This is a genomic window from Pseudomonas syringae group sp. 247E2, from assembly GCF_032587795.1.
GTDB lineage: Bacteria > Pseudomonadota > Gammaproteobacteria > Pseudomonadales > Pseudomonadaceae > Aquipseudomonas > Aquipseudomonas amygdali.
Window position 1 is genome coordinate 1 of record NZ_JAWHPK010000001.1, and the last position, 55531, is coordinate 55531.

General features: G+C 55.6%; 60 protein-coding genes and 4 tRNA genes (1 of these 64 cut by a window edge). 54 read left to right on the forward strand and 10 right to left on the reverse strand.

What is annotated here, in order from left to right; translation table 11 throughout:
* The first annotated feature begins 190 nt into the window (after window positions 1–190).
* From birA to bfr, 49 genes are all read left to right on the forward strand, one after another.
* Complete coding sequence (birA, locus tag RYC18_RS00005; RefSeq protein ID WP_005781957.1) at window positions 191–1150, forward strand: bifunctional biotin--[acetyl-CoA-carboxylase] ligase/biotin operon repressor BirA; 960 nt, start codon at window positions 191–193, stop codon at window positions 1148–1150.
* Entirely contained in the window at window positions 1140–1889 is a 750-nt protein-coding gene (locus tag RYC18_RS00010) for a pantothenate kinase (RefSeq protein WP_005781959.1), read from the forward strand. The genes birA and RYC18_RS00010 overlap by 11 nt, the downstream gene beginning before the upstream one ends.
* Before the next feature lie 7 nt (window positions 1890–1896).
* Window positions 1897–2325 carry a hypothetical protein gene (locus RYC18_RS00015; protein WP_005745989.1) on the forward strand — a complete coding sequence of 143 codons (429 nt, stop codon included), beginning with the start codon at window positions 1897–1899 and terminating at the stop codon, window positions 2323–2325.
* A 142-nt stretch (window positions 2326–2467) separates the two neighbouring features.
* Window positions 2468–2552 (forward strand) — tRNA-Tyr (locus RYC18_RS00020).
* A 24-nt stretch (window positions 2553–2576) separates the two neighbouring features.
* Window positions 2577–2650: transfer RNA gene (locus RYC18_RS00025), tRNA-Gly, on the forward strand.
* A gap of 26 nt (window positions 2651–2676) precedes the next feature.
* A tRNA-Thr gene (locus tag RYC18_RS00030) sits at window positions 2677–2752 on the forward strand.
* Between the two features lie 165 nt (window positions 2753–2917).
* A tRNA-Trp gene (locus RYC18_RS00035) sits at window positions 2918–2993 on the forward strand.
* A gap of 46 nt (window positions 2994–3039) precedes the next feature.
* Window positions 3040–3408, forward strand: a complete 369-nt coding sequence (gene secE / locus RYC18_RS00040) for a preprotein translocase subunit SecE (protein ID WP_002555502.1) — start codon at window positions 3040–3042, stop codon at window positions 3406–3408.
* A gap of 9 nt (window positions 3409–3417) precedes the next feature.
* Window positions 3418–3951 carry a transcription termination/antitermination protein NusG gene (gene nusG, locus RYC18_RS00045; protein ID WP_002555501.1) on the forward strand — a complete coding sequence of 178 codons (534 nt, stop codon included), beginning with the start codon at window positions 3418–3420 and terminating at the stop codon, window positions 3949–3951.
* 118 nt (window positions 3952–4069) lie between these two features.
* Window positions 4070–4501 carry a 50S ribosomal protein L11 gene (rplK, locus tag RYC18_RS00050; protein ID WP_002555500.1) on the forward strand — a complete coding sequence of 144 codons (432 nt, stop codon included), beginning with the start codon at window positions 4070–4072 and terminating at the stop codon, window positions 4499–4501.
* On the forward strand, window positions 4501–5196 hold the full coding sequence (rplA, locus tag RYC18_RS00055; protein ID WP_002555499.1) for a 50S ribosomal protein L1: 696 nt from the start codon (window positions 4501–4503) through the stop codon (window positions 5194–5196). The genes rplK and rplA overlap by 1 nt, the downstream gene beginning before the upstream one ends.
* A gap of 201 nt (window positions 5197–5397) precedes the next feature.
* On the forward strand, window positions 5398–5898 hold the full coding sequence (gene rplJ, locus RYC18_RS00060) for a 50S ribosomal protein L10 (protein ID WP_003431816.1): 501 nt from the start codon (window positions 5398–5400) through the stop codon (window positions 5896–5898).
* Window positions 5899–5977: 79 nt separating this feature from the next.
* Window positions 5978–6343 (forward strand): 50S ribosomal protein L7/L12, encoded by a 366-nt coding sequence (rplL, locus tag RYC18_RS00065; protein WP_002555497.1) that lies wholly within the window; start codon window positions 5978–5980, stop codon window positions 6341–6343.
* A 221-nt stretch (window positions 6344–6564) separates the two neighbouring features.
* Window positions 6565–10638: a DNA-directed RNA polymerase subunit beta gene (gene rpoB / locus RYC18_RS00070; protein ID WP_003317110.1), complete on the forward strand. Its 4074-nt coding sequence runs from the start codon at window positions 6565–6567 to the stop codon at window positions 10636–10638.
* Between the two features lie 64 nt (window positions 10639–10702).
* On the forward strand, window positions 10703–14902 hold the full coding sequence (gene rpoC / locus RYC18_RS00075; RefSeq protein ID WP_316882019.1) for a DNA-directed RNA polymerase subunit beta': 4200 nt from the start codon (window positions 10703–10705) through the stop codon (window positions 14900–14902).
* Window positions 14903–15100: 198 nt separating this feature from the next.
* Complete coding sequence (gene rpsL / locus RYC18_RS00080; RefSeq protein WP_002555494.1) at window positions 15101–15472, forward strand: 30S ribosomal protein S12; 372 nt, start codon at window positions 15101–15103, stop codon at window positions 15470–15472.
* 122 nt (window positions 15473–15594) lie between these two features.
* Entirely contained in the window at window positions 15595–16065 is a 471-nt protein-coding gene (gene rpsG / locus RYC18_RS00085) for a 30S ribosomal protein S7 (protein ID WP_002555493.1), read from the forward strand.
* A 30-nt stretch (window positions 16066–16095) separates the two neighbouring features.
* A complete protein-coding gene (gene fusA / locus RYC18_RS00090; RefSeq protein ID WP_004666356.1) occupies window positions 16096–18201 on the forward strand; it encodes an elongation factor G in 2106 nt (701 codons plus the stop codon).
* Window positions 18202–18232: 31 nt separating this feature from the next.
* Complete coding sequence (tuf, locus tag RYC18_RS00095) at window positions 18233–19426, forward strand: elongation factor Tu (protein ID WP_003369027.1); 1194 nt, start codon at window positions 18233–18235, stop codon at window positions 19424–19426.
* A 141-nt stretch (window positions 19427–19567) separates the two neighbouring features.
* On the forward strand, window positions 19568–19879 hold the full coding sequence (gene rpsJ, locus RYC18_RS00100) for a 30S ribosomal protein S10 (RefSeq protein WP_002555491.1): 312 nt from the start codon (window positions 19568–19570) through the stop codon (window positions 19877–19879).
* An 81-nt stretch (window positions 19880–19960) separates the two neighbouring features.
* Window positions 19961–20596: a 50S ribosomal protein L3 gene (gene rplC / locus RYC18_RS00105; RefSeq protein WP_002555490.1), complete on the forward strand. Its 636-nt coding sequence runs from the start codon at window positions 19961–19963 to the stop codon at window positions 20594–20596.
* 12 nt (window positions 20597–20608) lie between these two features.
* Entirely contained in the window at window positions 20609–21211 is a 603-nt protein-coding gene (gene rplD, locus RYC18_RS00110) for a 50S ribosomal protein L4 (protein WP_002555489.1), read from the forward strand.
* Window positions 21208–21507 (forward strand): 50S ribosomal protein L23, encoded by a 300-nt coding sequence (gene rplW / locus RYC18_RS00115; protein ID WP_002555488.1) that lies wholly within the window; start codon window positions 21208–21210, stop codon window positions 21505–21507. The genes rplD and rplW overlap by 4 nt, the downstream gene beginning before the upstream one ends.
* Window positions 21508–21521: 14 nt before the next feature.
* Window positions 21522–22346, forward strand: coding sequence for a 50S ribosomal protein L2 (gene rplB, locus RYC18_RS00120; RefSeq protein WP_003317104.1), 825 nt, complete (start codon window positions 21522–21524; stop codon window positions 22344–22346).
* A 16-nt stretch (window positions 22347–22362) separates the two neighbouring features.
* Window positions 22363–22638 carry a 30S ribosomal protein S19 gene (gene rpsS, locus RYC18_RS00125; protein ID WP_002555486.1) on the forward strand — a complete coding sequence of 92 codons (276 nt, stop codon included), beginning with the start codon at window positions 22363–22365 and terminating at the stop codon, window positions 22636–22638.
* Window positions 22639–22651: 13 nt separating this feature from the next.
* Window positions 22652–22984, forward strand: a complete 333-nt coding sequence (gene rplV, locus RYC18_RS00130) for a 50S ribosomal protein L22 (RefSeq protein WP_002555485.1) — start codon at window positions 22652–22654, stop codon at window positions 22982–22984.
* 13 nt (window positions 22985–22997) lie between these two features.
* Window positions 22998–23684, forward strand: a complete 687-nt coding sequence (rpsC, locus tag RYC18_RS00135; protein ID WP_003176422.1) for a 30S ribosomal protein S3 — start codon at window positions 22998–23000, stop codon at window positions 23682–23684.
* Between the two features lie 12 nt (window positions 23685–23696).
* Window positions 23697–24110, forward strand: a complete 414-nt coding sequence (gene rplP / locus RYC18_RS00140; RefSeq protein ID WP_002555482.1) for a 50S ribosomal protein L16 — start codon at window positions 23697–23699, stop codon at window positions 24108–24110.
* Entirely contained in the window at window positions 24110–24301 is a 192-nt protein-coding gene (gene rpmC, locus RYC18_RS00145; protein ID WP_002555481.1) for a 50S ribosomal protein L29, read from the forward strand. The genes rplP and rpmC overlap by 1 nt, the downstream gene beginning before the upstream one ends.
* A 2-nt stretch (window positions 24302–24303) precedes the next feature.
* Window positions 24304–24570 carry a 30S ribosomal protein S17 gene (gene rpsQ / locus RYC18_RS00150; protein WP_002555480.1) on the forward strand — a complete coding sequence of 89 codons (267 nt, stop codon included), beginning with the start codon at window positions 24304–24306 and terminating at the stop codon, window positions 24568–24570.
* A 23-nt stretch (window positions 24571–24593) separates the two neighbouring features.
* Entirely contained in the window at window positions 24594–24962 is a 369-nt protein-coding gene (gene rplN, locus RYC18_RS00155) for a 50S ribosomal protein L14 (protein ID WP_002555479.1), read from the forward strand.
* 11 nt (window positions 24963–24973) lie between these two features.
* Window positions 24974–25288, forward strand: coding sequence for a 50S ribosomal protein L24 (gene rplX / locus RYC18_RS00160; protein WP_002555478.1), 315 nt, complete (start codon window positions 24974–24976; stop codon window positions 25286–25288).
* A 20-nt stretch (window positions 25289–25308) separates the two neighbouring features.
* Complete coding sequence (gene rplE / locus RYC18_RS00165; protein WP_002555477.1) at window positions 25309–25848, forward strand: 50S ribosomal protein L5; 540 nt, start codon at window positions 25309–25311, stop codon at window positions 25846–25848.
* A gap of 13 nt (window positions 25849–25861) precedes the next feature.
* Window positions 25862–26167, forward strand: coding sequence for a 30S ribosomal protein S14 (gene rpsN / locus RYC18_RS00170; protein WP_002555476.1), 306 nt, complete (start codon window positions 25862–25864; stop codon window positions 26165–26167).
* Between the two features lie 214 nt (window positions 26168–26381).
* A complete protein-coding gene (gene rpsH, locus RYC18_RS00175) occupies window positions 26382–26774 on the forward strand; it encodes a 30S ribosomal protein S8 (RefSeq protein ID WP_002555475.1) in 393 nt (130 codons plus the stop codon).
* Window positions 26775–26786: 12 nt separating this feature from the next.
* Complete coding sequence (gene rplF, locus RYC18_RS00180) at window positions 26787–27320, forward strand: 50S ribosomal protein L6 (RefSeq protein WP_002555474.1); 534 nt, start codon at window positions 26787–26789, stop codon at window positions 27318–27320.
* Between the two features lie 10 nt (window positions 27321–27330).
* A complete protein-coding gene (rplR, locus tag RYC18_RS00185; RefSeq protein ID WP_002555473.1) occupies window positions 27331–27681 on the forward strand; it encodes a 50S ribosomal protein L18 in 351 nt (116 codons plus the stop codon).
* Between the two features lie 3 nt (window positions 27682–27684).
* Complete coding sequence (gene rpsE / locus RYC18_RS00190) at window positions 27685–28185, forward strand: 30S ribosomal protein S5 (protein ID WP_003317099.1); 501 nt, start codon at window positions 27685–27687, stop codon at window positions 28183–28185.
* Between the two features lie 2 nt (window positions 28186–28187).
* Window positions 28188–28364 (forward strand): 50S ribosomal protein L30, encoded by a 177-nt coding sequence (gene rpmD / locus RYC18_RS00195; protein ID WP_002555471.1) that lies wholly within the window; start codon window positions 28188–28190, stop codon window positions 28362–28364.
* 3 nt (window positions 28365–28367) lie between these two features.
* Window positions 28368–28802 carry a 50S ribosomal protein L15 gene (gene rplO, locus RYC18_RS00200; protein ID WP_002555470.1) on the forward strand — a complete coding sequence of 145 codons (435 nt, stop codon included), beginning with the start codon at window positions 28368–28370 and terminating at the stop codon, window positions 28800–28802.
* Window positions 28803–30137, forward strand: a complete 1335-nt coding sequence (gene secY, locus RYC18_RS00205) for a preprotein translocase subunit SecY (protein ID WP_002555469.1) — start codon at window positions 28803–28805, stop codon at window positions 30135–30137.
* A gap of 28 nt (window positions 30138–30165) precedes the next feature.
* The gene (gene rpmJ / locus RYC18_RS00210; protein WP_002555468.1) at window positions 30166–30282 is read left to right on the forward strand and encodes a 50S ribosomal protein L36; all 117 of its coding nucleotides are present in this window, start codon (window positions 30166–30168) and stop codon (window positions 30280–30282) included.
* 130 nt (window positions 30283–30412) lie between these two features.
* Window positions 30413–30769 (forward strand): 30S ribosomal protein S13, encoded by a 357-nt coding sequence (gene rpsM, locus RYC18_RS00215; protein WP_002555467.1) that lies wholly within the window; start codon window positions 30413–30415, stop codon window positions 30767–30769.
* A gap of 30 nt (window positions 30770–30799) precedes the next feature.
* Window positions 30800–31189: a 30S ribosomal protein S11 gene (rpsK, locus tag RYC18_RS00220; protein WP_002555466.1), complete on the forward strand. Its 390-nt coding sequence runs from the start codon at window positions 30800–30802 to the stop codon at window positions 31187–31189.
* 18 nt (window positions 31190–31207) lie between these two features.
* The gene (gene rpsD, locus RYC18_RS00225; RefSeq protein ID WP_002555465.1) at window positions 31208–31828 is read left to right on the forward strand and encodes a 30S ribosomal protein S4; all 621 of its coding nucleotides are present in this window, start codon (window positions 31208–31210) and stop codon (window positions 31826–31828) included.
* Between the two features lie 22 nt (window positions 31829–31850).
* Window positions 31851–32852, forward strand: a complete 1002-nt coding sequence (locus RYC18_RS00230) for a DNA-directed RNA polymerase subunit alpha (protein WP_002555464.1) — start codon at window positions 31851–31853, stop codon at window positions 32850–32852.
* A gap of 41 nt (window positions 32853–32893) precedes the next feature.
* On the forward strand, window positions 32894–33280 hold the full coding sequence (gene rplQ / locus RYC18_RS00235) for a 50S ribosomal protein L17 (RefSeq protein WP_002555463.1): 387 nt from the start codon (window positions 32894–32896) through the stop codon (window positions 33278–33280).
* 166 nt (window positions 33281–33446) lie between these two features.
* A complete protein-coding gene (locus RYC18_RS00240; RefSeq protein ID WP_316882020.1) occupies window positions 33447–34892 on the forward strand; it encodes a catalase in 1446 nt (481 codons plus the stop codon).
* 154 nt (window positions 34893–35046) lie between these two features.
* Window positions 35047–35511 (forward strand): bacterioferritin, encoded by a 465-nt coding sequence (bfr, locus tag RYC18_RS00245; RefSeq protein ID WP_002555461.1) that lies wholly within the window; start codon window positions 35047–35049, stop codon window positions 35509–35511.
* A gap of 94 nt (window positions 35512–35605) precedes the next feature.
* Here the strand turns inward: bfr and uvrA are convergent, their stop codons facing one another.
* A complete protein-coding gene (gene uvrA / locus RYC18_RS00250) occupies window positions 35606–38440 on the reverse strand; it encodes an excinuclease ABC subunit UvrA (protein ID WP_002555460.1) in 2835 nt (944 codons plus the stop codon).
* Window positions 38441–38569: 129 nt separating this feature from the next.
* On the opposite strand from uvrA, the gene RYC18_RS00255 reads away from it, so the two are divergent.
* Together RYC18_RS00255 and RYC18_RS00260 are read left to right on the forward strand one after the other, a co-directional pair.
* A complete protein-coding gene (locus tag RYC18_RS00255) occupies window positions 38570–39964 on the forward strand; it encodes an MFS transporter (RefSeq protein ID WP_002555459.1) in 1395 nt (464 codons plus the stop codon).
* Between the two features lie 9 nt (window positions 39965–39973).
* Window positions 39974–40537, forward strand: coding sequence for a single-stranded DNA-binding protein (locus RYC18_RS00260; RefSeq protein WP_002555458.1), 564 nt, complete (start codon window positions 39974–39976; stop codon window positions 40535–40537).
* 129 nt (window positions 40538–40666) lie between these two features.
* Here the strand turns inward: RYC18_RS00260 and RYC18_RS00265 are convergent, their stop codons facing one another.
* Genes RYC18_RS00265 through RYC18_RS00295 form a run of 7 tightly spaced genes read right to left on the reverse strand, consistent with a single transcriptional unit; the run spans window position 40667 to window position 47486 of the window.
* The gene (locus RYC18_RS00265; protein WP_316882021.1) at window positions 40667–41779 is read right to left on the reverse strand and encodes an endo-1,4-beta-xylanase; all 1113 of its coding nucleotides are present in this window, start codon (window positions 41777–41779) and stop codon (window positions 40667–40669) included.
* Window positions 41779–42522: an inositol monophosphatase family protein gene (locus tag RYC18_RS00270; protein WP_003431801.1), complete on the reverse strand. Its 744-nt coding sequence runs from the start codon at window positions 42520–42522 to the stop codon at window positions 41779–41781. Before RYC18_RS00270 ends, RYC18_RS00265 begins: the two co-directional genes overlap by 1 nt.
* The gene (locus RYC18_RS00275; RefSeq protein ID WP_002555451.1) at window positions 42519–43280 is read right to left on the reverse strand and encodes a glycerophosphoryl diester phosphodiesterase; all 762 of its coding nucleotides are present in this window, start codon (window positions 43278–43280) and stop codon (window positions 42519–42521) included. The genes RYC18_RS00270 and RYC18_RS00275 overlap by 4 nt, the downstream gene beginning before the upstream one ends.
* Before the next feature lie 6 nt (window positions 43281–43286).
* Entirely contained in the window at window positions 43287–44393 is a 1107-nt protein-coding gene (locus tag RYC18_RS00280) for a sn-glycerol-3-phosphate ABC transporter ATP-binding protein UgpC (RefSeq protein WP_316882022.1), read from the reverse strand.
* A complete protein-coding gene (locus tag RYC18_RS00285; protein WP_316882023.1) occupies window positions 44390–45283 on the reverse strand; it encodes an ABC transporter permease subunit in 894 nt (297 codons plus the stop codon). Before RYC18_RS00285 ends, RYC18_RS00280 begins: the two co-directional genes overlap by 4 nt.
* A complete protein-coding gene (locus tag RYC18_RS00290) occupies window positions 45280–46173 on the reverse strand; it encodes a carbohydrate ABC transporter permease (RefSeq protein WP_005745974.1) in 894 nt (297 codons plus the stop codon). Before RYC18_RS00290 ends, RYC18_RS00285 begins: the two co-directional genes overlap by 4 nt.
* Window positions 46170–47486, reverse strand: coding sequence for an extracellular solute-binding protein (locus tag RYC18_RS00295; RefSeq protein ID WP_004667316.1), 1317 nt, complete (start codon window positions 47484–47486; stop codon window positions 46170–46172). The genes RYC18_RS00290 and RYC18_RS00295 overlap by 4 nt, the downstream gene beginning before the upstream one ends.
* 165 nt (window positions 47487–47651) lie before the next feature.
* On the opposite strand from RYC18_RS00295, the gene RYC18_RS00300 reads away from it, so the two are divergent.
* The 3 genes from RYC18_RS00300 (at window position 47652) to RYC18_RS00310 (ending at window position 52837) form a co-directional block, all read left to right on the forward strand.
* Window positions 47652–48782, forward strand: a complete 1131-nt coding sequence (locus tag RYC18_RS00300) for an ROK family transcriptional regulator (protein WP_005745972.1) — start codon at window positions 47652–47654, stop codon at window positions 48780–48782.
* 292 nt (window positions 48783–49074) lie between these two features.
* Window positions 49075–49896, forward strand: a complete 822-nt coding sequence (locus tag RYC18_RS00305) for a phosphate/phosphite/phosphonate ABC transporter substrate-binding protein (RefSeq protein ID WP_010195080.1) — start codon at window positions 49075–49077, stop codon at window positions 49894–49896.
* A 31-nt stretch (window positions 49897–49927) separates the two neighbouring features.
* The gene (locus tag RYC18_RS00310; RefSeq protein ID WP_316882024.1) at window positions 49928–52837 is read left to right on the forward strand and encodes a putative bifunctional diguanylate cyclase/phosphodiesterase; all 2910 of its coding nucleotides are present in this window, start codon (window positions 49928–49930) and stop codon (window positions 52835–52837) included.
* A gap of 172 nt (window positions 52838–53009) precedes the next feature.
* Here RYC18_RS00310 and RYC18_RS00315 read toward each other — a convergent pair whose 3' ends face one another.
* Window positions 53010–53249, reverse strand: coding sequence for a hypothetical protein (locus RYC18_RS00315; protein ID WP_003317071.1), 240 nt, complete (start codon window positions 53247–53249; stop codon window positions 53010–53012).
* A 229-nt stretch (window positions 53250–53478) separates the two neighbouring features.
* Window positions 53479–55531, reverse strand: partial view of a TonB-dependent receptor gene (locus RYC18_RS00320; RefSeq protein ID WP_316882025.1) — the 3' portion only. Its footprint extends 254 nt past the window's final position; 2053 of the gene's 2307 nt are visible here — the last part of the coding sequence; the start codon falls outside the window, past its right edge; it ends in the stop codon at window positions 53479–53481.

The following is a 55531-nucleotide window of genomic DNA, read 5'->3' on the forward strand; positions in this document are numbered from 1 at the left end:
TGGTAGTGTGGGGTTTCCCCATGTGAGAGTAGGTCATCGTCAAGATTAAATTCCAGAAACCCTCATCGCTTACGCGTTGAGGGTTTTTGTTTTTCTGCTGCACAAAAACTGCCATGAAAATACGTTTTCGTTTCTATGCAGCATGCCTCTGCGTGGCTATTATGCGTGCCTCATTGCCGGGCGACTCCAAATGCTGACCTTGTTAAAGCTTCTTGCCGATGGTGCATTTCATTCTGGACAGGTATTAGGCAATGCCCTCGGCATAAGCCGCAGTGCGGTCTGGAAGCAGCTTCAGCAGCTTGAAGCTGACCTGGGCATAGAGGTGCATAAAGTGCGCGGACGGGGTTATCGACTGGCAACGCCTATTTCGCTTTTAAGCCCCGCTGGCATAGCTCAGTGCGGATTCCCCGCCAGCTGGTCTGTACGCACTTACGACACTATCGACTCAACCAATGCAGAGGCCACGCGTCTGATTGCTCGCGGGGCTCCCATGCCTTTACTGGTGGTGGCCGAGCAGCAAACCTCGGGAAGGGGGAGGCGGGGTCGAAAGTGGGTAAGTCCATTTGCCGAGAACCTTTATTACAGTCTGGTCCTGCGCATTGATGGTGGAATGCGTCAGCTGGAAGGTCTCAGCCTTTTGGTCGGATTGGCTGTGATGAACGTACTGCGCGACATTGGGGTTCAAGGCGCGGGCCTGAAATGGCCTAATGATGTGCTGGTCGGAAGACAGAAGATTGCTGGCATTTTGCTCGAGCTTGTTGGGGATCCGGCAGACGTTTGTCATGTGATCATCGGAATAGGGGTGAACGTGAACATGCGGTCATCGAGCGAAGTGGATCAGCTATGGACGTCGATTCGACTCGAAACGGGCAGCCTTGCTGATCGGAATCGGATTGCAGCCCTTATAAGCAGTCAGCTTGAGTCTCTTCTGGCAGTTCATCGCAAAGAAGGCTTCGTGGCTTTTCAGGATGAGTGGGAGCGCGGACATTTGTGGCAGGGAGCTGCTGTCAGATTGCTTTCAGGCGCTGAGGCAGTTGAAGGGGTAGTGTTGGGGGTCGACTCGCTTGGAGCGTTGCGTTTGGAAGTGAATGGGGTAGAGAAGAGCTTTAGTGGTGGCGAGCTCAGCCTGAGGTTGCGAGATGATTCTTGAGCTCGACTGTGGCAACAGCTTCATCAAGTGGCGGATAACTGCGAAGAACGATGCGGCAGTGATTAGCGGCGGCGTTGTGGACTCCGATGCTGCCTTGCTGATGCACTTGAGTAATCTGCCTGACACATCATTCACTGACTGCCGTCTGGTGAGTGTGCGTAGTGCCGAAGAAACGGCGAGGCTTGTCTCTTTGCTGGCTGACACCTTTTCCGTTGCGGCTGTCTGCGCGGAACCTGCTCAAGAGCTTGCTGGCGTGATAAATGGCTATGACGACTTCGCGCGTCTGGGGCTGGACCGCTGGCTGGCTTTCGTAGGTGCTTACCATCTCGCCAGAAGCGCGTGCCTGGTGATTGATCTGGGAACTGCTGTGACGTCTGATTTTGTAGACGCCGGTGGTGCGCATCTCGGTGGCTTTATCTGTCCTGGAATGCCCTTGATGCGCAATCAGTTGCGTACTCATACCCGTCGCATCAGATATGACGACACAGAGGCTGAAAAAGCCCTTGCCCGTCTTGTTCCAGGGCGTGCAACTGCAGAGGCCGTAGAGCGCGGCTGCTCGTTGATGCTTCGTGGGTTTGCATTGACTCAGATTGAGATAGCGCAGGGGTACTGGGGCAACGATTTTGCTATTTTTGTGACTGGCGGGGATGCTGCGCTGGTTGCGGATGTACTGCCGGGGGCTCGTATTGTTCCTGATCTGGTCTTCGTGGGTCTGGCTCTGGCCTGCCCTTTGCGTTGAGGTCTCTATGCGTTGGTTATTTCTTCTGCTGTTGATGCTTAATGCCTTTTATTACCTCTGGCATCAGCAGGAGGCTCCGCTCAGGGCTAAAGAGGTCATGCCATTGTCGTTGCATCGCGCTCCTCAGCAGGATATTCGCCTGCTTAGTGAGTCGGATGCGGGGCGCATGTCGCATGATGCCGACACGAAGTGCCTGTATGTCGGTGGCTTTGCGAGGCAAGAGGATGCTCGCCTGGTGGAGCAGCGCTTGAACAGTCTGGATATCCAGTCTCAATTTCAGTCGCTGCAAACGAATGGGGCGACGGCCTACTGGTTAAGGATTGCCCCGGAAAGCCGACGTCTTGTGGAGGCAGGTGTGATCAATCAATTGAGTCAGGATTTCCCACAATTAAAAAATCAAATAATGTCGTGCGAGGGCATTGCAACTGCTGAGTAGTTTACATAGAATGGCGCCCGCTTCGCAGCGAGGTGAAAGTCTCGCGAACGGGGTGGTAGTAGTCAACGCATGTAACCTCAGGTTTTTACTGAGAAAAAGGTTGACAGAAGGGCAGCATGAGTTGAGAATGCTGCCTCGCTTAGGAGGGGTTCCCGAGCGGCCAAAGGGATCAGACTGTAAATCTGACGTCTACGACTTCGAAGGTTCGAATCCTTCCCCCTCCACCAGATTTAGCGCGATCTGCAAATTGCGCGGGTATAGTTTAGTGGTAGAACCTCAGCCTTCCAAGCTGATGATGCGGGTTCGATTCCCGCTACCCGCTCCAGGTTTGTGGTTCATGCATTGTGTTTTGCTCTTGTAGCTCAGTTGGTAGAGCACACCCTTGGTAAGGGTGAGGTCAGCGGTTCAAATCCGCTCAAGAGCTCCATTGCTAAAGGCAGATATGAAAATATCTGCCTTTGTTTTAGGTGGTTGCGCTGTGCGTGATCCGCTTGAAGCTTGTTCGGAGTGCGTCACCTGTAAGGCGCTCCCTGAATAAGGTGTTGAAAAACTCTCGTCAGGTCCGCATAATGGTCGGCCTGATTTTGCTTTTAGGTCAGTAGCTCAATTGGCAGAGCGACGGTCTCCAAAACCGTAGGTTGGGGGTTCGATTCCCTCCTGACCTGCCAGATTTCCTAGATGTAATCTGGCTTTCTTTTCACAGGATCTCCGTAGATGAATCCCAAGGCTGAAGCATCAGACTCTCGCTTTGATATGCTGAAGTGGCTCCTGGTAGTCGTTTTGGTTGTCGTGGGTGTTGTCGGTAATCAGTATTATTCTGCTGAGCCGATCCTGTACCGCGTTCTTGCTCTCCTTGTGATTGCTGCTGCAGCTGCATTTGTTGCGCTGCAGACCGGTAAGGGTAAAGCCTTCTTCGTTTTGGCGAAAGAAGCTCGCGCTGAGATTCGTAAAGTCGTATGGCCTACTCGCCAAGAAACCACTCAAACCACGTTGATCGTTGTGGCAGTTGTGCTGGTTATGGCGTTGCTGTTGTGGGGGCTTGATTCCCTGCTCGGCTGGCTTGTTTCCTTGATAGTTGGCTAAGGGTGTCCCGTGGCTAAGCGTTGGTACGTAGTGCATGCTTACTCGGGTTACGAGAAGCATGTCATGCGCTCGTTGATCGAGCGTGTGAAGCTGGCAGGCATGGAAGATGGCTTCGGCGAAATTCTGGTTCCCACTGAAGAAGTGGTTGAAATGCGTAATGGCCAGAAACGCAAAAGCGAACGCAAGTTCTTCCCAGGTTATGTGCTTGTTCAGATGGACATGAATGAGGGTACTTGGCACTTGGTCAAGGACACCCCGCGTGTCATGGGCTTCATCGGCGGTACCGCAGATAAGCCTGCTCCGATCACTGACAAAGAAGCAGAAGCAATTCTGCGTCGTGTCGCTGACGGTAGCGACAAGCCGAAGCCAAAAACGCTGTTCGAGCCGGGTGAGGTTGTTCGTGTCACCGACGGTCCGTTCGCCGATTTCAATGGCACGGTTGAAGAAGTTAACTACGAAAAGAGCCGGATTCAAGTGGCGGTGCTCATTTTCGGACGCTCTACCCCGGTAGAGCTAGAGTTCAGTCAGGTCGAAAAGGCATAACTGAGCTGGAATCCCATACCCCGCAGCCCAAGGCTGTGGGGTTTTTTCGTCACTGGGATATACGCGTAAGTAACCGGGGAGCCTTTATTGGCGCTTGAACCCGTAATTGGAGTGCCTCATGGCCAAGAAGATAACCGCATACATCAAGCTGCAAGTGAAAGCCGCTCAGGCTAACCCAAGCCCGCCAGTTGGTCCTGCTCTGGGTCAGCACGGTGTGAACATCATGGAATTCTGCAAAGCGTTCAACGCCCGTACTCAGGGTATTGAACCAGGCTTGCCGACTCCAGTGATCATCACTGTATACAGCGACCGTAGCTTCACTTTCGAAACAAAAAGTACCCCTGCATCGGTTCTGCTGAAGAAAGCTGCAGGCTTGACCAGCGGCTCGGCTCGCCCGAACACCGTTAAAGTTGGCACCGTGACTCGTGCTCAGCTGGAAGATATCGCTAAAGCAAAAAATGCGGATCTGACTGCAGCTGACATGGAAGCGGCCGTGCGTACCATCGCCGGTTCCGCTCGTAGCATGGGCCTTAACGTGGAGGGTGTGTAATGGCTAAGCTGACCAAGCGTCAAAAGGCAATCGCCAGCAAGATCGAAGCTGGTAAATCCTACAACTTCGTAGACGCTGCTGCTCTGCTGACCGAGCTGTCGACTGTCAAGTTCAGCGAGTCTGTAGACGTTGCTGTTAACCTGGGTGTCGATCCTCGTAAATCCGACCAGGTTGTACGTAGCGCTACTGTTCTGCCACACGGTACCGGTAAGACTGTACGCGTTGCAGTTTTCACCCAGGGTCCTGCTGCTGAAGCTGCTCTGGCTGCCGGTGCTGACCGCGTTGGTATGGACGATCTGGCCGCTGAAATGAAAGCTGGCGATCTGAACTATGACGTCGTTATCGCTTCCCCTGACGCAATGCGCGTTGTGGGTCAGCTGGGTCAGGTTCTCGGTCCTCGCGGTCTGATGCCAAACCCGAAAGTCGGCACTGTTACTCCTGACGTTGCTAACGCCGTCAAGAACGCCAAGGCTGGTCAGGTTCGTTATCGTACCGACAAAAACGGCATCATCCACACTTCCGTTGGCAAGGTCGGTTTTGACGCTGTCAAGCTGAAGGAAAACGTTGAAGCCCTGATCGCTGATCTGAAGCGTATCAAGCCTGCTTCTTCGAAAGGTATTTACGTCAAGCGCATCACCCTGAGCACCACTATGGGCCCAGGCCTGGTCATCGACCAGGGTTCGTTGGAAGCGTAAGACAAAATGGTACGGTGATTGATGCCGTACCGTTTGAAAGATTGGGGTCCCTGCCTGGCGGGGGCTATCCAAGACCGTAGGCGACGCAAGTCTTAAACCACAAGCCTACGCAGATGGTGCTCCCGGTTCCTTACCGAATCAGACACCAAAACGACATCTGGCTTCGGTCGGATGAAACGGTAACAAGCAGGAGTTAAACCCGTGGCAATTAAACTCGAAGACAAGAAGGCCATCGTCGCTGAAGTCAACGAGGCTGCCAAAGCTGGTCTGTCCGCTGTCGTGGCTGATGCCCGTGGCGTGACGGTTGGCGCAATGACCGGACTCCGTAAAGAGGCTCGTGAAGCTGGCGTTTACGTACGTGTTGTACGTAACACCCTGCTCAAGCGCGCTGTTGCTGACACTGAATTCAGTGTCCTCAACGACGTGTTCACTGGCCCGACCTTGATCGCGTTCTCCAATGAACATCCTGGCGCTGCTGCCCGTCTGTTCAAGGAATTCGCTAAAGGTCAGGACAAGTTCGAGATCAAGGCAGCTGCGTTCGAGGGCAAGTTCCTCGCAGCTAATCAGATCGATGTACTGGCAAGCCTGCCGACCCGTGACGAAGCAATTTCTCAGCTGATGAGCGTGATTCAAGGCGCTACCAGCAAGTTGGCTCGTACTCTGGCGGCTGTTCGCGACCAAAAAGAAGCAGCTGCAGCCTAAGGCTGAGTCAGATCTTTTCGCGTATTTTTGTTTATTTTGATGGTCGCGTAGGCCGTCCCCCAATTCAGGAAATTGAGTCATGTCCATCTCTCAAGACGATATCCTTAACGCCGTAGCTGAAATGTCCGTTCTGCAGGTTGTAGAGCTGATCAAGGCGTTCGAAGAGAAGTTCGGCGTTACCGCTGCTGCCGGTTCGGCTGGTCCAGCTGTTGCTGCTGCTGTTGTTGAAGAACAAACTGAATTCAACGTCATGCTGCTGGAAGCTGGCGAGAAGAAAGTTAACGTGATCAAGGCAGTACGTGAACTGACCGGTCTGGGCCTGAAAGAAGCCAAGGCAGTCGTTGACGGCGCGCCAGCAATGGTTCTGGAAGCTGTTGCCAAAGACGCAGCTGACAAAGCCAAAGCTACTCTGGAAGAAGCAGGCGCTAAAGTCGAGCTGAAATAAGCACCGACTTTGAGTGTCCAGCCCACGCGATTAGCGAAAGGCTGATGGCTGGTGGCTTTTGCCACCGGCCTTTTTCCGTTATAGACGATTGGCGCTGTCAACGTCTGTAATGTGCGGTATCCACCGATGGCGGTGGCGCAAACCAAGGGGTTTGCAAGATTTTCTGGCTGCTTCCGTCGGGAGGGAGCCAAACAAGCAGGTGACCAAGCTGGGGAACGCTGATGGCTTACTCATATACTGAGAAAAAACGTATCCGCAAGGACTTTAGCAAGTTGCCGGACGTAATGGATGTGCCGTATCTCTTGGCCATCCAGCTGGATTCGTATCGCGAATTCCTGCAGGCGGGAGCGACCAAAGATCAGTTCCGCGACGTCGGTCTGCATGCAGCCTTCAAATCCGTTTTCCCGATCATCAGCTACTCCGGCAATGCTGCGCTGGAGTATGTAGGTTATCGCTTGGGCGAACCGGCATTTGATGTCAAGGAATGCGTGCTGCGCGGTGTGACTTACGCAGTACCTCTGCGGGTCAAGGTCCGTCTGATCATTTTCGACAAAGAATCGTCGAACAAAGCGATCAAGGACATCAAAGAGCAAGAAGTCTACATGGGTGAAATCCCCCTGATGACTGAAAACGGTACCTTCGTAATCAATGGCACCGAGCGCGTTATCGTGTCTCAGCTTCACCGCTCGCCTGGCGTATTCTTCGACCACGACCGTGGCAAGACGCACAGCTCCGGTAAGCTGCTTTACTCCGCTCGTATCATTCCTTACCGCGGTTCGTGGCTGGACTTCGAGTTCGATCCGAAAGACTGCGTATTCGTCCGTATCGACCGTCGTCGCAAGCTGCCTGCATCCGTACTTCTGCGCGCTCTGGGTTATACCACCGAGCAAGTGCTCGATGCTTTCTACACCACCAACGTATTCCATGTGCGCGGCGAAAACCTGAGCCTGGAACTGGTGCCTCAGCGCCTGCGTGGTGAAATTGCCGTTCTGGATATTCTGGACGACAAGGGCAAGGTCATTGTCGAGCAGGGTCGCCGTATTACCGCTCGTCACATCAACCAGCTGGAAAAAGCCGGGATCAAAGAGCTGGAAGTACCTCTGGACTACGTCCTGGGTCGTACTACTGCCAAGGTCATCGTGCATCCGGCAACCGGTGAGATCATTGCCGAGTGCAACACCGAGCTGAACACTGAAATCCTGGCCAAGATCGCCAAGGCTCAGGTCGTTCGCATCGAAACGTTGTACACCAACGACATCGACTGCGGTCCGTTCGTCTCTGACACGCTGAAGATCGACTCCACCAGCAACCAACTGGAAGCGCTGGTCGAGATCTATCGCATGATGCGTCCTGGCGAGCCGCCAACCAAGGATGCCGCTGAAACACTGTTCAACAACCTGTTCTTCAGTCCTGAGCGTTACGACCTGTCTGCTGTAGGCCGGATGAAGTTCAACCGTCGTATCGGTCGTACCGAAATCGAAGGCTCGGGCGTGCTGTGCAAGGAAGACATCGTAGCGGTCCTCAAGACCCTCGTTGATATCCGTAACGGCAAAGGCATCGTCGATGACATCGACCACCTCGGTAACCGTCGCGTTCGTTGCGTTGGTGAGATGGCCGAGAACCAGTTCCGTGTAGGTCTGGTCCGTGTCGAGCGCGCTGTCAAAGAGCGCCTGTCCATGGCAGAAAGCGAAGGCCTGATGCCTCAGGACCTGATCAACGCCAAGCCTGTTGCGGCGGCGGTCAAGGAATTCTTCGGTTCCAGCCAGCTTTCCCAGTTCATGGACCAGAACAACCCGCTGTCCGAGATCACTCACAAGCGCCGTGTTTCTGCACTCGGCCCTGGCGGTCTGACGCGTGAGCGTGCTGGCTTTGAAGTTCGAGACGTTCACCCGACTCACTACGGCCGTGTTTGCCCGATCGAGACGCCTGAAGGTCCGAACATCGGTCTGATCAACTCCTTGGCGGCTTATGCTCGCACCAACCAGTACGGCTTCCTTGAGAGCCCGTACCGTGTGGTCAAGGAAGGTCTGGTAACCGAAGAAATCGTTTTCCTTTCGGCGATCGAAGAAGCGGACCACGTCATTGCTCAGGCTTCGGCTGCAATGAACGACAAGCAAGAGCTGATCGACGAGCTGGTTGCTGTGCGTCACTTGAACGAATTCACCGTCAAGGCACCAGCCGATGTCACCCTGATGGACGTTTCGCCCAAGCAGGTTGTGTCGGTAGCCGCATCGCTGATCCCGTTCCTCGAGCACGATGACGCCAACCGCGCATTGATGGGTTCGAACATGCAGCGTCAGGCTGTACCGACCCTGCGTGCCGACAAGCCGCTGGTAGGTACTGGCATGGAGCGCAACGTTGCTCGCGACTCCGGCGTTTGCGTCGTGGCTCGTCGTGGCGGCGTGATCGACTCTGTCGACGCCAGCCGTATCGTTGTTCGCGTTGCCGATGACGAAGTAGAAACAGGTGAGGCAGGTGTAGACATCTACAACCTGACCAAATACACCCGTTCGAACCAGAACACCTGCATCAACCAGCGTCCGCTGGTCAGCAAGGGTGACCGTGTTCAGCGTAGCGACATCATGGCCGACGGTCCGTCCACCGATATGGGTGAGCTGGCTCTGGGTCAGAACATGCGCATCGCGTTCATGGCCTGGAACGGTTTCAACTTCGAAGACTCCATCTGCCTCTCCGAGCGTGTAGTTCAAGAAGATCGCTTCACAACGATCCACATTCAGGAACTGACCTGTGTGGCTCGTGACACCAAGCTTGGGCCTGAAGAGATCACCGCCGACATCCCGAACGTGGGTGAAGCGGCTCTGAACAAGCTGGACGAAGCCGGTATCGTTTATGTAGGTGCCGAGGTTGGCGCCGGCGACATCCTGGTGGGCAAGGTCACTCCGAAAGGCGAGACCCAGCTGACTCCGGAAGAAAAACTGTTGCGCGCGATTTTCGGTGAGAAAGCCAGCGACGTTAAAGATACTTCCCTGCGCGTGCCGACCGGCACCAAGGGTACTGTCATTGACGTTCAGGTCTTCACCCGTGATGGCGTCGAGCGTGATGCGCGTGCCCTGTCCATCGAGAAGTCGCAACTCGACGAGATCCGTAAGGATCTGAACGAAGAGTTCCGTATTGTCGAAGGCGCTACTTTCGAACGTCTGCGCTCTGCGCTGGTGGGTCGTGTAGCCGAAGGCGGTGCTGGCCTCAAGAAAGGTCAGGAAATCACCAACGAAGTGCTTGATGGTCTTGAGCATGGTCAGTGGTTCAAACTGCGCATGGCTGAAGATGCTCTGAATGAGCAGCTTGAGAAAGCTCAGGCCTACATCGTTGATCGTCGCCGTCTTCTGGATGACAAGTTCGAAGACAAGAAACGCAAACTGCAGCAAGGCGATGACCTGGCTCCAGGCGTTCTGAAAATCGTCAAGGTCTACCTGGCAATCCGTCGTCGCATCCAGCCGGGCGACAAGATGGCCGGTCGTCACGGTAACAAGGGTGTGGTCTCCGTGATCATGCCGGTTGAAGACATGCCGCACGATGCCAATGGCACGCCGGTCGATATCGTCCTCAACCCGCTGGGCGTACCTTCGCGTATGAACGTTGGTCAGATTCTCGAAACTCACCTGGGCCTCGCGGCCAAAGGTCTGGGCGAGAAGATCAACCGCATGCTTGAAGAGCAGCGTAAAGTTGCTGAGCTGCGTAAGTTCCTCAACGAGATCTATAACGAAATCGGCGGTCGTCAGGAGTCTCTGGAAGACCTCACCGACAACGAGATTCTGGACCTCGCGAAGAACCTGCGTAACGGCGTACCGATGGCTACCCCGGTTTTCGACGGTGCCAAGGAAAGCGAAATCAAGGCAATGCTCAAGCTGGCAGATATGCCGGAAAGCGGCCAGATGCAGCTGTTCGACGGTCGTACCGGCAACAAGTTTGAACGTGCTGTAACGGTTGGCTACATGTACATGCTGAAGCTGAACCACTTGGTGGACGACAAGATGCACGCGCGTTCCACTGGTTCGTACAGCCTGGTTACCCAGCAGCCGCTGGGTGGTAAGGCACAGTTCGGTGGTCAGCGTTTCGGGGAGATGGAAGTGTGGGCGCTGGAAGCATACGGCGCGGCGTACACTCTGCAGGAAATGCTCACAGTGAAGTCGGACGATGTGAACGGTCGTACCAAGATGTACAAAAACATCGTGGACGGCGATCACCGTATGGAGCCGGGCATGCCCGAGTCTTTCAACGTGTTGATCAAAGAAATCCGTTCGCTCGGTATCGATATCGATCTGGAAACCGAATAACACGTGACGCGAATCGGGGGCAGGGCGGTATTGCCTGCTCCCTGCTCCGCCAGGAGGAAAAGCCTTGAAAGACCTACTGAATTTGCTGAAAAACCAGGGTCAAGTCGAAGAGTTCGACGCAATCCGTATCGGACTTGCATCGCCTGAGATGATCCGCTCTTGGTCGTTCGGTGAAGTTAAAAAGCCGGAAACCATTAACTACCGTACGTTCAAGCCTGAGCGTGACGGTCTGTTCTGCGCCAAGATCTTTGGCCCGGTAAAAGATTACGAGTGCCTGTGCGGTAAGTACAAGCGCCTGAAGCACCGCGGTGTCATCTGCGAAAAATGCGGTGTTGAAGTAGCACTGGCCAAGGTTCGTCGCGAGCGCATGGCTCACATCGAGCTGGCTTCGCCGGTTGCGCACATCTGGTTCCTGAAATCGCTGCCGTCCCGTATCGGCTTGCTGATGGACATGACCCTGCGTGATATCGAGCGCGTTCTCTACTTCGAGAGCTATGTCGTTATCGATCCAGGCATGACTACCCTTGAAAAAGGTCAGCTGCTGAACGACGAGCAATACTTCGAAGCCCTTGAAGAGTTCGGTGATGACTTCGACGCCCGCATGGGTGCCGAGGCTGTCCGCGAACTGCTGCACGCTATTGATCTGGAGCACGAAATTGGCCGTCTGCGTGAAGAAATTCCGCAAACCAATTCCGAAACCAAAATCAAGAAGCTGTCCAAGCGTCTGAAATTGATGGAAGCCTTCCAGGGTTCCGGCAACCTCCCTGAGTGGATGGTGCTGACCGTTCTGCCGGTTCTGCCGCCAGATCTGCGTCCTCTGGTTCCGCTTGACGGTGGCCGTTTCGCGACGTCCGACCTCAACGATCTGTATCGTCGAGTGATCAACCGTAACAACCGTCTGAAGCGTCTGCTGGATCTGTCTGCTCCCGACATCATCGTGCGCAACGAAAAGCGCATGCTGCAGGAAGCGGTCGATGCGCTGCTCGACAACGGTCGTCGCGGTCGTGCGATCACAGGTTCCAACAAGCGTCCTCTGAAGTCCTTGGCTGACATGATCAAGGGTAAGCAGGGTCGTTTCCGTCAGAACTTGCTCGGTAAGCGCGTTGACTACTCGGGCCGTTCGGTAATTACCGTAGGTCCGACCCTGCGTCTGCACCAGTGCGGTCTGCCGAAAAAAATGGCTCTCGAGCTGTTCAAACCGTTCATTTTCGGCAAGCTGGAAATGCGTGGCCTGGCCACGACCATCAAAGCTGCCAAGAAGATGGTCGAGCGCGAGCTGCCAGAGGTCTGGGACGTTCTTGCTGAAGTAATTCGCGAACACCCGGTGCTTCTGAACCGCGCGCCAACGCTTCACCGTCTGGGCATCCAGGCGTTTGAACCAGTACTGATCGAAGGTAAGGCTATTCAGCTGCACCCGCTGGTCTGTGCTGCGTACAACGCCGACTTCGACGGCGACCAGATGGCCGTTCACGTACCTTTGACGCTGGAAGCTCAGCTCGAAGCGCGTGCGCTGATGATGTCGACCAACAACATTCTGTCGCCAGCCAACGGTGAGCCAATCATCGTTCCTTCGCAGGACGTTGTACTGGGTCTGTATTACATGACTCGTGAAGCGATCAACGCCAAGGGCGAAGGTCGTGTGTTTGCGGACCTGCAGGAAGTCGACCGCGTATTCCGCGCCGGCGAAGCGGCTCTGCATGCCAAGGTCAAGGTTCGTATCCACGAAACGGTCAACGACCGTGACGGTGGCAGCGTCAAGAACACCCGTATCGTCGACACCACTGTCGGCCGTGCGCTGCTGTTCCAGGTGGTTCCGGCCGGCCTGTCCTACGACGTCGTCAACCAGCCTATGAAGAAGAAGGCGATCTCCAAGCTGATCAACCAGTGCTACCGCGTGGTTGGTTTGAAAGAGACCGTGATCTTCGCTGACCAGTTGATGTACACCGGTTTTGCCTACTCGACCATTTCGGGTGTTTCCATCGGCGTTAACGACTTCGTTATCCCGGATGAAAAAGCTCGCATCATCGACGCGGCCACCGAAGAAGTTAAAGAGATCGAAAGTCAGTACGCCTCCGGCCTGGTAACCCAGGGCGAGAAGTACAACAAGGTGATCGACCTCTGGTCCAAGGCCAACGACGAAGTGTCCAAGGCAATGATGTCGAACCTCTCGAAAGAGAAGGTCATCGATCGTCATGGCGTCGAAGTTGACCAGGAATCCTTCAACTCGATGTACATGATGGCTGACTCCGGTGCGCGTGGTTCTGCTGCCCAGATTCGTCAGTTGGCTGGTATGCGTGGTCTGATGGCCAAGCCTGACGGCTCCATCATCGAAACGCCGATCACTGCGAACTTCCGTGAAGGTTTGAGCGTACTTCAGTACTTCATCTCCACTCACGGTGCTCGTAAGGGTCTTGCGGATACCGCACTGAAAACCGCTAACTCCGGTTATCTGACTCGCCGTCTGGTAGACGTTGCTCAGGATCTGGTCGTTACCGAGGTGGATTGCGGTACCGAGCACGGTCTGCTGATGACTCCGCACATTGAAGGCGGTGACGTTGTAGAGCCGCTGGGTGAGCGCGTACTGGGTCGGGTTATCGCCCGTGACGTGTTCAAGCCGGGCACAGAAGACGTCATCGTTCCTGCTGGCACACTGGTAGACGAGAAGTGGGTCGAGTTCATCGAGCTGAACAGCATCGACGAAGTGATCGTTCGCTCGCCAATCAGCTGTGAAACGCGCTACGGCATCTGTGCCAAGTGCTACGGTCGCGACCTGGCTCGCGGTCACCTGGTTAACATCGGTGAAGCTGTCGGCGTAATCGCTGCACAGTCGATCGGTGAGCCGGGTACCCAGCTGACAATGCGTACGTTCCACATTGGTGGTGCGGCAAGCCGGACCTCGGCAGCCGACAGCGTTCAGGTGAAGAATGGCGGTACTGTCCGTCTTCACAACCTGAAGCACGTTGAGCGTGTTGACGGTCACCTGGTTGCGGTATCCCGCTCCGGTGAACTGGCCATCGCTGATGACTTCGGTCGCGAGCGTGAGCGTTACAAGCTGCCATACGGTGCAGTGATTTCGGTGAAGGAAGGCGACAAGGTCGACGCTGGTTCGATCGTGGCCAAGTGGGATCCGCACACTCACCCAATCGTTACCGAGATGAAAGGTACTGTTACCTACGTCGGCATGGAAGAAGGCATCACGATCAAGCGTCAGACAGACGAATTGACCGGTATGACCAACATTGAAGTGCTTGACGCCAAAGACCGTCCGGCTGCCGGCAAGGACATCCGTCCTGCTGTGAAGATGGTCGGTCTGGATGGCAAGGATCTGCTGTTGCCGGGTACTGACGTACCTGCTCAGTACTTCCTGCCGGCCAACGCCCTGGTCGGTGTTGCTGACGGTGCGCAGATCGCGATCGGTGATGTTATCGCTCGTATTCCGCAGGAAACTTCGAAGACTCGTGACATCACCGGTGGTCTGCCGCGTGTTGCCGACCTGTTCGAAGCCCGTCGTCCGAAAGAGGCGTCGATCCTTGCAGAAGTCAGCGGTACCATCGCATTCGGTAAAGAGACCAAGGGCAAGCGCCGTCTGGTCATTACCCCGAACGACGGTAGCGATCCGTACGAAGAGCTGATTCCGAAGTGGCGTCACCTGAACGTCTTCGAAGGCGAACAAGTGAACCGCGGCGAAGTTATCTCCGACGGTCCTAGCGATCCACACGACATCCTGCGTCTGCTGGGTGTGAGTGCGCTGGCCAAGTACATCGTCAACGAGATTCAGGATGTATACCGTCTGCAAGGCGTGAAGATCAACGACAAGCACATCGAGACGATTCTGCGTCAGATGTTGCGCAAGGTTGAAATTGCCGAGTCTGGCGATTCCAGTTTCATCAAGGGCGACCAGATGGAATTGACTCACGTACTGGTAGAAAACGAGCGTCTGAGCACGGAAGACAAGTTTGTCTCCAAGTTCACTCGCGTGTTGCTGGGTATCACCAAGGCATCGCTGTCCACCGAGTCGTTCATCTCCGCGGCCTCCTTCCAGGAGACAACCCGCGTGCTGACCGAGGCGGCTGTGACTGGCAAGCGCGATTATCTGCGCGGCCTGAAGGAAAACGTGGTTGTGGGTCGTCTGATCCCGGCCGGTACCGGTCTGGCTTATCACAGCGAGCGCAAGCGTCGTCGTGAAATGGACAAACCGACCCGTGTCAGCGCGAGCGAAGTAGAAGCCGCTCTGACTGAAGCGTTGAACTCCAGCGGTAATTGAGACTAAAGCCTCGGCATTTTCATCTGGCAGACAGCACGTTTTCGTGTTGTTTGCCTCTTGAGGATGTCGGGGCTTTGTCTTGACTGGGGGCGGGATCCTCTTTAGACTCTTGTACCCCTAAATTTGGCGGGGCTTGTGCCCTGTCATTTGCTTTTCTTGTAAGACAATAGCGTCGCAAGACAACAGTGGAGCTAGTAGATGGCAACTATCAACCAGCTGGTACGTCAGCCGCGTAAGCGTATCGTCGAGAAATCCGACGTGCCTGCGCTGCAGAACTGCCCGCAACGTCGCGGTGTGTGCACTCGTGTGTATACCACCACGCCGAAAAAACCTAACTCGGCATTGCGTAAAGTCTGCCGTGTGCGCCTGACCAACGGTTTCGAGGTTTCCTCGTACATCGGTGGTGAGGGTCACAACCTGCAAGAGCACAGCGTGGTACTGATCCGTGGCGGTCGTGTAAAAGACTTGCCAGGTGTTCGTTATCACACCGTTCGTGGTTCTCTGGATACTTCCGGCGTTAAAGGCCGTAACCAGGGTCGCTCGAAATACGGTACCAAGAAGCCTAAGTAGTTTTTGGCTTCTGTGTGAAATTGCAGATTTCTATTTTTCTGAGTCGATAAGAGTAAGGTCGGGCGCATCCCTTGCAGGATGGTGGTCCCGAGCTAACCTGAAGACCGTTTGAGGGCTTATCCATGCCAAGAAGACGCGTAGCAGCCAAGCGCGAAGTGCTTGACGATCCAAAATACGGCAGCCAGATCCTGGCCAAGTTCATGAACCACGTTATGGAAAGCGGCAAGAAAGCCGTTGCCGAGCGTATCGTTTATGGCGCGCTGGAAAAGGTTAAAGAACGCAAGAACAGCGACCCCCTGGAAATCTTCGAGAAAGCTCTCGACGCCATCGCTCCGCTGGTCGAAGTAAAGTCGCGCCGTGTAGGCGGTGCTACTTACCAGGTTCCTGTCGAAGTTCGTCCGTCCCGTCGTAATGCTCTGGCAATGCGTTGGCTGGTAGACTTCGCGCGCAAGCGCGGTGAGAAGTCAATGGCGCTGCGTTTGGCTGGCGAACTGCTGGACGCCGCCGAAGGTAAAGGTGCTGCGGTCAAGAAGCGTGAAGACGTGCACCGTATGGCTGAGGCCAACAAGGCTTTCTCGCACTACCGCTTCTAATTTCAGCGTCACTAATTTTGCGAGGGCTTTATGGCTCGTACTACTCCGATTGGCCGCTACCGTAACATTGGTATCGTTGCTCACGTGGATGCTGGTAAAACCACCACCACCGAGCGCGTCCTTTTTTACACCGGCAAAAGCCACAAAATGGGCGAGGTGCATGACGGCGCCGCGACCACGGACTGGATGGTTCAGGAGCAGGAGCGTGGTATTACCATTACTTCTGCTGCTATTACTGCCTTCTGGCAGGGTTCCGAGAAGCAACACAAAGACCAATACCGTTTCAACGTTATTGACACCCCGGGCCACGTTGACTTCACCATTGAAGTTGAGCGTTCCCTGCGTGTACTCGACGGCGCGGTCGTTGTGTTCTGTGGCACTTCCGGCGTAGAGCCGCAGTCCGAAACCGTATGGCGTCAGGCCAACAAGTACGGTGTTCCACGTATCGTTTACGTGAACAAGATGGACCGTGCTGGTGCAAACTTTCTGCGCGTAATCGCTCAGATCAAGCAGCGTCTGGGCCACACCCCGGTGCCGATCCAGTTGGCCATTGGTGCCGAAGACAACTTCCAGGGTCAGATCGATCTGATGTCCATGGAAGCTGTTTACTGGAACGATGCCGACAAGGGTATGGTTCCACGCCGTGAGCCTATCCCTGCTGAACTGCAGGAACTGGCTGACGAGTGGCGCAGCAACATGGTTGAGGCTGCTGCCGAAGCCAGTGAAGAGCTGATGAACAAGTACCTCGAAGGTGAAGAGCTCACCAACGAGGAAATCAAGGCCGCTCTGCGTCAGCGTACTATCGCTGGTGAGATCGTTCTTGCTGTTTGCGGTTCTTCCTTCAAGAACAAGGGTGTTCCCCTGGTTCTCGACGCCGTGATCGACTACCTGCCGGCTCCGACCGACATTCCAGCTATCAAGGGTTCCGATCCTGATAACGAAGAAGTCCTGATGGAGCGTCATGCAGACGACAACGAGCCGTTCTCGGCTTTGGCGTTCAAGATCGCTACCGACCCATTCGTGGGTACCTTGACTTTCGTCCGCGTTTACTCGGGCGTGTTGGCATCCGGCGACGGCGTGATCAACTCGGTGAAAGGCAAGAAAGAGCGTGTGGGTCGTATGGTGCAAATGCACGCAAACGCCCGCGAAGAAATCAAGGAAGTTCGCGCTGGTGACATCGCGGCCTTGATCGGCATGAAGGATGTCACCACTGGTGAGACCTTGTGCAACGCTGACAAGCCAATCATCCTGGTTCGCATGGACTTCCCGGAGCCGGTTATTTCGGTTGCCGTTGAGCCAAAAACCAAGGATGACCAGGAAAAAATGGGTATCGCTCTGGGCAAACTTGCTCAGGAAGACCCTTCTTTCCGCGTCAAGACTGATGAAGAGACTGGTCAAACGATCATCTCTGGCATGGGCGAGCTGCACCTGGACATCCTGGTTGACCGGATGCGCCGTGAGTTCAACGTCGAAGCCAACATCGGCAAGCCTCAGGTTTCCTATCGTGAGCGCATCACGAAGAATTGTGAAATCGAAGGCAAGTTCGTTCGTCAATCCGGCGGTCGTGGCCAGTTCGGTCACTGCTGGATCCGTTTTGCACCTGCTGACGAAGGTCAGGAAGGTCTGCAATTCGTAAACGAAGTGGTAGGTGGTGTTGTTCCCAAGGAATACATCCCGGCTATCCAGAAGGGTATCGAAGAGCAGATGAAGAACGGCGTTGTTGCCGGCTATCCGCTGATCGGCCTGAAGGCTACCGTGTTTGATGGTTCCTACCATGACGTCGACTCGAACGAGATGGCGTTTAAGGTGGCTGCTTCCATGGCGACCAAGCAACTGGCCCAGAAGGGCGGTGGTGAGTTGCTTGAGCCGATCATGGCGGTAGAGGTTGTTACGCCTGAAGACTATATGGGTGACGTGATGGGCGACCTTAACCGCCGTCGCGGCATGATCCTGGGTATGGAAGATACGGTTTCCGGCAAAGTAATTCGTGCCGAGGTTCCGTTGGGTGAGATGTTCGGTTATGCGACCGACGTTCGCTCCATGTCCCAAGGTCGCGCAAGCTACTCTATGGAATTCAAAAAATACAATACAGCTCCGTCGCACATCGTCGAAACTGTAACCAAAAAACAAGGCTGATTCAGCGCCTTTAGGCTAGGAGTTATTTGTCGTGGCTAAAGAAAAATTTGATCGTTCCCTCCCGCACGTCAACGTTGGCACCATTGGTCACGTTGACCACGGTAAAACCACGCTGACCGCTGCTCTGACTCGCGTCTGCTCCGAAGTTTTCGGTTCGGCTGCTGTTGAATTCGACAAGATCGACAGCGCACCGGAAGAGAAAGCTCGTGGTATTACCATCAATACCGCGCACGTTGAATACAAATCGTTGATCCGTCACTACGCTCACGTTGACTGCCCAGGTCACGCTGACTACGTGAAGAACATGATCACCGGTGCTGCCCAGATGGACGGCGCGATTCTGGTTTGTTCGGCCGCTGATGGTCCGATGCCACAAACCCGTGAGCACATCCTGCTGTCCCGTCAGGTTGGCGTTCCGTACATCGTGGTTTTCCTGAACAAGGCTGACCTGGTAGACGACGCTGAGCTGCTGGAACTGGTTGAGATGGAAGTGCGCGATCTGCTGAGCACTTACGACTTCCCAGGCGACGACACTCCGATCATCATCGGTTCTGCTCGTATGGCTCTGGAAGGTAAAGACGACAACGAAATGGGCACCACTGCCGTTCGTAAACTGGTTGAAACACTGGACTCCTACATTCCAGAACCAGTTCGTCTGACCGACAAGCCGTTCCTGATGCCAATCGAAGACGTGTTCTCGATCTCCGGTCGCGGTACTGTTGTGACTGGTCGTATTGAGCGCGGTATCGTCAAGGTTCAGGATCCACTGGAAATCGTTGGTCTGCGTGACACTACCGTCACCACCTGCACCGGTGTTGAAATGTTCCGTAAGTTGCTCGACGAAGGTCGTGCTGGCGAGAACTGCGGCGTTCTGCTGCGTGGTACCAAGCGTGACGACGTTGAGCGTGGCCAGGTTCTGGTCAAGCCAGGCACCGTCAAGCCGCACACTCAGTTCGAAGCTGAAATCTACGTTCTGAGCAAAGAAGAAGGCGGTCGTCACACTCCGTTCTTCAAAGGCTACCGTCCACAGTTCTACTTCCGTACTACCGACGTAACTGGTAGCTGCGAACTGCCGGAAGGCGTAGAAATGGTTATGCCAGGTGATAACGTTAAAGTTTCCGTTACCCTGATCAAGCCAATCGCAATGGAAGATGGTCTGCGTTTCGCAATCCGTGAAGGCGGTCGTACCGTCGGCGCTGGCGTCGTGGCCAAAATCATCGCGTAAGCGTTGATTCCCAAAAAGAGCCCCCGCAACGCGGGGGCTTTTTTATTGGGTTGACACCTAGTGAGGTCGTCTATAGAATTGCGCCTCCTTTTAACGGGCGTATTGCGCTCGGTGGGAACAGCAATCTGGAGTCTGAATCCAATGCAAAACCAGCAAATCCGTATCAGGTTGAAGGCTTTTGACCATCGCCTGATCGACCAATCAACCCAGGAAATCGTGGAAACCGCGAAACGTACTGGTGCACAGGTGCGTGGTCCGATTCCACTGCCGACTCGTAAAGAGCGGTTCACCGTTCTGGTTTCTCCGCACGTCAACAAAGACGCGCGCGACCAGTATGAGATCCGTACTCACAAGCGTGTTCTGGACATTGTTCAGCCAACGGAAAAAACCGTTGATGCGCTTATGAAGCTTGATCTTGCGGCCGGTGTGGAAGTTCAGATCAGCCTCGGCTAAGACTTGGGTCTTAGTCGTGTAACGCTCTGAAATGGGCGGCCATAGCGGGTGAAAGCCCCGTACACTCATGAGGTTTACAACATGACTATTGGTGTAGTCGGTCGTAAATGCGGTATGACCCGTATTTTCACCGAAGAAGGTGTCTCCATTCCGGTCACGGTCATTGAGATCGAGCCGAATCGCGTCACTCAGTTCAAAACCGAAGAAACCGATGGCTATCGTGCAGTGCAAGTCACTGTCGGCGAGCGTCGCGCTTCGCGTGTTACAGCCGCTCAGGCTGGCCACTTCGCTAAGGCGAACGTTGCCGCCGGTCGTACTGTCATGGAATTCCGTCTTGAAGAAGGCGACTACCAGGCTGGCGATCAGATCAACGCTGAAATCTTCGCCGCTGGTCAACTGGTTGATGTAACCGGTCAGTCCAAGGGTAAAGGCTTCCAGGGTACGATCAAGCGTTGGAATTTCCGTGGTCAAGACAATACCCACGGTAACTCCGTCTCCCACCGCGTCCCAGGCTCTATCGGCCAGTGCCAGACTCCTGGTCGTGTATTCAAGGGCAAAAAAATGTCCGGTCATATGGGCGCTGAGCGCGTGACCGTGCAGTCCTTGGAAGTAGTGCGCGTGGACGCTGAACGCAATCTGTTGTTGGTCAAGGGTGCTGTTCCTGGCGCTACTGGCGGCAACCTGGTTGTACGTCCGGCAGCCAAGGCTCGCGGTTAAGGGGAAGCTGACATGCAATTAAATGTAAATGACGCTCAGGCAATCGAAGTTTCCGAACTGACATTTGGCGGCGAATTCAACGAGACGCTGGTTCACCAGGCAGTCGTGGCCTACATGGCTGGCGGTCGTCAGGGCAGCAAGCAGCAAAAGACCCGTTCCGACGTTCGTGGTGGCGGTAAGCGCCCTTGGCGTCAGAAAGGTACTGGCCGTGCTCGTGCCGGTACTATCCGTAGCCCAATCTGGCGTGGCGGCGGTACCACTTTCGCAGCTCGTCCTCAGGATCACACTCAGAAGCTCAACAAGAAGATGTATCGCGCTGCTTTGCGCTCCATCCTTGCTGAACTGGTTCGTACTGATCGTCTGGTCGTGGTTCAGGACTTCGCTGTTGAAGCACCGAAAACCAAAGATCTGCTGAACAAGCTGACTGGCATGGGCCTGACTGACGTCCTGATCGTGTCTGACGCTGTTGACCAGAATCTGTACCTGGCTGCTCGTAACCTGCCACACGTTGATGTACGTGATGTTCAAGGTTCCGATCCAGTTAGTCTGATCGCATACGACAAGGTGTTGATCACCGTGTCGGCCGTGAAGAAATTCGAGGAGCTGCTGGGATGAACCAGGAACGCGTATTTAAAGTTCTGCTTGGCCCGCACGTTTCCGAAAAGGCTACGGTTCTTGCAGACAAAAAAGGTCAGTTCGTTTTCAAGGTTGCTACTGACGCAACCAAGCTGGAAATCAAGAAGGCCGTCGAAAGCCTGTTCAGCGTGAAAGTAGAGCGTGTTACTACCCTGAACGTTCTGGGTAAGAGCAAGCGCACTGCTCGCGGTCTGGGCAAGCGTAATGACTGGAAGAAGGCAGTTATCTCCCTTCAGCCAGGCCAAGATCTCGATTTCAGCAGCAGTGCTGAGTAAGGAAGGGGTGCATCATGGCAATCGTTAAATGCAAACCGACTTCCCCTGGCCGCCGTTTTGTGGTCAAGGTGGTCAACCAGGAGCTGCATAAAGGCGCTCCTCACGCACCGCTGCTCGAGAAAAAATCGAAGTCTGGTGGTCGTAACAACAATGGTCGTATTACTACCCGTCATATCGGTGGTGGCCATAAGCAGCATTATCGTCTGGTCGACTTCCGTCGCAACGACAAGGATGGCATCGCTGCCACCGTCGAGCGTATCGAATACGATCCAAACCGTACTGCTCACATTGCTCTGCTGCTTTACGCAGACGGCGAGCGCCGCTACATCATCGCCCCTAAAGGCGTGAGTGCTGGCGACCAGCTGATTGCAGGTGCTCTGGCGCCAATCAAGCCGGGCAACGCTCTTCAACTGCGCAACATTCCAGTTGGTAGCACCGTACACGGCATCGAACTGAAGCCAGGTAAAGGCGCACAGATCGCTCGCTCCGCTGGTGCCTCGGCACAGCTGATCGCTCGTGAAGGCGTGTACGTAACCCTGCGTCTTCGCTCCGGTGAAATGCGTAAAGTACTGTCTGAATGCCGTGCAACGCTGGGCGAAGTCTCGAACTCCGAGCACAGCCTTCGTTCGCTGGGTAAAGCTGGTGCCAAACGCTGGCGTGGCGTTCGCCCAACCGTTCGTGGTGTTGCCATGAACCCGGTTGACCACCCACATGGTGGTGGTGAAGGTCGTACCTCTGGTGGTCGTCATCCGGTATCGCCGTGGGGCTTCCCGACTAAGGGCGCGAAGACTCGTGGTAATAAGCGTACCGACAAAATGATCGTCCGTCGTCGCAAGTAAATAGAGGGATACGACAGTGCCACGTTCTCTGAAAAAAGGTCCTTTCATTGATCTTCACCTACTGAAGAAGATCGAAGTGGCGGCGGAAAAGAACGATCGCAAACCAGTTAAAACCTGGTCGCGTCGTTCGATGATCCTGCCACAAATGGTCGGTCTGACCATTGCAGTGCATAACGGTCGTCAACATGTTCCAGTTCTCGTGAACGAAGACATGGTCGGCCATAAACTAGGCGAGTTTGCCGGTACCCGCACATATCGTGGGCACGTGGCAGACAAGAAAGCCAAGCGTTAAGGGGTAAGGAACGATGGAAGTAGCCGCTAAGTTGTCGGGCGCTCGAATCTCCGCCCAGAAAGCCCGCTTGGTCGCCGACCAGATCCGCGGGAAGAAGGTGGGCGAAGCGCTCAACCTGTTGGCTTTCAGCAGTAAGAAAGCCGCCGAGATCCTGAAGAAAGTGCTGGAGTCGGCTGTAGCCAACGCCGAGCATAACGAAGGCGCAGACGTTGATGACCTTAAGGTCTCCACCGTTTTCGTCAACGAAGGGCGTTCGCTGAAGCGCATCATGCCACGTGCTAAAGGCCGTGCTGATCGCATCGTCAAGCGGTCTTGCCATATCACTGTCAAGGTTGCTGACAAGTAACGGAGTCGAAGAGATGGGTCAGAAAGTACATCCCATTGGCATTCGCCTGGGAATCGTCAAGGAGCACACCTCCGTCTGGTACGCAGACGGTCGGACTTATGCGGACTATTTGTTCGCTGATCTGAAAGTGCGTGAGTACCTCCAAGACAAATTAAAAAGCGCGTCCGTCAGCCGTATCGATATCCATCGTCCGGCTCAGACAGCACGTATCACCATCCACACCGCTCGTCCAGGTATCGTTATCGGGAAGAAAGGTGAAGATGTTGAGAAACTGCGTCAGGACCTGACCAAGCAAATGGGTGTGCCTGTGCACATCAATATCGAAGAGATCCGTAAGCCGGAGCTCGACGGTATGCTGGTTGCGCAGAGCGTAGCTCAGCAGCTGGAGCGTCGTGTAATGTTCCGTCGCGCTATGAAGCGCGCTGTTCAGAACGCCATGCGCATTGGTGCCAAAGGCATCAAAATCCAAGTGAGCGGTCGTCTCGGCGGTGCTGAAATCGCACGTACTGAATGGTATCGCGAAGGTCGTGTGCCACTGCACACCCTGCGTGCCGACATCGACTATGCCAACTACGAAGCTCACACCACTTACGGTGTGATCGGTGTAAAGGTTTGGATCTTCAAAGGCGAAGTAATTGGTGGTCGCCAAGAAGAACTGAAACCACAAGCACCAGCGCCTCGTAAAAAAGCTGCTAAGTAAGGGGTACGCCAAATGTTGCAACCAAAGCGTACGAAGTTCCGCAAGCAGATGACCGGCCACAACCGTGGTCTGGCACTGCGCGGTAGCAAAGTCAGCTTCGGCGAGTTCGCGCTGAAGTCTGTTGCTCGTGGTCGTCTCACCGCTCGTCAGATCGAGTCAGCGCGTCGTGCTCTGACCCGTCACGTTAAACGTGGCGGCAAGATCTGGATCCGTGTGTTCCCGGACAAGCCTGTTACCAAAAAGCCACTCGAAGTTCGGATGGGTAAAGGTAAGGGTAACGTGGAGTACTGGGTTGCCCAGATTCAGCCAGGCAAAGTCCTGTATGAAATCGAGGGTGTTACTGAAGAGCTGGCGCGTGAGGCTTTCGCCCTGGCTGCTGCAAAGCTGCCGCTCGCCACCTCCTTTGTTAAGCGGACGGTGATGTGATGAAAGCGAATGAACTTCGTGAAAAATCAGCACAGCAGCTGAACGAGCAACTGCTCGGCCTGCTGCGCGACCAGTTCAATCTGCGTATGCAGAAAGCAACTGGCCAGTTGGGGCAGTCTCATCTGCTCTCGCAAGTTAAGCGTGACATCGCTCGCGTGAAAACTGTGCTCAACCAGCAGGCAGGTAAGTAATCATGGCTGAAGCCGAAAAAACTGTCCGTACGCTGACTGGCCGTGTTGTCAGCGACAAGATGGACAAGACCATCACCGTTCTGATCGAGCGTCGCGTAAAGCACCCGATCTACGGTAAATACGTTAAGCGTTCGACTAAGCTGCACGCGCACGACGAAACCAACCAATGCCATATCGGCGACAAGGTCACGATTCGTGAAACTCGTCCGGTAGCCAAGACCAAGTCTTGGGCGTTGGTTGATATCCTCGAACGCGCTGTGGAAGTCTAAGGGCTAGGGGTCGGAGAAATTATATGATTCAGACTCAATCCATGCTCGATGTGGCCGATAACAGCGGCGCACGCCGCGTTATGTGCATCAAGGTGCTGGGTGGCTCCCATCGTCGTTACGCTGGTATCGGTGACATCATCAAAGTGACCGTCAAGGAAGCAATTCCGCGCGGTAAGGTGAAAAAAGGCCAGGTGATGACTGCAGTTGTAGTCCGCACTCGCCACGGTGTTCGTCGTGCAGACGGCTCCATCATCCGCTTTGACGGCAACGCTGCTGTTCTGTTGAACAACAAGCAAGAGCCGATCGGTACCCGTATCTTTGGGCCAGTGACCCGTGAACTTCGTACTGAGAAGTTCATGAAGATCGTCTCGCTCGCCCCTGAAGTGCTTTAAGGAGATCCGACATGCAAAAGATTCGTCGTGACGACGAGATCATCGTGATCGCCGGCAAAGACAAAGGTAAGCGCGGTAAGGTGCTCAAGGTTCTCGCTGACGACCGTCTGGTCGTTGGTGGGATCAACCTGGTGAAGCGTCATACCAAGCCAAACCCGATGTCGGGCGTACAGGGCGGTATCGTCGAGAAAGAAGCGCCACTGCACGCTTCCAACGTCGCCATTTTCAACGGCGCAACCAACAAGGCTGACCGCGTTGGTTTCAAAGTTGAAGACGGCAAGAAAATTCGTGTCTTCAAGTCGACCCAAAAAGCGGTTGATGCTTGAACACTGCTAGGTAGAAGACCATGGCACGACTAAAAGAGATTTACCGGAAGGAAATCGCTCCGAAACTTAAGGAAGAACTTAAGCTTTCGAACGTGATGGAAGTTCCGCGCGTTACCAAAATCACCCTGAACATGGGTCTGGGCGAAGCGATCGGCGACAAAAAAGTCATCGAGCACGCTGTTGCTGACCTGGAAAAGATCACCGGTCAAAAAGTCGTTGTGACTTACGCTCGGAAATCCATCGCTGGCTTTAAAGTCCGCGAAGGTTGGCCGATCGGCGTCAAAGTGACTCTGCGCCGCGATCGTATGTATGAATTCCTGGATCGTCTGCTGTCGATCTCCCTGCCTCGGGTTCGCGACTTCCGCGGCCTGAATGCCAAGTCCTTCGATGGTCGTGGTAACTACAGCATGGGCGTGAAAGAGCAGATCATTTTCCCGGAAATCGACTACGACAAGATCGATGCTCTCCGCGGTCTGGACATTACCCTGACCACCACTGCCAAGAACGATGACGAAGGCCGCGCATTGCTGCGTGCTTTCAAATTCCCGTTCCGCAACTGATTGGAGTAGGAAAATGGCCAAGAAGAGCATGAAAAACCGTGAGCTGAAGCGTCAGCTCACCGTTGCCAAGTACGCCAAGAAGCGTGCAGAGCTGAAAGCTATCATCGTTGATCTGAACGCAAGTCCAGAAGCACGTTGGGAAGCGACCGTAGCCCTGCAGAAGCAACCACGTGACGCAAGCGCTGCGCGCATGCGTAACCGTTGCCGCATCACTGGTCGTCCACACGGCGTCTACCGCAAGTTCGGCCTCGGCCGTAACAAGCTGCGTGAAGCAGCAATGCGTGGCGACGTTCCAGGTCTGGTTAAAGCCAGCTGGTAAGGCGACACCTCTCGCTTCGTTCCGCCGGCTACGCAAGTCGCCGGTCGGGATGAGGCCTGAATTTGAATCAAGCCCCTTTTGGGGCTTGATTCATTTCCGGGGTAGGACTAGAATTGCCGGCTCGCCTGAGCCCGTGTTTTTACTTGCCCGGAAGTTCTCGGCGATCAAGCTGTAGCCGCAAGGCTAATTATTTTGTTTTAGGAGCGTCTAGCCCATGAGTATGCAGGACCCGTTAGCGGACATGCTAACTCGTATCCGTAATGCCCAGATGGCTGAAAAGCCCGTCGTAAGCATGCCATCTTCCACGTTGAAGGTTGCTGTAGCAAAAGTCCTGAAGGACGAAGGCTACATTGCGGGTTATCAGATCAGCAGCGAAGTTAAATCCTCGCTGTCCATCGAGCTTAAGTACTTCGAAGGCCGTCCGGTCATCGAAGAGGTTAAGCGCGTCAGCCGCCCAGGCTTGCGTCAGTACAAGTCCTCCGATGATCTGCCGAAAGTTCGTGGCGGTCTTGGTGTGTCTATCGTCTCCACCAGTAAAGGTGTGATGACGGATCGTGCTGCGCGCGCTGCCGGTGTCGGTGGCGAAGTGCTTTGCACTGTGTTCTAAGGGGGGATAAGCATGTCACGCGTCGCTAAGAACCCCGTTAAGCTGCCATCCGGCGTCGAAGTCAAACTCGTCGGCCAGCTGCTTTCGGTGAAGGGTGCCAAGGGCACTCTAGAACTGAACATCCATTCGTCCGTTGAGATTGTTGAAGAAGCTGGTGAGCTGCGTTTCGCTGCTCGCAATGGCGATCAACAAACCCGCGCAATGGCAGGCACCACTCGTGCACTGGTAAACAACATGGTCCAAGGCGTGAGCCAAGGCTTCGAGCGCAAGCTCCAGCTGGTCGGTGTTGGTTACAAGGCGCAAGCAAAAGGCACGGTACTGAACCTTGCACTTGGCTTCTCGCACCCAGTGGACTACGAATTGCCGAATGGCATCACCGCTGAGACCCCCAGCCAGACCGATATCCTGATTCGCGGTATCGATAAGCAGTTGGTTGGTCAAGTGGCCGCTGAGATCCGCGACTTCCGCCGTCCTGAGCCTTACAAAGGCAAAGGTGTGCGTTACGCAGACGAAGTCGTCCGCCGTAAAGAAGCCAAGAAGAAGTAGGGCATAGCAAATGACCGTCAAAAAAGTTACCCGACTGCGTCGCGCTCGCAAAGCACGCCTGAAAATGCACGAGCTAGAAGTCGTGCGTCTCTGCGTGCACCGCTCTTCGCAGCACATTTATGCCCAGGTCATCTCGGCCGACGGCAGCAAAGTCCTGGCAAGCGCCTCGACTTTGGACAAAGAACTGCGTGATGGCGCCACTGGCAACATCGACGCGGCCACTAAGGTTGGCAAGCTGGTCGCCGAGCGCGCGAAAGCCGCGGGTGTATCGCAAGTCGCTTTCGACCGTTCTGGCTTCAAGTACCACGGCCGTGTCAAAGCGCTGGCTGATGCTGCTCGTGAAGGCGGGCTGGAGTTCTAAGTTATGTCAAATCACGACCAAAAACGCGACGAAGGCTACATCGAGAAGCTGGTTCAAGTTAACCGCGTGGCCAAAACCGTAAAAGGTGGCCGTATCTTCACTTTCACTGCGTTGACCGTAGTGGGTGATGGTAAAGGGCGCGTTGGCTTCGGCCGTGGCAAGTCACGTGAAGTGCCTGCTGCGATCCAGAAGGCGATGGAAGCTGCTCGTCGCAACATGATTCAGGTTGATCTGAACGGCACTACCCTGCAGTACGCAATGAAGTCTGCTCATGGCGCCTCGAAGGTGTACATGCAGCCTGCTTCTGAAGGTACCGGTATCATCGCTGGCGGCGCTATGCGCGCAGTGCTGGAAGTTGCTGGTGTCCAGAACGTATTGGCCAAGTGCTACGGTTCGACTAACCCGGTAAACGTGGTTCACGCCACTTTCAAGGGTTTGAAGGGCATGCAGTCTCCTGAGTCGATCGCTGCCAAACGTGGCAAGCGTGTTGAGGAGATCATCTGATCATGGCTACCGTTAAAGTAACGCTGATCAAAAGCATGACCGGCCGCATCCCTAATCACAGATTGTGCATTAAGGGTTTGGGTCTGCGTCGCATCGGTCACACTGTAGAAGTCCTGGATACTCCCGAAAATCGCGGGATGATCAACAAGGCTTACTACATGCTGCGAGTCGAGGGTTAATCGATGAAACTCAATGATCTGAGTCCAGCGCCGGGTTCCCGTCGCGAAAAGCATCGTCCGGGCCGTGGTATCGGTAGCGGTTTGGGCAAGACCGGTGGCCGTGGCCACAAAGGTCAAAGCTCCCGCTCCGGTGGCACTATTGCTCCGGGCTTTGAGGGCGGCCAACAGCCGCTGCATCGTCGCCTGCCAAAATTCGGTTTCGTTTCCCTGAAAGCCATGGACCGCGCAGAAGTGCGTCTGTCCGAGCTGGCTAAAGTGGAAGGCGACATCGTAACTGTGCAGTCCCTGAAAGATGCCAACGTGATTAACCAGAACGTTCAGCGTGTGAAAATCATGCTGTCGGGCGAAGTTACTCGCGCTGTCACTATCAAGGGTATCGCCGCCACCAAAGGTGCGCGTGCGGCTATCGAAGCAGCTGGCGGCAAGTTCGAGGAATAAATGGCTAAGCAAGGTGCTCTCTCTGCGCTCGGCAAAGGCGGTATGTCTGAACTCTGGGCTCGTCTGCGTTTTCTGTTCCTGGCGATTATCGTCTACCGAATAGGCGCACACATCCCGGTTCCAGGTATTAACCCTGACCGACTCGCAGAACTGTTTCGACAGAATGAGGGGACCATTCTTAGCTTGTTCAACATGTTTTCCGGTGGCGCGCTGGAACGGATGAGCATCTTTGCATTGGGGATCATGCCGTACATTTCGGCATCGATCATCATGCAGTTGATGACCGCCGTCAGCCCGCAACTGGAGCAGTTGAAGAAGGAAGGTGAGGCTGGCCGTCGCAAGATAAGCCAGTACACCCGCTATGGCACCGTTGTCCTGGCTCTTGTTCAAGCTATCGGCATGTCCGTTGGCCTGGCGAGTCAGGGCGTCGCGTTTTCTGGGGACCTGGGTTTCCACTTTGTGGCCGTAACTACCTTCGTGGCAGGTGCGATGTTCATGATGTGGCTGGGCGAGCAGATTACCGAGCGCGGTGTCGGCAACGGTATCTCGATGTTGATCTTCGCAGGTATCGTCGCTGGTCTTCCGAGAGCAATTGGGCAGTCTTTCGAGTCTGCGCGTCAGGGTGATATCAACATCTTCGCTCTGGTTGCTATCGGTTTGCTGGCGGTAGCGATCATCGGTTTCGTGGTGTTTATTGAGCGTGGTCAGCGTCGTATCGCTGTTCACTACGCCAAGCGTCAGCAGGGCCGCAAGGTCTTCGCTGCACAGACAAGCCACTTGCCGCTGAAAGTGAACATGGCTGGCGTTATTCCAGCCATTTTCGCGAGCAGCATTTTGCTGTTTCCGGCTTCGTTGGGGTCCTGGTTTGGTCAGTCTGAAGGTCTGGGCTGGTTGCAGGACATCTCGCAGTCGATCGCTCCTGGTCAGCCGTTGAATATTCTGCTGTTTAGTGCAGGGATTATTTTCTTCTGCTTCTTCTATACGGCGTTGATGTTCAATCCGAAAGACGTAGCGGAAAACCTGAAGAAGTCCGGTGCCTTTATTCCGGGTATTCGTCCAGGCGAGCAGTCGGCGCGCTATATTGATGGCGTTTTGACTCGCTTGACCATGTTCGGTGCTCTATATATGACGGCCGTGTGCCTGCTTCCCCAGTTTCTGGTGGTTGCGGCAAACGTACCGTTCTACCTTGGCGGGACCTCGTTGCTGATCGTGGTCGTGGTTGTGATGGACTTTATGTCGCAAGTGCAATCTCACCTCGTTTCGCACCAGTATGAATCCCTGATGAAGAAAGCCAACCTGAAGGGCTACGGTGGCAGCGGCGGTATGCTGCGCTGAAGCACCCCTAAGGTTCGAGGAGTTGGTGATGAAAGTTCGTGCATCGGTGAAAAAGCTGTGCCGTAACTGCAAGATTATTCGCCGCGAAGGTGTGGTTCGAGTAATTTGCAGCGCGGAACCACGTCATAAGCAGCGCCAAGGCTGATTGTGATTTGTGCTTAAGCCCAGCAGCTAGTGCGCTGCTGGGTTGATTATTTGTTACTACAGCGATATTATCTCGCGCCCTATTTCTTGGCTTCCGGGGCGTAGGTAGCTGTCAATTGGAGTCCCACTGAATGGCCCGTATTGCAGGCGTTAACATTCCAGATAACAAGCATACTGTTATCTCGCTGACCTACATCTATGGTGTTGGTCGCACCACTGCACAGAAAATTTGTGCAACCACCGGTGTAAACCCGGCGGTGAAAATCAAAGATCTGAGCGACGAGCAGATTGAACAGCTGCGTGGCGAAGTGGCGAAGTTCACCACTGAAGGTGACCTGCGTCGCGAAATCAACATGAAAATCAAGCGCTTGATGGACCTGGGCTGCTACCGCGGTCTGCGTCATCGTCGTGGTCTTCCAGTACGCGGTCAGCGTACCAAGACCAACGCGCGTACTCGCAAAGGTCCGCGTAAGCCGATCCGCAAGTAATCGCACCAGCGCAACGACAGGAATTTAGTCATGGCAAAACCTGCTGCTCGTCCTCGTAAAAAAGTTAAAAAGACAGTGGTTGATGGCATCGCCCACATCCACGCGTCGTTTAACAACACAATCGTCACCATTACCGATCGTCAAGGTAACGCTCTTTCGTGGGCTACCTCCGGCGGTTCGGGTTTCCGTGGTTCGCGCAAGTCCACTCCGTTCGCTGCTCAAGTAGCTGCTGAGCGTGCTGGTCAAGCTGCGCTGGAGTACGGTCTGAAGAACCTCGACGTCAATGTCAAGGGTCCAGGCCCAGGTCGTGAATCCGCTGTCCGTGCATTGAACGGCTGTGGCTATAAGATCGCCAGCATCACCGACGTGACGCCAATCCCGCACAACGGGTGCCGTCCGCCGAAGAAGCGCCGCGTGTAATCCAGGAGACTGTAAGAAATGGCTCGTTACATTGGTCCAAAATGCAAACTTGCTCGTCGTGAAGGCACCGATCTCTTTCTGAAGAGCGGCGTTCGCGCTATCGAATCCAAGTGCAACATCGAAGCAGCTCCAGGTATCCACGGCCAACGCCGCGGTCGCCAGTCCGATTACGGTACTCAGCTGCGTGAAAAGCAAAAAGTCCGTCGTATCTACGGCGTTCTCGAGCGTCAGTTCAGCGGCTACTACAAAGAAGCCGCCGGCAAGAAAGGTGCAACAGGCGAGAACCTGCTGCAACTGCTCGAATGCCGTCTGGACAACGTTGTATACCGCATGGGCTTCGGCTCGACGCGTGCAGAATCCCGTCAATTGGTTTCGCACAAGTCGGTCAGCGTAAACGGCAAAACCGTTAACGTTCCTTCTTATCAGGTTCGTGCTGGCGACGTTGTTGCTATCCGCGAAAAAGCTAAGAATCAGCTGCGTATTGTCCAGGCTCTCGATCTGTGTGCCCAACGTGGCCGCGTAGAATGGGTAGAAGTAGACACTGAGAAGAAATCGGGCGTTTTCAAGAACGTTCCAGCTCGCAGTGATCTATCCGCCGACATCAACGAAAGCCTGATTGTCGAGCTCTACTCCAAGTAAGGGCTAGAAAATAGGTGCATCCATGCAGATTTCGGTAAATGAGTTCCTGACACCCCGCCATATTGATGTGCAGGTTGTCAGTCCAACCCGCGCCAAGATCACTCTCGAGCCTCTCGAGCGTGGTTTCGGCCATACCCTGGGCAACGCGCTTCGCCGCATTTTGTTGTCCTCCATGCCCGGCTGTGCAGTAGTCGAGGCCGAGATTGACGGTGTACTCCATGAGTACAGCGCCATCGAAGGTGTACAGGAAGACGTCATTGAAATCCTGTTGAACCTTAAAGGTCTGGCTATCAAGCTGCACGGTCGAGACGAAGTTACGCTGACCTTGTCGAAGAAGGGTTCGGGGGTGGTTACCGCTGCCGATATTCAGCTGGATCATGATGTCGAGATCGTTAACCCCGATCACGTAATCGCTAACCTGGCGTCTAACGGCGTCTTGAACATGAAGCTCACCGTAGCTCGTGGTCGTGGTTATGAGCCGGCAGACTCGCGTCAAAGCGATGAAGACGAAAGCCGCAGCATTGGTCGCTTGCAGCTTGACTCTTCGTTCAGCCCGGTTCGCCGTATCGCATACGTGGTGGAAAACGCCCGTGTCGAGCAGCGTACTAACCTGGACAAGCTGGTTATTGATCTGGAAACCAACGGTACTCTGGACCCTGAAGAGGCTATCCGTCGCGCTGCAACCATCCTGCAACAGCAGCTGGCTGCGTTCGTGGACCTCAAAGGCGACAGCGAACCAGTGGTAATCGAACAGGAAGACGAGATCGATCCGATCCTGCTTCGTCCGGTTGACGATTTGGAACTGACCGTGCGTTCGGCCAACTGCCTTAAGGCGGAGAACATCTACTACATCGGCGATCTGATTCAGCGCACCGAAGTAGAGCTGTTGAAGACTCCGAACCTGGGCAAGAAATCCTTGACCGAGATCAAGGACGTTCTGGCTTCTCGTGGTCTCTCCCTCGGCATGCGCCTCGACAACTGGCCGCCGGCAAGTCTTAAGAAGGACGACAAGGCTACGGCCTGATCGTCGTAATCACCGAACGCGAGTTTGGTAAGGAATGAACCATGCGTCATCGTAAAAGTGGACGTCACCTGAGCCGTACCAGCTCTCACCGTAAAGCCATGTTTCAAAACATGGCGGTGTCGCTGTTCGAGCACGAGCTGATCAAAACTACCCTGCCGAAAGCCAAGGAACTGCGTCGCGTTGCCGAGCCGCTGATCACCCTGGCCAAGGAAGACAGCGTTGCTAACCGTCGTCTGGCTTTCGACCGTACTCGTTCGAAAGAAATCGTCGGCAAGCTGTTCAACGATCTGGGCAAGCGCTATGCAACCCGTCAGGGCGGCTACCTGCGTATCCTCAAGTGCGGTTTCCGCGCTGGCGACAACGCGCCAATGGCGTACGTCGAGTTGGTTGATCGTCCTGTCGGTGGCTCTGTAGAAGCCGCTGAATAAGACATCAGTTTGAACGAGAAACCGGGCCTTGCGCCCGGTTTTTTGTTGTCTGGGATTTAAAAAACCTATCGATAGTCATGGCTTAATGAATTCGACGCTGCAATAGTTTTCCACAATACTTCCTCTCAAGCCAATCAACCGGCTATACAACCAGAGGAAGACTTACATGAGTCAGAAGACCCTTACGACCGCCAGCGGTGCACCAGTCGCCGACAATCAGAATTCTCGCTCGGCAGGCCCGCGTGGTCCTTTACTGCTCGATGATTTCCACCTGATCGAAAAGCTCGCTCATTTCAACCGTGAAAATATTCCGGAGCGTCGTGTCCACGCCAAAGGATCGGGTGCTCATGGCACGTTCACCGTTACCTGTGATATCAGCCAATACAGTAGCGCCAAGCTGTTCGACACGGTCGGCAAGCAGACCCCGATTTTTCTGCGTTTCTCCACTGTAGGTGGTGAGCGTGGCTCGGCGGATACTGAACGTGATCCGCGCGGCTTTGCAATCAAGTTTTACACCGAGGAAGGTAACTGGGACATCGTGGGTAACAACACGCCAGTGTTCTTTATCCGTGACCCTCTGAAATTTCCTGACTTCATTCACACGCAGAAACGTCTTCCGCAAACCAACCTGAAAAGCCCGCAAATGATGTGGGATTTCTGGTCGCATTCGCCTGAAGCGCTGCACCAGGTCACTATTCTGTTCTCGGACCGAGGCATTCCGGACGGCTATCGTCACATGCACGGTTTTGGTAGCCATACGTACAGCCTGATCAGCGCAGCAGGTGAGCGTCATTGGGTGAAGTGGCACTACAAGACCCGGCAGGGCATCAAGAACCTCACGCCAGCCGAGGCTGCGCGCATTGCGGGTACTGATCCCGATTACGCCCAGCGCGATCTGTTCACTGCTATCGAGAGGGGTGACTTCCCCAAGTGGCAGGTCTGCATTCAGCTGATGAGCGAAGCCCAGGCTGCGAACCACCACGAGAACCCGTTCGACGTGACCAAGACCTGGTCGCAGAAGGAATATCCGCTGATTGAAGTAGGTGAACTGGAGCTGAACCGTAACCCGCTCAACTACTTTGCCGAGGTTGAGCAAGCAGCGTTTGGTCCCAGCAATATGGTGCCCGGGGTTGGCTTGTCACCGGACCGCATGCTGCAAGGGCGGGTGTTTGCTTACGCCGATGCACATCGCTATCGCGTAGGCACCAATCATCAGCAATTGCCGATCAATGCACCGAGAAACCCAGTGCATAGCTACCAGCGTGACGGGTCGATGGCCTTCGGTACCAATGGCGGGGCGGCTCCGAACTATGAGCCAAACAGCTATTCGGATGCGCCGAAGGAAGATCCGCGCTACGCAGAACCTGCGCTGGCTTTGAGTGGTGCCGCAGGTCGTCATGATCATCGCGTGGACGGCGATTACTACAGTCAGGCGGGCAAGTTGTTCAACCTGATGAGCGCTGATCAAAAAGCGCTGCTGATCAGTAACATTGCCGGCGCGATGGGGGGTGTTTCCAGTGACATCGTGCAGCGTCAGTTGCAGCATTTCTACAAGGCTGACCCGGCCTACGGGGAAGGCATTGCCAGCGCTCTGGGTATAAAACTGGGCTGAGTCGAAGTGAGAAACAGAACCGCCCTCATTTGGGCGGTTTTTCGCTTCTTAACGGCGTAATTTCGCCACTTTTCGTCGGTTTATTGCGTTTTTCTCAGTGACCTTGCGCGGCGCTTGGTTCAAACTATCGGCTTTGAAGCAGGAGTCTGGTGCGATGCAAGGCCACCCCGAAGTAATCGATTATCTCAACACGTTGCTCACGGGCGAACTGGCGGCTCGTGACCAATATTTCGTTCACTCACGCATGTACGAAGACTGGGGCTTTTCGAAGCTCTATGAGCGTATCAACCACGAGATGGAAGAAGAGGCACAACACGCTGATGCGCTGATGCGTCGTATCCTGATGCTTGAAGGCACGCCACGCATGCGTCCGGATGATCTGGATGTCGGCACCACAGTGCCTGAGATGCTCGCCAGCGATCTGCGTCTGGAATACAAGGTTCGTGCTGCGCTGTGCAAGGGCATTGAGCTCTGTGAGCTGCACGGTGACTACGTGACCCGTGAAATCCTGCGTGTGCAACTGGCCGATACGGAAGAAGACCACACTTATTGGCTTGAACAGCAGATGGGCTTGATCAAGTCCATCGGCCTGCAAAACTACCTGCAATCGCAGTTCTGATTCGGCAGCCATAAAAAAAGCTCCTGCACTTGCGTGACAGGAGCTTTTTTGTACCTGGGTCTGACCGAAACCAGACCCGTTTTCACAACGCCGGTTAAGCCCTGTCTCTGATCAACAGAGGCTTCAGGTAATGCCCGGTGTAAGACTGCTCCATCTCGGCGACCTGTTCAGGTGTGCCGGTCGCAATGATCTGCCCGCCTCTTGAACCGCCTTCCGGCCCCAGGTCCACCAGCCAGTCGGCCGTCTTGATGACATCCAGGTTGTGCTCGATCACCACCACCGTGTTGCCGTGGTCGCGTAAGCGATGTAATACATCCAGCAACTGCTGAATATCCGCAAAGTGCAGGCCCGTGGTCGGCTCGTCGAGGATGTACAGCGTTTTGCCAGTGTCGCGCTTGGACAGCTCGCGTGACAGCTTGACCCGTTGCGCCTCACCGCCTGACAGTGTTGTCGCCGATTGCCCCAGCTTGATATAGGAAAGTCCTACATCCATCAGGGTTTGCAGCTTGCGCGCCAGTGCGGGAACGGCGTCGAAGAACTCACGCGCTTCCTCGATGGTCATCTCCAGCACTTCGTGGACGTTCTTGCCCTTGTACTTGATCTCAAGCGTTTCACGGTTGTAACGCTTGCTCTTGCACACATCGCAGGGCACGTAGATGTCCGGCAGAAAGTGCATCTCGACCTTGATCAGCCCGTCGCCCTGGCATGCCTCGCAGCGTCCGCCCTTGACGTTGAACGAGAACCGGCCCGGACCGTAGCCCCGTGAACGCGATTCCGGTACACCGGCAAACAGTTCACGAATCGGCGTGAACAGCCCGGTATAGGTCGCCGGGTTGGAGCGCGGCGTACGACCAATAGGGCTCTGGTCAATGTCGACGACCTTGTCCAGATGCTGCAGGCCATTGATGCTGTCGTGGGCGGCCGCCTCAAGCGTCGTGGCACCGTTCAACGCCGTAGCGCTCAGCGGAAACAGTGTGTTGTTGATCAGCGTCGACTTGCCCGACCCGGAAACACCCGTCACGCAGGTCAGCAGACCAATCGGAATATCGAGATTGACGTTCTGCAGGTTGTTGCCACGCGCACCTTTGAGCGTCAGCGAGAGCTTTTTGTTACGCGGCGTTCGCTTGGCGGGTACAGCAATCTTCACACGGCCCGACAGGTACTTGCCGGTCAGTGAGTCGGGATGCGACATCACTTCGTCCGGCGTACCTTCGGCAACGATATGACCACCATGCACACCCGCGCCCGGGCCGATGTCGACCACATAGTCGGCCAGGCGAATCGCATCTTCATCGTGCTCGACCACAATCACGGTGTTGCCTATGTCGCGCAGGTGCTTGAGCGTGCCCAGCAAACGATCGTTATCGCGCTGGTGCAGGCCAATGGACGGCTCATCGAGGATGTACATCACCCCGACCAGGCCTGCGCCGATCTGGCTGGCCAAGCGTATACGCTGAGCCTCACCGCCGGACAGAGTGTCCGCGCTGCGATCCAATGTCAGGTAATCCAGCCCGACATTGACCAGAAACTGCAGACGCTCACGGATTTCCTTGAGAATCTTGTCGGCAATTTCGCCGCGCCGTCCGGTCAGCTTGAGCGTCTCGAAGTAATGCGTGGCGTCGCCAATCGGCAGATTGGTCACCGCAGGCAAGGTCTTTTCACCTACCCACACATGGCGCGCCTCACGACGCAAGCGGGTACCTCGGCAATCAGGGCAGGGCTGCGTGCCCAGAAACTTGGCCAGCTCTTCACGCACAGTCGCTGATTCGGTTTCCCGGTAGCGACGTTCCAGATTCGGCACGATGCCTTCGAACGGGTGCGCGCGCTTGACGATATCGCCGCGGTCGTTCAGATAGCGGAAGTCGACACTCTGCGAGCCGCTGCCGTTGAGCAGAACTTTCTGCATGTCGGCCGGGATTTCTTTGAACGGCACTTCCAGACTGAAACCGTAGTGCTTGGATAGCGACCCCAGCATCTGGAAGTAATAGACGTTACGCCTGTCCCAGCCTCGTATCGCGCCTTCGGCAAGCGTCAACTCGGCATTTACCAGCCGCTTGATATCAAAGAACTGCTTTACGCCCAGACCGTCGCAGGTCGGGCATGCGCCGGCCGGGTTGTTGAAGGAGAACAGCTTCGGCTCCAGCTCACTGATCGCATGGCCACAGATCGGGCAGGCGAAGCGGGCAGAGAAAATCACTTCTTCGCCCGGTTCATCGTCCATGGGCGCGACCAGCGCAATGCCGTCGGCCAGCTTCAAGGCGGTTTCAAAGGATTCCGCCAGGCGCTGCTGCAGATCGGCGCGGACCTTGAAACGGTCCACGACCACATCAATCGAGTGCTTCTTCTGCTTGTCCAGCTTCGGCAGCTCATCCAGCTCACACAGCTTGCCGTTGACCCGCGCGCGGACAAAACCTTGCGCGCGCAGCTCTTCAAAGACCGACAGATGTTCACCCTTGCGCTCACGGATAACCGGCGCAAGCAGCATCAACTTGCTGCCCTCGGGCTGGGTCAACACCAGATCGACCATCTGGCTGACGGTCTGCGCTTCCAGCGGGATATCGTGGTCCGGGCAGCGAGGCTGTCCGACTCGTGCATATAAAAGACGCAGGTAGTCGTAAATCTCGGTGATTGTCCCCACGGTCGAGCGCGGATTATGAGAAGTAGACTTCTGCTCGATAGAAATCGCCGGCGACAGACCTTCGATCGTGTCGACGTCCGGTTTTTCCATCATCGACAGGAACTGCCGGGCGTAGGCAGACAGCGACTCGACATAGCGGCGTTGCCCTTCGGCGTACAGCGTATCGAAAGCCAGTGAAGACTTGCCTGAGCCGGAGAGCCCGGTGATAACGATCAGTTTGTCGCGGGGAAGTGTCAGGTCAATATTTTTCAGGTTGTGGGTTCGTGCCCCACGTATCAGGATCTTGTCCACTGCGGCCTCGCTTGGCGGGCATAAACGACGGAGTATAAGGCTCCGAGCCATTACGCGGCAAAGCGTCGCGTATGTGCTGTACAACGATGGGACTGGTAGAATCGCCGCCGGTTCACACGAGGTTATTCCATGCACGATACCCACAGCGAGCGTATGAGTAGCGGCGAGACCCGCGCAGCAGGCGGTCTGGCCCTGGTGTTCGCGTTCCGCATGCTTGGCATGTTCATGGTTTTGCCGGTTCTGGCAACCTACGGCATGGACCTGGCGGGCGCGAGCCCTGCACTGATCGGTCTGGCGATTGGCGCTTATGGCCTGACCCAGGCAGTGCTGCAGATTCCGTTCGGGATCATTTCCGACCGTATCGGACGGCGACCGGTTATTTATCTCGGCCTGATCATTTTTGCGATTGGCAGCGTGGTGGCGGCAAATGCCGATTCTATCTGGGGAATCATCGCCGGGCGCATCCTGCAGGGTGCCGGCGCGATTTCCGCCGCGGTCATGGCCTTGCTCTCTGACCTGACCCGCGAACAGCATCGCACCAAGGCCATGGCCATGATCGGCATGACCATCGGTCTGTCGTTCGCCATCGCCATGGTGGTGGGCCCGGTGATCACCGGTATGTTTGGCCTTTCGGGATTGTTCCTGGCCACAGGCGGTATGGCCTTGCTGGGTCTTCTGATCGTCGCATTTGTGGTGCCCAAGGCCAATGGCCCGTTGATGCACCGCGAATCCGGAGTTGCCAGACAGGCCCTTGGGGCAACCTTGCGTCATCCCGACCTGCTGCGCCTGGATTTGGGTATCTTTGTGTTGCACGCCATGCTCATGTCCAGCTTCGTGGCCTTGCCGCTGGCGCTGGTCGAAAAAGCCGGTTTGCCCAAGGAAGAGCACTGGTGGGTCTACCTGACCGCCTTGCTGGTTTCCTTCTTCGCGATGATCCCGTTCATCATCTATGGCGAGAAGAAACGTCAAATGAAGCGCGTTCTGCTGGGCGCCGTCACAGTTTTAATGCTGGCTGAGCTATTCTTCTGGGCATACGGCGACACGTTGCGGGCACTGGTCATCGGGACAGTGGTATTCTTCACCGCGTTCAACCTGCTGGAAGCGTCCCTGCCATCACTGATCAGCAAGGTTTCACCGGCCGGCGGAAAAGGCACGGCAATGGGAGTTTATTCCACCAGCCAGTTTCTTGGTTCGGCCGCAGGTGGGATACTGGGCGGCTGGTTGTTCCAGCACGGTGGGCTCGATGTGGTGTTCCTGGGTGGTGCAGCCATGGCCGCCGTCTGGCTCGCCTTTGCAGTGACCATGCGAGAACCGCCTTACGTGACCAGCCTACGTCTGCCGTTGTCGCCGCAGGCGCAGCGTGAAGCAGGCCTGGCAGAGCGTTTGATGTCCGTAGCAGGCGTGACAGATGCAGTGGTGGTTGCTGAAGAGGCGGCCATCTACATAAAACTCGACACAAAATTATTGGATCGCGCCTCTCTTGAAAAGCTGGTCAATCCAGCGTCAGAAGCGTGCGAAGCCTAGGAGAACGTTATGGCCCGTGGGGTTAACAAAGTCATATTGGTCGGTACATGCGGCCAGGATCCCGAAGTTCGCTACTTGCCTAACGGTAACGCCGTGACCAACCTGAGTCTGGCAACCAGCGAACAATGGACTGACAAACAGAGCGGTCAGAAAGTCGAAAAGACCGAATGGCACCGTGTATCGATGTTCGGCAAAGTCGCCGAAATCGCTGGCGAATACCTGCGCAAGGGTTCGCAGGTGTACATCGAAGGCAAGCTGCAGACCCGCGAGTGGGAAAAAGACGGCATCAAGCGCTACACCACTGAAATCGTCGTCGACATGCAGGGCACCATGCAGCTGCTGGGTGGCCGCCCACAAGGCGACTCCCAACAAGGTCAGGGCGGTGGCAACTACAACCAGTCCGCACCTCGTCCACAGCAGTCGCGCCCTCAGCAATCGGCGCCGCAGCAGTCCGCACCTCAGCAGAATTACAACCAGCAGCCGCCACAACGCGACTCGCGCCCGGCGCCGCAACAGCAAGCGCCGCAGCCAGCTGCTGACTTTGATAGCTTTGATGATGATATTCCGTTCTAGGATATCGCTGGACCCTGCTGTACAGGTCCAGACCCGGAGCCCCCGTTTATCGGGGGCTTCGTCGTTTTCAGGCGTCAAAAAGCGCTGAACCATTTTGGCTGCACTGCTGCCGTGGGAGCCGCTGAGCACCTAAAACAGCTCATCCTTCTGTGTTTGCGCGTTTTCGAAACAATGCGCGATCACCCAGCTCGCCGGCTTCACCTCACCTTGCGGGCCAAACGCCAATGCCCGCTGTGCCAACGGCCCGTTGCTGGCCGTGGCGCCTGCAACATGCGGGCTGTCCCAAACCCCCCACGTAATAACGGTAGATACCGAGCGCGTGGCAAGCACCACGTCGAGATACCGCTTATAAGTCGCTGCAACTGATCCATCACGATCTGCGATGGACCCCGTGAAGTGGCTGTCGTCGACGTCCAGTTCCGTGATGTGGATCGACAACCCCATATCACGCACTGCAAGAATAAAGTGGGAAAGGCCCGGACCAAATGTGTCGCCTGCACGCAGATGGGACTGAATGCCCAAGCCGTGTATCGGAATGCCGCGCTGCTTGAGCCCGCGCAGCAGGGCGAGCACGGCAGTGCGTTTGCTTTCGCCGTAATGGGTATCCTTTTCCAGGCCGTAATCGTTGTAGCAGAGCAGGGCGTCCGGGTCGGCCTTGTGCGCAGCCTTGAAGGCTATGTCCAGATAGCGAGGCCCGAGCATCTGATACCAGAATGAATTGCGCAGCCCGTCAGGCTGGCCATCCTCCAACTGGATGGCTTCGTTGACGACGTCCCATGCGCTGATGAGACCGCGATAATGGCTGGCGACGGTACTGATGTGCGCCGTCAGCACCGCTTCGGCGTTCGTCGGGGTGACGGTTTGGTGAACCCAGTCGGGTAAAGAGCGATGCCAGCAGAAAGTGTGGCCGCGCATACGCTGTTCATGCGCTTTCGCAAACCCCGCGATTGCGTCGGCGGGTGCGAAGTTGTAACGCTCTGGTTCGGGGTGGACGGTCTGCCACTTCAAGGCGTTTTCTGGCACTACGATGCTGGCCTGACGGGCGACCAGTTGCCGATAGGCCGCATCGTCATTCAGCTTTGCCGGATCAACCGCAAAGCCGAACCGGATACCTTTCTCGGCTGCAGGCTGGCGCAATGCGGGAAAGGTTTCTGCCGCCAGCAGTCTGCTGTTGACGAAGGGCAGGCACGCCAGCAGGCGGACAAACGCAGTCAGAAAACTGCGTCGATTAGCCCGGCGCATTACGCACCAAAAATCTCCATCAACTCCTCACGCCCGACCATCACAGTCATTGACCCTTGCTTCTGCTCGCCTTCAATCGTGCACAGCAATCCAGCTTCTCGACAAATCACTGCGCCTGCCGCGATGTCCCACAGGCTGGTGAATTTCTCCATGTACCCATCCGTTTGCCCCAACGCGGCGAACGCCAGGCCGATGGTTGCGCAGCGATAGCCTGCCAAGCCCCAGCCCTGTCGGCGCAGGCTCAGGTGCAGTTTGCCCATCTCTTCGGCGTCCCAGCGGGTGTTTTCGCCGACGCCGGCGATGCGCAGGTGCTCGGGTGGTTGAGGGCGGACAAAAGGGACGCCGTTGCGCAGCAAGCCATCGCCCGTGCGGGCTGCGAGGGTGTAGCCCAATGCCGGGTAGGCGACGACGCCGATTTCGGGTTCACCTGCCGACATGTACGCCACCGCGATTCCCCACAATGGGGTGCCGCGCAGGTAGTTGCCGGTGCCGTCAATGGGGTCGATGACCCAGCCGTCGGTGATGAATTCGCCGCCCATTTCTTCTCCGAGGATTGTATCGTCGGGGAAGTGTTTGCTCAGTTCTGCACGTAGCAGTTGCTCCACTTCAAAGTCGGCGCGGGAGACGAGGTCTTGCGCGCTTTTGGTGGTGATGTCGAGGGTGTGGCGGTCGTTGAAATACGCCATGGCCAGGCCAGTGGCCTTTTCTACAGCTTGCATGGCGACGCTGAGTCGGTTGTTCATTGCAGACAGCCTCCGTTCGGCAGGTTCAACAGGTCCGGGTAATCACTGAGAATCGACTGCGCGCCGTGTTCCAGCAGGTAACGCGCGCGTTTCGGGCTGTTGATGGTAGCCACGGCGAATTCGACGCCGCTGCTTTTCAGGCGAACAAGGTGATGGTCATCGAGCATGTCGTCAAGTACGTGAAGTATTCGGCAGTCATATTCGGCCAGTAAAGCGACCGGGTCAGCAGGCGCGACCACCGAGGCGATGGCCAGAGGTACGTCGTTCCACAAGCGGCGGGCGGCAGTTAGCGAGCGCACCGAAAAGCTGGAGACGAACAACCGATCATTGTCGGCGGGCCACAGGCTTTTGAGGATTGGCATCACCACTTCCGCCGTCTCGATATCGTCGCCAATGGTCGGTTTGAGTTCGACTTGCAAACCCAGATTGAGGCGCAGCGCGCAGGCCACGATCTCTTCGAAGGTCGGGATCTGCAGGCCCGCGAATTCAGGCGCGAACCAGCTGCCTGCGTCCAGTTTGCGGATGGCCTCAAGTTCGTGAAGCACGACAGCGCCGCGCCCGTTGGTGGTGCGGTCCAGCAAATCGTCGTGAATCACGACAGGCTGGCCATCGCGGGTCAGCTTCACGTCGATCTCGACCCACTCGGCGCCGCACTCGGCGGCTTTCTCCAGGGCCAGCAGGGTATTTTCCGGCACGTAAGCCTTGGCACCACGATGGGCAATCAGGGACGAGCGGACGAGGGGCGCAGGTTTGAGCATGGCGGGTCACTTGGTGGTTTGGGAGAAGGAAACGAGCTGGCGTTGGCCACTCTCGATATCGAACAGCAAGGGCGCGGGATGGATGGCAAGTCGAATCTGGGTGCCGGGCATCAGATGCTGCCGTTCGGCGAGACTGACAACACAGCGTGTTCCGGCCAACTGGCAATACAGCAGGCTGTGGCTGCCGAGATTTTCGGAGGACTCCACGGTGGCGGTGACGCCTGTCTGGCCGAGCACGACGGTCTCTGGGCGCAGGCCCATCAGCCATTTGCCTGTCCGGTTGCTGGCAATGCCGAGTTTGATGGGCAGGCGTTGTCCGTCGGCCAGTATCAGAACATTGTCGTCCAGGCAGTGCACAGGCAGCAGGTTCATGGGCGGGGTGCCGATGAAGCTGGCGACGAATATGCTGGCGGGTTGATCGTAGATGTCGGTGGGCGTGCCGATCTGCTCGACATGGCCCTTGTTGAGAATCACCACACGCTCGGCGAGGGTCATGGCCTCGGTCTGATCGTGGGTGACATACAGAATCGTCGCACCGGTCTGCTGGTGCAGGTTACGAATCAACAGGCGCATTTCATGGCGCAGCGCGCTGTCCAGATTGCACAGCGGTTCATCGAATAGCAGCACCGGCGGTTTGCGGATCAGCGCCCGACCGATCGCGACGCGCTGACGCTGACCGCCGGAAAGCTCTCCGGGCTTGCGTTGCAGCAACTCCTCCAGCCCCAGCGAACTGGCACACTCGTGAATACGCTGTTCGCGCTCCTTGCGTGAGATGCGTGCCAGCTTCAGCGCGTAACCGATGTTGTCGGCGACGCTCATGTGCGGGTAGAGCGCGTAGTTCTGAAACACCATGGCGCAGCCGCGTTCTTTGGGCGGCAGACGCGTCACGTCGCGGCCACCCATCAGAATCTGCCCTTGGCTGACCTCCTCCAGCCCGGCGACCATGCGCAGCAACGTGGACTTGCCACACCCGGATGGGCCGAGGATGACGTTAAGCTCGCCCGCCTTGAAAACCAGATCGAGCCCGTGAAGGATGTGCCCTGAGCCATAGGTTTTGTGCAGGCCCTTGAGGACGATATCCGGCGCGCAGGCAATAGGGGTGAGCGCGTTCATTTACCGACTCCGATCAGGCCTTTGACAAACCATCGCTGCATGAGCGCAATGACGAGGATGGGGGGTAGCATGCTGACCACGGCGGCGGCCATCAGCAGGTTCCATTCGGGGACCTGGGTTGCATCGGTCGGCAGAAAGCTGGCGACGCCCAGCACCAGCGTGCGCATGTCCTCGCGATTGGTCGCGACCAGCGGCCACAGGTAGTCTTTCCACGCGCCGATGAACACCAGCGTGCCGAGCGCTGCGAAGTTGGTCTTCGACAGCGGCAGCAGAATGTCGACAAAAAAACGCCAGGGCCCGGCACCGTCCATACGTGCGGCCTCGACCAGTTCGGCGGGCAGCGTCTGGTAAAACTGCCGGAACAGAAAGGTGCCGGTGGCTGAGGCAATCAGCGGCAAGGCGAGCCCGGTGTAGCTGTCGAGCAGGTTGATGGTCGGCACCGGCAGCCACTGGATGCCCAGCCATTGCAACAGGTTGCGTAGCGGTCCGAGCAGGTCGCTGGCCACCGCATACGTGGGGATGATGCGTACCTCCAGCGGCAGCAGCAGAGCGCCCAGCACGGCAAAGAAGATCACCGAGGTGTAGCTGCTGCGAAAGTACACCACGGCAAATGCTGTCAGCGCCGAAAGTGTCAGCTTGCCGATTACCACCAGCGTGGCGACCAGCAGGCTATTGCCCAGCAAGCGCAGCAGGTCGAGGCGTCGGGTGACTTGTTGCAGGTTCTCCAGCAGTTGGTCGCCGGGTATCAGCGCAAGGCCGTGGGCGAACAGTTGTGGGTTGCTGACCGTTGCCGAGCAGACTGCGACGTACAGCGGCCCCAGGGCGAACACCAGCCCGAGCGTCAGCAGCAGGTAAGCGCCCGCGTCGATCAGCCGGTGACGCTCGATCATGCTTTCACCCCACGGCGCTGGAAGCGGGACAAGAGTTTGAACTGAGCGATGCTCAGCGCTACAACTGCCAGCAACATAAGCACTGACAGTGTCGACGAACCTGCCAGATCCAGGCCCATGAAACCGTCGGTGTAAATCTTGTAGGCCAGTACGTTGGTGGTATCGCCGGGCCCGCCGTGTGTGAGGGTGTCGACCAGTCCGAAGCTGTTCGACAGGCTTTCCAGCAGGTCGATGACAAACACGAACAGCAGATAGGGCGCAATCAGCGGCAGCTGTATGTCGAGCATGCGTCGCAACGGGCCTGCCCCGTCCAGTGCGGCGGCGGCGAGGTAGTCATCGGGGACGGATTTCAAGCTGGCGACCAGCATCACGAAGTTGAACGGCACCAGGCACCAGGCATAGGCCACGATCAGCAACAACATGCTCTGCATCGGGCTGGCGTAGGGTGCCCAGGTGCCGGGGGCAATCGCGTTAAGCCAGGCGAAAATACCCATCACCGGATTGGCCAGCACGTGAAAGACAATGCCGATGGTGGCGCCCGATACCGCGTAGGGCCAGATCAGCAGATTGCGAAACACTGCGTTGCCGCGCAGTTTCAGTTCAAGGCACAGCGCAAGCACCAGTGCGATGAGGATCGAAAGCACAACGCTCGACAGGCTGAACACCAGCGTCGAGCCTAGCGACGCGAGCACGCCAGGGTCTCTCAACACTCGCCAATAGTTGCTCAGGCCGACAAAGATTTCGTTACCGCCGAAGGGCGGCACCAGATGAAACGACCACCAGATTGCCTGGACTGCAGGCCAATAAAAGAACAACCCGAGGGCCAGCAATTGGGGCAGGGCAAACAGCAGCGCCAGGCGCGGTTGCGGAAAATGCGCCCGAGGTTTCATGGCGTTGCCCCGTCTGACTCGTTGCTGGCCTGGGCCTGATGCATCTGCTGAAACAGACTGAGCAATTCGTTGGCGCGCAGCGTTGTCTGACGCAGGGCGTGTTCAACGCTCTGGCGACCGGCGAGCGCGTTTTCCATTTCCTGCGACCAAACAAGACGCATCAGCGTGATAAAGCCGCAGCGCAAAGGCGTAGAAGGCTGGCCGTCAATGTCGTGAAGTGCCGCAAGCCCGACCATTACGGCCGACGGCTCTCTGCCTGCGGATTGCAACCGTGCCGCTGCCGCCTGAGTAACTGGCAGGTAGCCGGTCCGGGCACTGAACACCAACTGATTATCCGGTTGCAGTACGAACGCCAGAAACTCCGAGACCAGCCGATAATCCCGCGCGGCATGCCCACGCATCACCCACAGCGAGGAACCTCCGGGAGCGTTGGTACGGCGTTGGGTGTTGGCGTAAATCGGCAGTGCTGTGACATCGATATCGGATTTGAGCGTGCTGTGCACGATATTCCAGGCACCGGTGGAGTCGATCAGCATGGCGCAGTCGTCGGTGGCGAAAGCCAGCGCCTGTTGACCGCTGCGGGTCGAATCCTCGTGCACCACCAGACCTTCGGCGGTCCATTGCGCCAGGTCGTTCATCAAGCGCAGGTGGGCACCTTTGTCGAACTGATAGCGTTCGGTGCCAGCGGCGCGAACCGCAACTTCGGTGCCTTGCGCTGCACTGGTCTGCTCCAGCCAGATCCACGGCGAAAATTCGCTGACGACAGGGCATGCGTGGCCGTTTTTCTTCAAGGCCCGCAAGGCTGTAGCAAATGCTTCCCAAGTGGCGGGGGGCTCGCTGATACCTGCCGCGGCCAGGGCATTTCGGTGCGTGTAGAGCACGGCGGTGGACGCCGCAAAAGGCTGGGCCGCCAGAGCGCCGTGATCATCGGAGTAATAGCGGCGCAAGGCTGGCAGAAAGGTGTCGTCGGAATAGGCCCTTTGATGACCGGCCATGATGGCCTCGACAGGCAGAGTGGCACCGCCCAGTAGCATGTCAGGCGTGGCCACGTCGTAAATTTCGACCAGAGCCGGGCCTATGCCTGCGCGGTACGCTGCGACGGTCTTCTGCAGCGTCTGCTCATAACTGCCCTGGCGGATACAGTGCAGGCGATCCCCATCCTCACGCTGTGCATTGAAGCTTCTGCACAAATCTGCGATGGCACTTCCGGCCGCGCCGCCGTGGCTATACCAGAACTCGGCGGGGGCGGCGAAGACCTGAGCAGCGAACGGCAGCAGCGCCAGCATGGAAAGCGTCTTACTGATGAAAGGCATGAGGACACCCACAAGAACTCAGTGCCATTTAATACAGCTTGTGTGTAGTATTTGTGACCTGCGCGACTTTTATTAAATTTTCATGATGGAAGTGTGCAATGGGTGGCGGGCGATACACTGCTTTACACGCCCACTGTTTTAATCCTCCCCTGATTTGTAGATTCCATGCCCCTCGACCTCGATACGCCACTTCATGCGCACCAACCGCTGAGCCTGAATGAACGCAAATTGCTGGATATCCTTCGCCGTCGAGGTGTGATCACCCGCGCCACGGTTTCGACCGAGATGGACCTGGCTCAGCAGTCGGTGCACCGCCTGATCGAAGAACTGATCAGCCGAGGCCTGCTGCGCAGCGGCGAGCGAGTGAAGAACGGCCGTGGTCAGCCCAGCCCGCGCATTGAGCTGGTCAACGAGGCGGTGTATGTCATCGGCGTATCGATCAATACCGATTCGGCAGTGGTCTGCATCGCCGATCTGGGCTGCAATGTGCTGGAACAGGTCACCTTGCGTACGCCGCCGTTGAGCCGCAACAGCACGCTGGATTCGCTTGATCAGACCATCGAACGCATGCTTCAACGCAATGGCATCGAGGCGCAACGAGTAATTGGCATGGGCTTCGCCATCGCCGGTTTTTTTCTTGAGAACCGCCAGATCAATGCACCTGAACCGCTGCGCGATTGGTCATTGATTGACTTGCAACCGATACTCGAAGAACGCTTCGGCATGCCGGTCTGGCTGGAAAACAACGCCACCACTGCGGCCATCGGTGAAAGCCTGGTGGGCGTGGGGGCCTGGGCCAGCAACTTCATCTACCTGTCGTTCAACTTCGGTTTCGGCGCAGGCGTGGTGATCAACGGCAAACCGTATTTCGGCAGCCACGGCAACGCGGGCGAGATCACCCTCTACAACGACGAAGAGTCGATAAACCGTCCGGCCTTGCGTTACCTGCTGGATGAATTGCATCAGAACGGCGTACAGGTAGATTCAATCGAAGACCTGCGCCTGCGCTTCGACCCCGACTGGCCCGGCGTGGACACTTGGCTGGCACGCGTCAAACCAACCCTGGATCGTCTGGTTAACGCACTGGCGGGCCTGTTCGATCCACAGGCGGTAGTGTTTGGCGGGCAATTACCGCCAGAGCTGGGCAGACGCCTGATTGCGGCAACGACTTTCTGGGGAGCCCACCGCTACAACGCGCCACCGCCTCGGCCTCAGTTATTGCTGAGTGAGACCAATGGCGATGCGGCGGCTATCGGGGCGGCACTGGTGCCGTTGAAAGAGCGGTTTTTTGTTTGATCTGTCGTCAACAATAACTCATTGCTGGGTACTGCACGTTGCGGCCGAGGCAATGGTCATGCAGCAAAAGCCACCTCGGCCTGTCCAGTTCAAGGCTATCGCCCGGACGCGGCAGGCAGGTGTGTTGGCTGGCCGATTAATATTTCTTCATGCAGTCGGTGCTTAAGATTCAAGGTTGTCGGCCGATCATACTATATTACTGAGCTTAAGTTATTGCTCATCACCGTTGGGTAAGACGTTAGTCTGCATGTGGAGTTGACAAGTGAAGTTATGCTTGGGCTGCAAAGCTATAATGGTTGTCCTGTCGTTTGCCTTGTCAAATGTGGCCGCGTCTGAAGAACTTAAGGTTTACAACTTTTCGCCTGTCAATCAGTACAATCTTAATCTGTCAGCCAGTTTTTGGAATCCAATCATAAAGTATGTGTCCGACAAAAGCGGCGTGAATCTCACGCTGAAATTAGGTCGAACATCCTCTGATACAACAAGTTATGTGCTCGCGCAAGAAGTTGATTTCGCTTTTACTAACCATCTTTTTAGCCCGGAACGCGACAAGATGGGCTGGAAGGTGTTTGGTCGCCGTGACGCGCCTGCCCTTGAGGGGCAGATCGTGGTACCTGCCGACTCGCCCATTCATAGCCTTTCGGAGCTAGAGGGCAAGGAAGTCGTGTATCCGGGACCGGAAGCGTTCATCGCTTATAAAGTCACAAACTCGGAATTGGTGAAGAAAGGGATCAGTACGTCTACCGTGTTTGCCGGAAACATGGATGGCGCTTTCAGCCAACTCTTTAGTGGCAAGGCTCAAGCGATGGGGGCCAATTCACAGCTTGTAAGTGGCTACACTGAGAGAGAAGGTAAGTCGTTCCGCGTGCTGTGGAGTTCGGCCTCGTTCAATGACCTGGCCCTCATGGCATCCCCTCGGGTTTCTAAAAAAGAACGTGATGCGGTAGCCAACGCATTTTTTAATATGCAAAACGATCCCGACGGTAGCAGGGTTCTTCGTGAGGCGACCGAGCTGGTCCATGCACCGGCACCGATTACCTTCATTCCTGCGACGGAAGCGGATTATGCGTCCTATCGTGATTTTTATAACAGTTTGCCAGCAAAACTTAAGTAAATAATTTCAACTTTAGCTGGAGAGGCTGTTAATGAATTTCTTTAAAAGCCTGCTGCCCAAATCACTGACGTCGCGAATACTGGCGATGTTATCCATTCTAATACTGACTTTTTTGACGACAGGGCTGGGGCTGTTTTATAAAAACCAGCTGCTTCAGCATATTGAAGAGATACAAGACACCGCTAACATGCTGATCGAGGTCGCCGCGCAAGCTGTAGAGGAAAGCGTCGTCATCGGCGATTACGACACCATCAAAAGGACCCTCGAAAAAACCTTGGCTCGCTCGCCGTTCAAGTCGGCCGTGTTTATTGACCTGTCGGGTGGCGTCATTCGCCTGCAGGCAGCCAGTGCGCCTGTTGGAAGGGCCCCTGCGTGGATAGAGTCCGAAGTCGCTGCGAGATTATTCGATGTCAATCGCCCGATTACGGTCGGCGGGAAAGATTATGGCGTGATGCGTCTGTCTTTTAATGCCGAGAGAATTGCTACCGAACTCTATAGCCTGGTGATTCAGGCGACACTGTTTGCAGTATTTTTTTTACTGATCAGTCTGATTTTAATGGGGTTCATGATCAAGCGTTCGCTTGCCCATCTGGGCAAACTTCATTCGTATGAGGCAGAAATCGCTTCAGGCGCAGTGGCCGCTGAAGCTATGTTGGTTGCTGATGCCCCCATGGAAATACAGGAGGCTATAAAAGCGGTAAACCGCACTGCCGCCAGTATGCGCAATCACTTTGGCCTGCGTATCGACTCGCTGATGAATACCTTGGTGCAGCATAAAAATGCCCTTGATGAAGTTTCAATCGTTTGCGAAGTTTCGGCCTCCGGACGTATCACCTACGTTAACGAACGATTCGTAAAAAGCTCGCAGCATTCGCGAGCGGAGCTTTTAGAGCTGAAGATCGATGAAGTCTGGACCGGCATGTCTTCAGCCTCTGAGCCGTGGCGATGGGTACCTGAAAATGAGGTGTGGAACGGTGAGGTCAGGCTTTCGGGGCGTACCGGTAAGGACGCATGGCATCGACGCACCATAATACCTATTCTCGATGACATGGGCGGCGTTGAAAAATATATTTGCATCGATATCGATATTACTGTTCGAAAGGAGTTTGAGGTCGCGATTCTGGATAACTCCAGAAGGCAAAACCTTATCGCCTTGTTTGGTCAGCAGGCATTGACAGAAGAAAACGTCAGTACACTGGGTGAGCTGGCAGCACTGACTGCTGCGCAAGGATTAACATTGAGCAAGGCGGCTTTATTAGTCGTTGATCGAGTGAGTCATGGGGTCATCCTCAACGCGGAGGTTGGCTTGAACCACGTGGAAGTCCGCAGTGGTTATCACAATGATTTTTTGAACGGTACTGCTTCTTCCACCGGGTGTGTCATTGATTCTGATACACCTGATAACAGGTACACGCTGCTGCCGGATGAAACAGTGGAGGCTTGCGGTATTAGAAGTGGTCTAGAGATTGAGATATCCTGCAGGGAGGTTTTCAAGGGCGTTCTTGGGGTGTATGCCAGCACTGACTACTCCTTTACACGTGAAGATGTGAGCTACCTTCAAACACTTGCTAACCTGTTGGCCGCCGCGCTTGAGCGGTATGACGCCAAGAAAAAGCTAATCTATCTGGCCGAAAATGATTCGCTCACCCATCTGCCTAATCGCTGGTTTCTTAGCAATTATCTGCGCGAGATAATCAGTCGGAAAACGTCAGTGCCAGATGCAGTCAGCGTCATATTCATCGATTTGGACAGATTCAAAGCAGTGAATGACACCATGGGGCATTCAGTGGGCGACCAATTGCTTATACAGGCGGGTCGACGCTTGAAAGACTGCATTGATGAAAACAGTGTGGTTGCGCGGCTGGGAGGCGACGAGTTTTCTATCGTCGTTACCCATCATGTTTATTCCGAAAGCCTTATAAAAACCCTTGCGAACCATGTTGTTGAAGCGTTGGGGAAACCATTCAATCTGGGCGGTCAGGATGTATTTGTTTCAGCGAGTGTCGGTATCGCCAATTATCCGTTTGATGGGCGTGACACTGGCGTTATCCTGAAGAATGCGGATACCGCCATGTACCATGCGAAAAAAAGTGGCCGTAATAACTACAAGTTTTACAACGCCACAATGAATGAAAGTTTGGTTCGGCGCTTGCAAACTGAAACGCTATTGCGGGGTGCGCTTGATCGTGATGAGTTTATTCTACATTTTCAGCCAAAGGTCAGCCTCACCGATGGCAGGATAAGTGGTTTGGAGGCTTTGCTGCGGTGGAATCACCCGGAGCAGGGTATGGTTTCTCCGGCTGAGTTTATCCCTATTCTTGAGGACACCGGCCTGATAATTCCTGTCGGCGAGTGGGTTATCCGCAACGTCTGTGAAACCATAAAAAGCTGGGAAGAAAATAATGTCAGGCAGGTACCGATCGCCATCAATCTGTCCGTCAGGCAGCTTCAGGTAAAAGGCCTGGCTGAGACCATCAAGCACATTGTTAAGGGGTACGGTATCAACCCCGCTCTTTTAGAATTCGAATTGACCGAGTCAATGCTGATGATCGATCCCGAGTCGGCGGTTAACATACTTCGAGATATAAAATCGTATGGTATAAGCCTTTCGGTCGATGATTTCGGAACGGGCTATTCGAGTTTGGCTTACTTGAAACGATTCCCTCTTGACGCCCTCAAAATTGACAGGGCGTTCATAAAAGATATAACGAGCAATCATGAGGACGCCGCTATCACCAGAGCGGTCATCGTGTTGGCGCACGAATTGGGTCTTAAAGTCATTGCAGAAGGCGTCGAAACAGTCGACCAGTTAGCGCTGCTTGTGACGTATGGCTGCGATCAAATGCAGGGTTATCTTTTTAGTAAGCCTGTCATCATTGAAGAGTGTGCTTCTATGATTAAATCGTCACGTAGTCTGAGCTTGTTGGAAATACCTGCTTGAGAACCGCGAGCATGAGAGTTATTCGTAGCAAAGACTTCACCGCACTCAAGCTTGGGCAAGCAACGCCACCAATACTAGATTTTCTTTCACTGCATTTCCTTGCCTGAGTTATTTGAGGGCGTGATTATCAGGAACCTCAGATTCAAGGGCAATGCTTGATAGCCAGCGGGTCCTACATCCTCAGCGCTATAGCCTCTGCCACAAGACACTCCAGTGCAAACTGCTCGGTATAGGTCATCTGAATCGGCGTGGTTTCGCCTTTGACGGTCCTTTCCCCATCCAGAATGTAGCGAATGCGCTTGTCAGTCACACCAATGCGTTTTGCGATCCACGAAGGTGTTTGTCCGATGCGCGAAATCAGCTTGTCGGCATATTCGGTGGACGGGTTATAGAGTTCTGCGTTGGGTGTCATGGGGTGTCCAGATGAAGGTCAGGCGCTGTATGTCAGGGGAGTATGCAGCACGATGGCGTATTCGTCGCCATTGAGGTTGGCAACCCGCGCAGTCGTGCAGAGACAGGTACATTGCTTTCGCGAGCAAGCTCGCTCCCACAAGAGCCTGTCTCCAAGAGCAAGCCGCGCGACGTAATTCAATGTAAGTGGCAGATGGGGCGATCCTTCGCCCGCTTTCAGTCAGCATCAATCAAAGTTTCACGCCCAGTGTTACAAACGCGCTGCGTGGCGTGCCCACCTGCAGAATCTGCAAATTGCCCGCCGGGTCGGTCGCTGCGCTGGCGTCGGTGTTGAGGGTGGAGATGTAACGCTTGTCGAACAGGTTGACCATGTTCAGCGAGACGGTGGTGTCTTTGATGGCATCGAGCTTGCCGAAGTCGTAACCGAGGTTGGCGTTCGCTACCCAGTAGCCGCTGACACTGGAGTCGTTGGTGTAAGTGTAATAGCGCTTGCTGATGTAGTTGCCCTGCATGCCGGCATTCCAGTGCTCCCAATTCCAGTCCAGGTTGCTGGAATACATCAGCTTGGGCGTATCGACGACTGTTTTGCCTTCCACATGAACGGTGCTGCCGCCGCTGGCATAGTCGTCGTCATAAGTGCTGTGGTTGTAGGACATGGAGTTGGACCAGCGCCAGTGCTCGTCGGGTGTCAGGCCGAATGACAGTTCCAGGCCCCGACTGGTGACAGAGCCGACGTTGGCAACGCCGTTCTGGCAGATGACGATGCCGGTACAGTTGGTGATGGCCACCAGGCGATTGTCGAATTTGGTGTTGTAGACCGCCGCGGATGCCGAATACAGCTTTGTGCTGCGGCGTACGCCCAGTTCAGCGGTTTTCGAGGTTTCGGGTTTGAGGTCCTTGAAGCCGTTCTGCGCATCCACTGCGGTCTGCGTGGTGAAGAACGGGCTGTAACCGCCACTCGGAAAGGCCGCCATGTTTTCCGAATAAGACGTGAACACTTCATCGCTGTCATTGAGTGTGTAGGTTGCGCCCACTTGCGGCAAAAACCTGTCCCGCGCTTCCAGCGAACCGCTGGCATAACCGCCGCCTTTACCTTCGGCAGTGGAGGTGGTGACAGTGTTCTTTGCGCCGAACTCAAGCTTGAGTCGGTCATCGAGCAGGGTGTAGGTGTCGCGCAGGAAAAACTGTCGGGTCAGGTCGTTGTAGCTCTGGTCCAGTACCGTAGCCGCCTGCCTCAGGCCATTGGTTTTGACGATATGGTTTTGCGGAGTCGCATTGGTGGTATCGAACAGGTAACGGGCGATGTCGTTCTTGTTCGATTGAATCCAGAACCCGCCCTGAATTTCATGCTGGCCCAGGAAGTAGGTCAGCGAACTCTGGAAGCCGGTTCGATCAATGCCATACACCGTGCTGCGAATCGAGTTGCTGGGGACAGTGGTCGAGCCGCTGGTAAAGATGAACGGATAGTACGAATTGCCCCGGCCCGAGTCATGGTGGTGATAGACCGTGGCGTCCAGCACCAGATCATCGGTGAGCGAGAAATTGCCGTTGAGGATGTCCAGTTCGTCGTCGCGCAGGCTGCTGGCGTTGTAGGTCGCATCGCCTGCGCTGGTTACGCCGCCGGTGTAGATGCCGTTGGCCGCATTGACCGCGCGGGTCCAGTCCGGGGTGTAGTAACTCCAGTTGTAGCCCAGACGCTGGATGATGCTCTTCGACAGACTGGGCAGATTGGCTTCGTCGTGAGACGAGGTGCTGTGGAAAAAGCTCACGCGGTTTTCGCCGAAGTTGTAATTGACCTTGGCGTTCACAGCGTCGGATTTTTGCGGGTTGTCGTGACCTTTCCAGGCATCGGCGTCGTACTTTTCTCCCGACACATAAGCGGACAGACCGTTGTATTCGCCTGTGTCGACGCGCATGAAAGTGCGCGAGGTGTCGTAACTGCCCAGGGTCTGTGACAGTCGCGCGCCGAATTCCTTGTCCGGATTGGAACTGGTGAACTGGATGGTGCCGCCCAGATCGCTGTTCGATGCCGTGCCCAGCGAACCGATGCCTGGAGCCACTTCGCTGGCGGCGATGTTTTCCGCGATGATCGCCCGGGTGATGCTCAGACCGTTGAAGTTGCCGAAGCTCATGTTGCCAAGCGTGACGCCGTCCAGCGTGTAGCCTAGGTGGTGCATGTCAAAACCGCGCAGGCTGATGCGCTGGCTGCCTTCTTCACGACCCAGCGGGTCGCCGGACTGGAAGTTGACTCCCGGTAGCCGTTGCAGAACTTTCAATGGGCTG

What these genes read in the sequence shown, in the direction of transcription:
- rplP (WP_002555482.1), top strand. Translation starts at nt 23,697, where the DNA reads ATGTTGCAACCAAAGCGTACGAAGTTCCGCAAGCAGATGACCGGCCAC.
- RYC18_RS00315 (WP_003317071.1), bottom strand. Translation starts at nt 53,249, where the DNA reads ATGACACCCAACGCAGAACTCTATAACCCGTCCACCGAATATGCCGAC.
- rplA (WP_002555499.1), top strand. Translation starts at nt 4,501, where the DNA reads ATGGCTAAGCTGACCAAGCGTCAAAAGGCAATCGCCAGCAAGATCGAA.
- rpsN (WP_002555476.1), top strand. Translation starts at nt 25,862, where the DNA reads ATGGCCAAGAAGAGCATGAAAAACCGTGAGCTGAAGCGTCAGCTCACC.
- RYC18_RS00310 (WP_316882024.1), top strand. Translation starts at nt 49,928, where the DNA reads ATGAATTTCTTTAAAAGCCTGCTGCCCAAATCACTGACGTCGCGAATA.
- rpsM (WP_002555467.1), top strand. Translation starts at nt 30,413, where the DNA reads ATGGCCCGTATTGCAGGCGTTAACATTCCAGATAACAAGCATACTGTT.
- rplE (WP_002555477.1), top strand. Translation starts at nt 25,309, where the DNA reads ATGGCACGACTAAAAGAGATTTACCGGAAGGAAATCGCTCCGAAACTT.
- rpsG (WP_002555493.1), top strand. Translation starts at nt 15,595, where the DNA reads ATGCCAAGAAGACGCGTAGCAGCCAAGCGCGAAGTGCTTGACGATCCA.
- rplQ (WP_002555463.1), top strand. Translation starts at nt 32,894, where the DNA reads ATGCGTCATCGTAAAAGTGGACGTCACCTGAGCCGTACCAGCTCTCAC.
- rpsQ (WP_002555480.1), top strand. Translation starts at nt 24,304, where the DNA reads ATGGCTGAAGCCGAAAAAACTGTCCGTACGCTGACTGGCCGTGTTGTC.
- RYC18_RS00305 (WP_010195080.1), top strand. Translation starts at nt 49,075, where the DNA reads ATGGTTGTCCTGTCGTTTGCCTTGTCAAATGTGGCCGCGTCTGAAGAA.
- secE (WP_002555502.1), top strand. Translation starts at nt 3,040, where the DNA reads ATGAATCCCAAGGCTGAAGCATCAGACTCTCGCTTTGATATGCTGAAG.
- RYC18_RS00230 (WP_002555464.1), top strand. Translation starts at nt 31,851, where the DNA reads ATGCAGATTTCGGTAAATGAGTTCCTGACACCCCGCCATATTGATGTG.
- rplV (WP_002555485.1), top strand. Translation starts at nt 22,652, where the DNA reads ATGGAAGTAGCCGCTAAGTTGTCGGGCGCTCGAATCTCCGCCCAGAAA.
- rplB (WP_003317104.1), top strand. Translation starts at nt 21,522, where the DNA reads ATGGCAATCGTTAAATGCAAACCGACTTCCCCTGGCCGCCGTTTTGTG.
- RYC18_RS00275 (WP_002555451.1), bottom strand. Translation starts at nt 43,280, where the DNA reads ATGCTCAAACCTGCGCCCCTCGTCCGCTCGTCCCTGATTGCCCATCGT.
- secY (WP_002555469.1), top strand. Translation starts at nt 28,803, where the DNA reads ATGGCTAAGCAAGGTGCTCTCTCTGCGCTCGGCAAAGGCGGTATGTCT.
- RYC18_RS00240 (WP_316882020.1), top strand. Translation starts at nt 33,447, where the DNA reads ATGAGTCAGAAGACCCTTACGACCGCCAGCGGTGCACCAGTCGCCGAC.
- rplC (WP_002555490.1), top strand. Translation starts at nt 19,961, where the DNA reads ATGACTATTGGTGTAGTCGGTCGTAAATGCGGTATGACCCGTATTTTC.
- rplF (WP_002555474.1), top strand. Translation starts at nt 26,787, where the DNA reads ATGTCACGCGTCGCTAAGAACCCCGTTAAGCTGCCATCCGGCGTCGAA.
- rpsL (WP_002555494.1), top strand. Translation starts at nt 15,101, where the DNA reads ATGGCAACTATCAACCAGCTGGTACGTCAGCCGCGTAAGCGTATCGTC.
- rplL (WP_002555497.1), top strand. Translation starts at nt 5,978, where the DNA reads ATGTCCATCTCTCAAGACGATATCCTTAACGCCGTAGCTGAAATGTCC.
- rpsC (WP_003176422.1), top strand. Translation starts at nt 22,998, where the DNA reads ATGGGTCAGAAAGTACATCCCATTGGCATTCGCCTGGGAATCGTCAAG.
- RYC18_RS00255 (WP_002555459.1), top strand. Translation starts at nt 38,570, where the DNA reads ATGCACGATACCCACAGCGAGCGTATGAGTAGCGGCGAGACCCGCGCA.
- rplX (WP_002555478.1), top strand. Translation starts at nt 24,974, where the DNA reads ATGCAAAAGATTCGTCGTGACGACGAGATCATCGTGATCGCCGGCAAA.
- rpsD (WP_002555465.1), top strand. Translation starts at nt 31,208, where the DNA reads ATGGCTCGTTACATTGGTCCAAAATGCAAACTTGCTCGTCGTGAAGGC.
- RYC18_RS00260 (WP_002555458.1), top strand. Translation starts at nt 39,974, where the DNA reads ATGGCCCGTGGGGTTAACAAAGTCATATTGGTCGGTACATGCGGCCAG.
- rplW (WP_002555488.1), top strand. Translation starts at nt 21,208, where the DNA reads ATGAACCAGGAACGCGTATTTAAAGTTCTGCTTGGCCCGCACGTTTCC.
- birA (WP_005781957.1), top strand. Translation starts at nt 191, where the DNA reads ATGCTGACCTTGTTAAAGCTTCTTGCCGATGGTGCATTTCATTCTGGA.
- RYC18_RS00010 (WP_005781959.1), top strand. Translation starts at nt 1,140, where the DNA reads ATGATTCTTGAGCTCGACTGTGGCAACAGCTTCATCAAGTGGCGGATA.
- rplO (WP_002555470.1), top strand. Translation starts at nt 28,368, where the DNA reads ATGAAACTCAATGATCTGAGTCCAGCGCCGGGTTCCCGTCGCGAAAAG.
- rpmC (WP_002555481.1), top strand. Translation starts at nt 24,110, where the DNA reads ATGAAAGCGAATGAACTTCGTGAAAAATCAGCACAGCAGCTGAACGAG.
- bfr (WP_002555461.1), top strand. Translation starts at nt 35,047, where the DNA reads ATGCAAGGCCACCCCGAAGTAATCGATTATCTCAACACGTTGCTCACG.
- rplK (WP_002555500.1), top strand. Translation starts at nt 4,070, where the DNA reads ATGGCCAAGAAGATAACCGCATACATCAAGCTGCAAGTGAAAGCCGCT.
- rplD (WP_002555489.1), top strand. Translation starts at nt 20,609, where the DNA reads ATGCAATTAAATGTAAATGACGCTCAGGCAATCGAAGTTTCCGAACTG.
- RYC18_RS00295 (WP_004667316.1), bottom strand. Translation starts at nt 47,486, where the DNA reads ATGCCTTTCATCAGTAAGACGCTTTCCATGCTGGCGCTGCTGCCGTTC.
- RYC18_RS00265 (WP_316882021.1), bottom strand. Translation starts at nt 41,779, where the DNA reads ATGCGCCGGGCTAATCGACGCAGTTTTCTGACTGCGTTTGTCCGCCTG.
- rplN (WP_002555479.1), top strand. Translation starts at nt 24,594, where the DNA reads ATGATTCAGACTCAATCCATGCTCGATGTGGCCGATAACAGCGGCGCA.
- rpsJ (WP_002555491.1), top strand. Translation starts at nt 19,568, where the DNA reads ATGCAAAACCAGCAAATCCGTATCAGGTTGAAGGCTTTTGACCATCGC.
- fusA (WP_004666356.1), top strand. Translation starts at nt 16,096, where the DNA reads ATGGCTCGTACTACTCCGATTGGCCGCTACCGTAACATTGGTATCGTT.
- rpmJ (WP_002555468.1), top strand. Translation starts at nt 30,166, where the DNA reads ATGAAAGTTCGTGCATCGGTGAAAAAGCTGTGCCGTAACTGCAAGATT.
- rpsH (WP_002555475.1), top strand. Translation starts at nt 26,382, where the DNA reads ATGAGTATGCAGGACCCGTTAGCGGACATGCTAACTCGTATCCGTAAT.
- RYC18_RS00270 (WP_003431801.1), bottom strand. Translation starts at nt 42,522, where the DNA reads ATGAACAACCGACTCAGCGTCGCCATGCAAGCTGTAGAAAAGGCCACT.
- rpoB (WP_003317110.1), top strand. Translation starts at nt 6,565, where the DNA reads ATGGCTTACTCATATACTGAGAAAAAACGTATCCGCAAGGACTTTAGC.
- rpsE (WP_003317099.1), top strand. Translation starts at nt 27,685, where the DNA reads ATGTCAAATCACGACCAAAAACGCGACGAAGGCTACATCGAGAAGCTG.
- rplR (WP_002555473.1), top strand. Translation starts at nt 27,331, where the DNA reads ATGACCGTCAAAAAAGTTACCCGACTGCGTCGCGCTCGCAAAGCACGC.
- RYC18_RS00300 (WP_005745972.1), top strand. Translation starts at nt 47,652, where the DNA reads ATGCCCCTCGACCTCGATACGCCACTTCATGCGCACCAACCGCTGAGC.
- RYC18_RS00290 (WP_005745974.1), bottom strand. Translation starts at nt 46,173, where the DNA reads ATGAAACCTCGGGCGCATTTTCCGCAACCGCGCCTGGCGCTGCTGTTT.
- rpmD (WP_002555471.1), top strand. Translation starts at nt 28,188, where the DNA reads ATGGCTACCGTTAAAGTAACGCTGATCAAAAGCATGACCGGCCGCATC.
- RYC18_RS00015 (WP_005745989.1), top strand. Translation starts at nt 1,897, where the DNA reads ATGCGTTGGTTATTTCTTCTGCTGTTGATGCTTAATGCCTTTTATTAC.
- RYC18_RS00280 (WP_316882022.1), bottom strand. Translation starts at nt 44,393, where the DNA reads ATGAACGCGCTCACCCCTATTGCCTGCGCGCCGGATATCGTCCTCAAG.
- rpsK (WP_002555466.1), top strand. Translation starts at nt 30,800, where the DNA reads ATGGCAAAACCTGCTGCTCGTCCTCGTAAAAAAGTTAAAAAGACAGTG.
- RYC18_RS00285 (WP_316882023.1), bottom strand. Translation starts at nt 45,283, where the DNA reads ATGATCGAGCGTCACCGGCTGATCGACGCGGGCGCTTACCTGCTGCTG.